At 70.2% G+C, this 55,945-nt stretch carries 57 protein-coding genes, 2 tRNA genes and 1 riboswitch (2 of these 60 running past the window's edge); of the genes, 34 read left to right on the top strand and 25 right to left on the bottom strand.

What is annotated here, in order from left to right; all coding sequences use genetic code 11:
- Nucleotides 1-25, top strand: partial view of a class I SAM-dependent methyltransferase gene (locus R6Y94_RS25705; RefSeq protein WP_318398416.1) — the end only. The gene continues 686 nt to the left of window position 1, outside the view; only the last 25 of its 711 coding nucleotides appear in the window; its start codon lies beyond the left edge, outside the window; its stop codon occupies nucleotides 23-25.
- Between the two features lie 68 nt (nucleotides 26-93).
- Here R6Y94_RS25705 and R6Y94_RS25710 read toward each other — a convergent pair whose 3' ends face one another.
- From R6Y94_RS25710 to R6Y94_RS25720, 3 genes are all read right to left on the bottom strand, one after another.
- Complete coding sequence (locus R6Y94_RS25710; RefSeq protein ID WP_318398417.1) at nucleotides 94-636, bottom strand: YbhB/YbcL family Raf kinase inhibitor-like protein; 543 nt, start codon at nucleotides 634-636, stop codon at nucleotides 94-96.
- A gap of 175 nt (nucleotides 637-811) precedes the next feature.
- Nucleotides 812-1,096, bottom strand: coding sequence for a hypothetical protein (locus tag R6Y94_RS25715; protein ID WP_318398418.1), 285 nt, complete (start codon nucleotides 1,094-1,096; stop codon nucleotides 812-814).
- Between the two features lie 574 nt (nucleotides 1,097-1,670).
- Nucleotides 1,671-1,757, bottom strand: a tRNA-Ser gene (locus R6Y94_RS25720).
- A gap of 232 nt (nucleotides 1,758-1,989) precedes the next feature.
- Here R6Y94_RS25720 and R6Y94_RS25725 point away from each other — a divergent pair.
- The gene (locus tag R6Y94_RS25725) at nucleotides 1,990-2,967 is read left to right on the top strand and encodes an NAD(P)H-quinone oxidoreductase (RefSeq protein WP_318398419.1); all 978 of its coding nucleotides are present in this window, start codon (nucleotides 1,990-1,992) and stop codon (nucleotides 2,965-2,967) included.
- 41 nt (nucleotides 2,968-3,008) lie between these two features.
- On the opposite strand, the gene soxR is transcribed toward R6Y94_RS25725, so the two are convergent.
- Complete coding sequence (soxR, locus tag R6Y94_RS25730; protein WP_318398420.1) at nucleotides 3,009-3,476, bottom strand: redox-sensitive transcriptional activator SoxR; 468 nt, start codon at nucleotides 3,474-3,476, stop codon at nucleotides 3,009-3,011.
- Nucleotides 3,477-3,591: 115 nt separating this feature from the next.
- Between soxR and R6Y94_RS25735 the strand changes: the two genes are divergently transcribed.
- On the top strand, nucleotides 3,592-4,329 hold the full coding sequence (locus R6Y94_RS25735; protein WP_318398421.1) for a transketolase: 738 nt from the start codon (nucleotides 3,592-3,594) through the stop codon (nucleotides 4,327-4,329).
- A gap of 8 nt (nucleotides 4,330-4,337) precedes the next feature.
- Entirely contained in the window at nucleotides 4,338-5,240 is a 903-nt protein-coding gene (locus R6Y94_RS25740) for a transketolase (RefSeq protein WP_318398422.1), read from the top strand.
- Between the two features lie 141 nt (nucleotides 5,241-5,381).
- Here R6Y94_RS25740 and R6Y94_RS25745 read toward each other — a convergent pair whose 3' ends face one another.
- From R6Y94_RS25745 to R6Y94_RS25765, 5 genes are all read right to left on the bottom strand, one after another.
- Complete coding sequence (locus tag R6Y94_RS25745) at nucleotides 5,382-6,086, bottom strand: glycosyltransferase family 2 protein (RefSeq protein ID WP_318398526.1); 705 nt, start codon at nucleotides 6,084-6,086, stop codon at nucleotides 5,382-5,384.
- Between the two features lie 195 nt (nucleotides 6,087-6,281).
- Complete coding sequence (locus R6Y94_RS25750; RefSeq protein WP_412102884.1) at nucleotides 6,282-7,739, bottom strand: histidine kinase dimerization/phospho-acceptor domain-containing protein; 1,458 nt, start codon at nucleotides 7,737-7,739, stop codon at nucleotides 6,282-6,284.
- Nucleotides 7,740-7,743: 4 nt separating this feature from the next.
- Nucleotides 7,744-8,460: a response regulator transcription factor gene (locus R6Y94_RS25755; RefSeq protein WP_318398423.1), complete on the bottom strand. Its 717-nt coding sequence runs from the start codon at nucleotides 8,458-8,460 to the stop codon at nucleotides 7,744-7,746.
- 204 nt (nucleotides 8,461-8,664) lie between these two features.
- Nucleotides 8,665-9,243, bottom strand: coding sequence for a hypothetical protein (locus R6Y94_RS25760; protein WP_412102875.1), 579 nt, complete (start codon nucleotides 9,241-9,243; stop codon nucleotides 8,665-8,667).
- Nucleotides 9,244-9,302: 59 nt separating this feature from the next.
- Nucleotides 9,303-10,490 (bottom strand): acetyl-CoA C-acyltransferase, encoded by a 1,188-nt coding sequence (locus tag R6Y94_RS25765; RefSeq protein WP_318398424.1) that lies wholly within the window; start codon nucleotides 10,488-10,490, stop codon nucleotides 9,303-9,305.
- 150 nt (nucleotides 10,491-10,640) lie between these two features.
- On the opposite strand from R6Y94_RS25765, the gene R6Y94_RS25770 reads away from it, so the two are divergent.
- Nucleotides 10,641-11,084: a PH domain-containing protein gene (locus tag R6Y94_RS25770; protein WP_318398425.1), complete on the top strand. Its 444-nt coding sequence runs from the start codon at nucleotides 10,641-10,643 to the stop codon at nucleotides 11,082-11,084.
- A gap of 79 nt (nucleotides 11,085-11,163) precedes the next feature.
- Here the strand turns inward: R6Y94_RS25770 and R6Y94_RS25775 are convergent, their stop codons facing one another.
- Together R6Y94_RS25775 and R6Y94_RS25780 are read right to left on the bottom strand one after the other, a co-directional pair.
- Nucleotides 11,164-12,075 carry a rhomboid family intramembrane serine protease gene (locus R6Y94_RS25775; protein WP_318398426.1) on the bottom strand — a complete coding sequence of 304 codons (912 nt, stop codon included), beginning with the start codon at nucleotides 12,073-12,075 and terminating at the stop codon, nucleotides 11,164-11,166.
- Nucleotides 12,076-12,145: 70 nt separating this feature from the next.
- Complete coding sequence (locus tag R6Y94_RS25780) at nucleotides 12,146-12,676, bottom strand: peptidylprolyl isomerase (RefSeq protein WP_318398427.1); 531 nt, start codon at nucleotides 12,674-12,676, stop codon at nucleotides 12,146-12,148.
- A 189-nt stretch (nucleotides 12,677-12,865) separates the two neighbouring features.
- Here R6Y94_RS25780 and R6Y94_RS25785 point away from each other — a divergent pair, with 189 nt between their 5' ends.
- The gene (locus R6Y94_RS25785) at nucleotides 12,866-13,555 is read left to right on the top strand and encodes a hypothetical protein (protein WP_318398428.1); all 690 of its coding nucleotides are present in this window, start codon (nucleotides 12,866-12,868) and stop codon (nucleotides 13,553-13,555) included.
- A 187-nt stretch (nucleotides 13,556-13,742) separates the two neighbouring features.
- Here R6Y94_RS25785 and corA read toward each other — a convergent pair whose 3' ends face one another.
- The 3 genes from corA to R6Y94_RS25800 all read right to left on the bottom strand — a co-directional run bounded on the left by corA (nucleotide 13,743) and on the right by R6Y94_RS25800 (nucleotide 17,247).
- The gene (gene corA / locus R6Y94_RS25790) at nucleotides 13,743-14,891 is read right to left on the bottom strand and encodes a magnesium/cobalt transporter CorA (RefSeq protein WP_318398429.1); all 1,149 of its coding nucleotides are present in this window, start codon (nucleotides 14,889-14,891) and stop codon (nucleotides 13,743-13,745) included.
- 588 nt (nucleotides 14,892-15,479) lie between these two features.
- On the bottom strand, nucleotides 15,480-16,574 hold the full coding sequence (locus tag R6Y94_RS25795; RefSeq protein WP_318398430.1) for a PLP-dependent aminotransferase family protein: 1,095 nt from the start codon (nucleotides 16,572-16,574) through the stop codon (nucleotides 15,480-15,482).
- Nucleotides 16,575-16,854: 280 nt separating this feature from the next.
- Nucleotides 16,855-17,247, bottom strand: coding sequence for a cyclic nucleotide-binding/CBS domain-containing protein (locus R6Y94_RS25800; protein ID WP_318398431.1), 393 nt, complete (start codon nucleotides 17,245-17,247; stop codon nucleotides 16,855-16,857).
- Nucleotides 17,248-17,359: 112 nt separating this feature from the next.
- On the opposite strand from R6Y94_RS25800, the gene R6Y94_RS25805 reads away from it, so the two are divergent.
- From R6Y94_RS25805 to R6Y94_RS25825, 5 genes are all read left to right on the top strand, one after another.
- Entirely contained in the window at nucleotides 17,360-17,809 is a 450-nt protein-coding gene (locus R6Y94_RS25805; RefSeq protein WP_318398432.1) for an NUDIX hydrolase, read from the top strand.
- Nucleotides 17,806-18,645 (top strand): hypothetical protein, encoded by an 840-nt coding sequence (locus R6Y94_RS25810; protein ID WP_318398433.1) that lies wholly within the window; start codon nucleotides 17,806-17,808, stop codon nucleotides 18,643-18,645. The genes R6Y94_RS25805 and R6Y94_RS25810 overlap by 4 nt, the downstream gene beginning before the upstream one ends.
- A gap of 191 nt (nucleotides 18,646-18,836) precedes the next feature.
- A complete protein-coding gene (locus R6Y94_RS25815; RefSeq protein ID WP_318398434.1) occupies nucleotides 18,837-19,568 on the top strand; it encodes a phosphocholine cytidylyltransferase family protein in 732 nt (243 codons plus the stop codon).
- Nucleotides 19,556-20,623 (top strand): iron-containing alcohol dehydrogenase family protein, encoded by a 1,068-nt coding sequence (locus R6Y94_RS25820; protein ID WP_318398435.1) that lies wholly within the window; start codon nucleotides 19,556-19,558, stop codon nucleotides 20,621-20,623. The genes R6Y94_RS25815 and R6Y94_RS25820 overlap by 13 nt, the downstream gene beginning before the upstream one ends.
- A complete protein-coding gene (locus tag R6Y94_RS25825) occupies nucleotides 20,598-21,326 on the top strand; it encodes a CDP-alcohol phosphatidyltransferase family protein (protein ID WP_318398436.1) in 729 nt (242 codons plus the stop codon). The genes R6Y94_RS25820 and R6Y94_RS25825 overlap by 26 nt, the downstream gene beginning before the upstream one ends.
- Before the next feature lie 144 nt (nucleotides 21,327-21,470).
- Here R6Y94_RS25825 and R6Y94_RS25830 read toward each other — a convergent pair whose 3' ends face one another.
- The gene (locus tag R6Y94_RS25830) at nucleotides 21,471-22,643 is read right to left on the bottom strand and encodes a glycosyltransferase family 4 protein (protein ID WP_318398437.1); all 1,173 of its coding nucleotides are present in this window, start codon (nucleotides 22,641-22,643) and stop codon (nucleotides 21,471-21,473) included.
- Nucleotides 22,644-22,727: 84 nt separating this feature from the next.
- On the opposite strand from R6Y94_RS25830, the gene R6Y94_RS25835 reads away from it, so the two are divergent.
- The 6 genes from R6Y94_RS25835 (at nucleotide 22,728) to R6Y94_RS25860 (ending at nucleotide 30,363) form a co-directional block, all read left to right on the top strand.
- Nucleotides 22,728-23,600 carry an Fpg/Nei family DNA glycosylase gene (locus R6Y94_RS25835; RefSeq protein ID WP_318398438.1) on the top strand — a complete coding sequence of 291 codons (873 nt, stop codon included), beginning with the start codon at nucleotides 22,728-22,730 and terminating at the stop codon, nucleotides 23,598-23,600.
- Between the two features lie 410 nt (nucleotides 23,601-24,010).
- Nucleotides 24,011-25,579, top strand: a complete 1,569-nt coding sequence (locus tag R6Y94_RS25840) for a sugar transferase (protein ID WP_318398528.1) — start codon at nucleotides 24,011-24,013, stop codon at nucleotides 25,577-25,579.
- Between the two features lie 117 nt (nucleotides 25,580-25,696).
- Nucleotides 25,697-26,875, top strand: coding sequence for a sensor histidine kinase (locus R6Y94_RS25845; RefSeq protein ID WP_412102885.1), 1,179 nt, complete (start codon nucleotides 25,697-25,699; stop codon nucleotides 26,873-26,875).
- 52 nt (nucleotides 26,876-26,927) lie between these two features.
- Nucleotides 26,928-27,683, top strand: a complete 756-nt coding sequence (locus tag R6Y94_RS25850) for a LytTR family DNA-binding domain-containing protein (protein WP_318398440.1) — start codon at nucleotides 26,928-26,930, stop codon at nucleotides 27,681-27,683.
- 234 nt (nucleotides 27,684-27,917) lie between these two features.
- The gene (gene bla / locus R6Y94_RS25855; protein WP_412102876.1) at nucleotides 27,918-28,868 is read left to right on the top strand and encodes a class A beta-lactamase; all 951 of its coding nucleotides are present in this window, start codon (nucleotides 27,918-27,920) and stop codon (nucleotides 28,866-28,868) included.
- 202 nt (nucleotides 28,869-29,070) lie between these two features.
- Nucleotides 29,071-30,363, top strand: coding sequence for a D-alanyl-D-alanine carboxypeptidase (locus tag R6Y94_RS25860; protein WP_318398442.1), 1,293 nt, complete (start codon nucleotides 29,071-29,073; stop codon nucleotides 30,361-30,363).
- 126 nt (nucleotides 30,364-30,489) lie between these two features.
- Here R6Y94_RS25860 and R6Y94_RS25865 read toward each other — a convergent pair whose 3' ends face one another.
- The 4 genes from R6Y94_RS25865 to R6Y94_RS25880 all read right to left on the bottom strand — a co-directional run bounded on the left by R6Y94_RS25865 (nucleotide 30,490) and on the right by R6Y94_RS25880 (nucleotide 33,081).
- Nucleotides 30,490-30,900 carry a VOC family protein gene (locus R6Y94_RS25865; protein WP_318398443.1) on the bottom strand — a complete coding sequence of 137 codons (411 nt, stop codon included), beginning with the start codon at nucleotides 30,898-30,900 and terminating at the stop codon, nucleotides 30,490-30,492.
- 86 nt (nucleotides 30,901-30,986) lie between these two features.
- The gene (locus tag R6Y94_RS25870; RefSeq protein WP_318398444.1) at nucleotides 30,987-31,379 is read right to left on the bottom strand and encodes an AraC family transcriptional regulator; all 393 of its coding nucleotides are present in this window, start codon (nucleotides 31,377-31,379) and stop codon (nucleotides 30,987-30,989) included.
- Between the two features lie 360 nt (nucleotides 31,380-31,739).
- Nucleotides 31,740-32,177 (bottom strand): DUF6228 family protein, encoded by a 438-nt coding sequence (locus R6Y94_RS25875; protein ID WP_318398445.1) that lies wholly within the window; start codon nucleotides 32,175-32,177, stop codon nucleotides 31,740-31,742.
- A gap of 550 nt (nucleotides 32,178-32,727) precedes the next feature.
- Complete coding sequence (locus R6Y94_RS25880) at nucleotides 32,728-33,081, bottom strand: hypothetical protein (protein WP_318398446.1); 354 nt, start codon at nucleotides 33,079-33,081, stop codon at nucleotides 32,728-32,730.
- A gap of 295 nt (nucleotides 33,082-33,376) precedes the next feature.
- Here R6Y94_RS25880 and R6Y94_RS25885 point away from each other — a divergent pair, with 295 nt between their 5' ends.
- Nucleotides 33,377-33,997 (top strand): hypothetical protein, encoded by a 621-nt coding sequence (locus tag R6Y94_RS25885; protein WP_318398447.1) that lies wholly within the window; start codon nucleotides 33,377-33,379, stop codon nucleotides 33,995-33,997.
- A 982-nt stretch (nucleotides 33,998-34,979) separates the two neighbouring features.
- Nucleotides 34,980-37,412, top strand: coding sequence for a hypothetical protein (locus R6Y94_RS25890; RefSeq protein ID WP_318398448.1), 2,433 nt, complete (start codon nucleotides 34,980-34,982; stop codon nucleotides 37,410-37,412).
- Between the two features lie 48 nt (nucleotides 37,413-37,460).
- On the opposite strand, the gene R6Y94_RS45310 is transcribed toward R6Y94_RS25890, so the two are convergent.
- A complete protein-coding gene (locus tag R6Y94_RS45310; protein WP_412102886.1) occupies nucleotides 37,461-38,543 on the bottom strand; it encodes a GntR family transcriptional regulator in 1,083 nt (360 codons plus the stop codon).
- Between the two features lie 749 nt (nucleotides 38,544-39,292).
- Between R6Y94_RS45310 and R6Y94_RS25895 the strand changes: the two genes are divergently transcribed.
- From R6Y94_RS25895 to R6Y94_RS25950, 12 genes are all read left to right on the top strand, one after another.
- Nucleotides 39,293-39,484 carry a hypothetical protein gene (locus R6Y94_RS25895; protein WP_318398449.1) on the top strand — a complete coding sequence of 64 codons (192 nt, stop codon included), beginning with the start codon at nucleotides 39,293-39,295 and terminating at the stop codon, nucleotides 39,482-39,484.
- A gap of 61 nt (nucleotides 39,485-39,545) precedes the next feature.
- Nucleotides 39,546-40,358: a GntR family transcriptional regulator gene (locus R6Y94_RS25900; protein ID WP_318398450.1), complete on the top strand. Its 813-nt coding sequence runs from the start codon at nucleotides 39,546-39,548 to the stop codon at nucleotides 40,356-40,358.
- Nucleotides 40,346-41,134, top strand: a complete 789-nt coding sequence (locus R6Y94_RS25905) for a glycosyltransferase family 2 protein (RefSeq protein WP_318398451.1) — start codon at nucleotides 40,346-40,348, stop codon at nucleotides 41,132-41,134. The genes R6Y94_RS25900 and R6Y94_RS25905 overlap by 13 nt, the downstream gene beginning before the upstream one ends.
- A gap of 175 nt (nucleotides 41,135-41,309) precedes the next feature.
- Nucleotides 41,310-41,714 (top strand): transcriptional regulator, encoded by a 405-nt coding sequence (locus R6Y94_RS25910; RefSeq protein WP_318398452.1) that lies wholly within the window; start codon nucleotides 41,310-41,312, stop codon nucleotides 41,712-41,714.
- A 275-nt stretch (nucleotides 41,715-41,989) separates the two neighbouring features.
- Nucleotides 41,990-43,624: an FtsK/SpoIIIE domain-containing protein gene (locus R6Y94_RS25915; RefSeq protein ID WP_318398453.1), complete on the top strand. Its 1,635-nt coding sequence runs from the start codon at nucleotides 41,990-41,992 to the stop codon at nucleotides 43,622-43,624.
- Nucleotides 43,621-43,881, top strand: a complete 261-nt coding sequence (locus tag R6Y94_RS25920; protein ID WP_318398454.1) for a hypothetical protein — start codon at nucleotides 43,621-43,623, stop codon at nucleotides 43,879-43,881. The genes R6Y94_RS25915 and R6Y94_RS25920 overlap by 4 nt, the downstream gene beginning before the upstream one ends.
- Before the next feature lie 6 nt (nucleotides 43,882-43,887).
- Nucleotides 43,888-44,076, top strand: a complete 189-nt coding sequence (locus tag R6Y94_RS25925) for a hypothetical protein (RefSeq protein ID WP_318398455.1) — start codon at nucleotides 43,888-43,890, stop codon at nucleotides 44,074-44,076.
- Complete coding sequence (locus tag R6Y94_RS25930) at nucleotides 44,073-44,258, top strand: hypothetical protein (protein WP_318398456.1); 186 nt, start codon at nucleotides 44,073-44,075, stop codon at nucleotides 44,256-44,258. The genes R6Y94_RS25925 and R6Y94_RS25930 overlap by 4 nt, the downstream gene beginning before the upstream one ends.
- Nucleotides 44,255-44,827: a DUF2637 domain-containing protein gene (locus R6Y94_RS25935; protein ID WP_318398457.1), complete on the top strand. Its 573-nt coding sequence runs from the start codon at nucleotides 44,255-44,257 to the stop codon at nucleotides 44,825-44,827. Before R6Y94_RS25930 ends, R6Y94_RS25935 begins: the two co-directional genes overlap by 4 nt.
- Nucleotides 44,824-46,581, top strand: a complete 1,758-nt coding sequence (locus R6Y94_RS25940) for a replication initiator (RefSeq protein ID WP_318398458.1) — start codon at nucleotides 44,824-44,826, stop codon at nucleotides 46,579-46,581. The genes R6Y94_RS25935 and R6Y94_RS25940 overlap by 4 nt, the downstream gene beginning before the upstream one ends.
- Nucleotides 46,582-46,586: 5 nt before the next feature.
- Nucleotides 46,587-46,802, top strand: coding sequence for a helix-turn-helix domain-containing protein (locus R6Y94_RS25945; protein ID WP_318398459.1), 216 nt, complete (start codon nucleotides 46,587-46,589; stop codon nucleotides 46,800-46,802).
- Nucleotides 46,802-48,070 (top strand): tyrosine-type recombinase/integrase, encoded by a 1,269-nt coding sequence (locus tag R6Y94_RS25950; protein ID WP_318398460.1) that lies wholly within the window; start codon nucleotides 46,802-46,804, stop codon nucleotides 48,068-48,070. The genes R6Y94_RS25945 and R6Y94_RS25950 overlap by 1 nt, the downstream gene beginning before the upstream one ends.
- Nucleotides 48,071-48,159: 89 nt before the next feature.
- Here R6Y94_RS25950 and R6Y94_RS25955 read toward each other — a convergent pair.
- A tRNA-Gly gene (locus R6Y94_RS25955) sits at nucleotides 48,160-48,233 on the bottom strand.
- 252 nt (nucleotides 48,234-48,485) lie between these two features.
- Between R6Y94_RS25955 and R6Y94_RS25960 the strand changes: the two genes are divergently transcribed.
- A complete protein-coding gene (locus tag R6Y94_RS25960; RefSeq protein ID WP_318398461.1) occupies nucleotides 48,486-49,433 on the top strand; it encodes a zinc metalloprotease in 948 nt (315 codons plus the stop codon).
- A gap of 1 nt (nucleotide 49,434) precedes the next feature.
- Here R6Y94_RS25960 and R6Y94_RS25965 read toward each other — a convergent pair whose 3' ends face one another.
- Nucleotides 49,435-50,007: a pyridoxamine 5'-phosphate oxidase family protein gene (locus tag R6Y94_RS25965; protein ID WP_318398462.1), complete on the bottom strand. Its 573-nt coding sequence runs from the start codon at nucleotides 50,005-50,007 to the stop codon at nucleotides 49,435-49,437.
- Between the two features lie 100 nt (nucleotides 50,008-50,107).
- On the opposite strand from R6Y94_RS25965, the gene dcd reads away from it, so the two are divergent.
- Nucleotides 50,108-50,686 carry a dCTP deaminase gene (gene dcd / locus R6Y94_RS25970; RefSeq protein WP_318398463.1) on the top strand — a complete coding sequence of 193 codons (579 nt, stop codon included), beginning with the start codon at nucleotides 50,108-50,110 and terminating at the stop codon, nucleotides 50,684-50,686.
- A gap of 147 nt (nucleotides 50,687-50,833) precedes the next feature.
- Here dcd and R6Y94_RS25975 read toward each other — a convergent pair whose 3' ends face one another.
- Complete coding sequence (locus R6Y94_RS25975; RefSeq protein WP_318398464.1) at nucleotides 50,834-51,874, bottom strand: C40 family peptidase; 1,041 nt, start codon at nucleotides 51,872-51,874, stop codon at nucleotides 50,834-50,836.
- Nucleotides 51,875-51,886: 12 nt separating this feature from the next.
- A riboswitch (cyclic di-AMP (ydaO/yuaA leader) is annotated at nucleotides 51,887-52,027 on the bottom strand.
- 295 nt (nucleotides 52,028-52,322) lie between these two features.
- On the opposite strand from R6Y94_RS25975, the gene R6Y94_RS25980 reads away from it, so the two are divergent.
- The gene (locus R6Y94_RS25980) at nucleotides 52,323-54,308 is read left to right on the top strand and encodes a peptidoglycan recognition family protein (RefSeq protein ID WP_318398465.1); all 1,986 of its coding nucleotides are present in this window, start codon (nucleotides 52,323-52,325) and stop codon (nucleotides 54,306-54,308) included.
- Here the strand turns inward: R6Y94_RS25980 and R6Y94_RS25985 are convergent.
- Both R6Y94_RS25985 and R6Y94_RS25990 read right to left on the bottom strand, forming a co-directional pair.
- A complete protein-coding gene (locus R6Y94_RS25985; RefSeq protein WP_318398466.1) occupies nucleotides 54,305-55,360 on the bottom strand; it encodes a hemolysin family protein in 1,056 nt (351 codons plus the stop codon). The genes R6Y94_RS25980 and R6Y94_RS25985 overlap by 4 nt on opposite strands.
- Nucleotides 55,357-55,945, bottom strand: partial view of a hemolysin family protein gene (locus R6Y94_RS25990; protein WP_318398467.1) — the final stretch only. The gene runs 758 nt beyond the window's last position; only the last 589 of its 1,347 coding nucleotides appear in the window; the start codon falls outside the window, past its right edge; its stop codon occupies nucleotides 55,357-55,359. Before R6Y94_RS25990 ends, R6Y94_RS25985 begins: the two co-directional genes overlap by 4 nt.

The following is a 55,945-nucleotide window of genomic DNA, read 5'->3' on the forward strand; positions in this document are numbered from 1 at the left end:
CGCGGTCGCCCGAGTGCCCGCCTGAAGCAACCACGGGCCACGGGCCGGCATCGGCGCACCATCTTCCGCCGGATGCCGGCCCCGCCGCCAGCCTCAGCCCTTGACCTGGTACGTCGGCCGGATCACCGCCCGGGCCAGGGTGTGGAAGGTCAGGTTGAACCCGACGTACGCCGGGCTCGCCTCCGGCGCGAGGTCGAGCTTCTCCACGTCGAGGGCGTGCACGGCGAAGACGTACCGGTGCGGGCGGTCCCCGGCCGGCGGCGCGGAGCCGCCGTACGTCTGCTCGCCGTAGTCGTTGCGCACGCTGAACGCGCCCGGAACACCGGCCGATGACGTCTGCCCGGCTCCCTGGGGCAGCTCGGTCACCTCGACGGGTACGTTGACCAGCACCCAGTGCCAGAACCCGCTGCCGGTGGGGGCGTCGGGGTCATAGCAGGTGACCGAGAAGCTCTTGGTCTCGGCCGGGAAGCCCGTCCAGGCGAGCTGCGGCGAGAGGTTCGCGCCACCGACGCTCGGGTGGGCGAACTCGGCGGCCATCGGCTCGCCGTTCTGGACGTCGTTGCTGGTCAGCGTGAATGTCGGAACGGTCGGCAGCAGCTCGTACGGGTCGGGTGGAACGGGTCGGTCGAGAGTCATCGCGAAGTCCTTTCCGCACAGCGGGTCGCTCGGGCCGGTGAACCGGCGCCGTGCCCTTTCTACCCGTTCGACGGGTAACCACCCGCGTGGACCTCGCGGCCTGCTCCGTACGTTCGCCACCCGTCACTCCTCAGGGCATCTCGGCCCGCCACTGCGCGGCCTCGGCGCCGGCGGGTCAGGGTTCGGCGTCCTTCGGTACCGCGTCGGCCGCGATCCGCAGCTCGGCGGCGGTGACGCCGGGCGGCGGTACGGCCGCGCGGCGGTGGATCTCGACCACCAGCGGGCGGCGCGGCTCCTCGACCCGGGCCAGATAGCCGCGGGCCGCCGCCAGTGCCTCGCAGTGCAGGACTCCGCAGCTGCGGCAGATCCCCTCGGCGTCCGCAGCGTGATCGGCGACGATTCGCCGGGCCACGAGGATGAGTCGGTTCCGCACCTGCACCGGGGTGAGCCGCAGCTCCATGGCGCCCTCGCTTCACTCCGTACGCCCATTCGGGCGTGACCGTCGCCAGCGGCCCCGTACCGCCGATTTCCACAGAAGATGTGCACGGAGAATCACCGTGCGATTACTACGCGTAGAGCGTAGGGGAACCCATCGCATAGCCGTCAACCGAGTGTGGGACATCTCCCAGGTACCGGAACAGACCCGCGCACCGAAGCCCCGTGTACCACATCCGACACATGATCAGGCCGTTGTCCACAGACGTCTTCGTTATCCACAGTCGTGCTCGCCGTGCGCCCAACGGCGTTGGCACCGAGGCAACAATCGCGGCATGTCTGACGTGTGTCGGAGGCAAGGGATAGAGAGGAGGAGAGTTTGTCCAGGGATCATGAGAGAGACCAGTTCGAACGGATGCGCCGTGTCGAACAGATCGAGCGGGACCCCTGCTCGTCGCACTGCCGACGGAGGTACGCAGGCACGCCTGGTGCGCGTCCGCCGCGCCGCCGTACTCCTCGACCCGATCGACACCCGAAAGGCGGGGCAACGGCAACGGCGTTTCCGGGCCGGCAGACCGGCGCGCACACAAGTTCACTTGCGGAGGGCGTGGGATTCGAACCCACGAGGACGTTGCCGCCCTACCGGTTTTCAAGACCAGCGCCATCGGCCACTAGGCGAGCCCTCCCGGGGCCGTGGTCGTCCATGGAACAGCGGTCCACGGCCGTGCCTAGTGTGCCATGGCCGGCGGTCGGCCGGGCGTAGCAGGTTGGGGGACCTCCGGCAGGATCCACGGCTGTACCCGGCAGGATCCACGGGCGTACCCGGCAGGAAAGCACCGACCTGATCGCGCGGGGTTTAACCAGCCGAACTCCGGGCCGAGGCTTGGGCCGGAAAGAGGATCGGGTAAGACTGGACCGATGAAGGCGATCACGATTCCCGAGCCGGGCGGACCCGACGCGTTGGTCTGGGCCGACGTGCCCGAGCCGATTCCGGGGCCGGACGAGGTGACGCTCGAGGTCCGGGCGAGTGCGGTCAACCGGGCCGACCTACTGCAACGCCAGGGACATTATCCGCCGCCGCCGGGTGCTCCGCCGTACCCGGGCCTGGAGTGCGCGGGCGTGGTCAGTGCGGTCGGTGCCGAGGTGACCGGCTGGAGTGTCGGCGATCCGGCCTGCGCGCTGCTCAGCGGCGGCGGCTACGCCGAACGGGTGGCAGTACCGGCCGGGCAGCTCCTGCCGGTACCGGAGGGGGTCGACCTGGTCGACGCGGCGGCACTGCCCGAGGTTGCCTGCACGGTCTGGTCCAATGTGGTCCAACTGGCCCGGCTCGGCATCGGGGAGACCCTGCTCGTGCACGGCGGCGGCAGCGGCATCGGCACCTTCGCGATCCAGCTCGGTACGGCCCTCGGCGCCACCGTGCTGGCCACCGCCCGGGGCAACAAGCACGACCGGCTTCGCGAGTTGGGCGCCAGCGGGGTCATCGACTACGCCGAGGAGGACTTCGTCGAGGCGACGAAGCGGCTCACCGACGGCCGGGGCGCCGACGTGATCCTGGACATCATGGGCGCCTCCTATCTGGGCCGCAATGTCAAGGCGTTGGCCACCGGCGGTCGGATCGTGGTGATCGGCCTCCAGGGTGGCCGCAAGGGCGAACTGGACCTGGCCGCACTGCTGGCCAAGCGGGGTTCGGTGGCCGCGACCGCACTGCGGTCCCGGCCCGCCGTGGAGAAGGCCGCGATCGTCCGGGGCGTACGCGAGGAGGTCTGGCCGCTGATCGAGTCGGGCTCGGTCCGTCCGGTGATCTACCGCCGGCTGCCGATGTCGGAGGCGGCCGAGGCGCACCGGATCGTGGACTCCAGCGACCACATCGGCAAGGTGCTGCTCACGGTCGACTGAATCACCTGGTCCGTCACGCGCACAGCCGGCGGAGCACCGGATCAGCCGGCCGGGCCCGGCTCCGGAGGTGGGGCGGGCAGCATCCGGCGCGGGCCGGAGCCCTCGGCGGCCAGCTCGTCGTGCGGGTTGTAGAGGTTGCAACTGCGCAGCGACAGGCAGCCGCAGCCGATGCAGTTGGTGAGATCGTCGCGCAGCCGGATCATCAGGTCGATCTTCTCGTCCAGCCGGCGACGCCACCTCGCGGAGAGCCGCGCCCAGTCGGCCCTGGTCGGGGTACGTCCGTCCGGCAGCTCGGCGAGCGCCCCCCGGATGTCCTCCAGTGACACCCCGAGCTGCTGTGAGATCCGGATGAACGCCACCCGGCGCAGCTCGGCCCGGTCGAAGCGCCGCTGGTTGCCTCCGGTACGCCCGGCCCGGATCAGCCCGAGCCGCTCGTAGTAGCGCAGCGCCGAGGTCGCCACGCCGGAGCGGGCGGCCAACTCCCCGATGGTCAGGGTCTCCTGCCGCACGGCGATCCCCCTCACAGACGGTCGGACCGGATCGACAGCTACCCCGGAACCGGATCGACAGCTATCCCGGCAAAGGTCTTGAGTTGAAGCGAACTTCAACTTGCAGGGTAGAGGCATGACCACGACAGCCACCGCAGCGGGGCGTATCCGCCCGTCCGCGCCGCAGGTCCGGTGCTCCAGCCTTCCGGCCGCACTCGCTCCGCTGCTACGCAGGCTGACCGGTGACGAGAAACACGCGCCCAGCGCACACTCGACCCTCGACGTGCTCTGGGTGCTCTACGACCGGATCCTCCGGGTCTCCCCGGCGACCGCCGACGACCCCGACCGGGACCGTTTCCTGCTCTCCAAGGGTCACGGACCGGCCGCCTACTACGCGGTGCTCGCCGCGAAGGGGTTCGTCCCGGAACACTGGCTCGACGACCTGGCCGGCCCGGAGAGCCGGCTCGGCCACCACCCGGACCGGGTGCTGGTCCCCGGGGTCGAGATCGGCACCGGCTCGCTCGGCCACGGCCTCGGGCTGGGCGTCGGCACCGCGCTCGGGCTCCGCGCCCAGGGCCTGGACCGGCCCCGGGTGTACGTCCTGCTCGGCGACGCCGAACTCGACGAGGGATCGAACCACGAGGCGATGGCGTACGCCGGCGCCACCGGGCTGGGCACGCTCACCGCGATCGTGATCGACAACCAGTCCGCCAGCCACGGCTGGCCGGGAGGGATAGCCAGCCGGTTCACCGTGCACGGCTGGTCCGCCAGCACCGTCGACGGCCGGGACCACGACGCGATCGAGATCGCCCTCACCGCCTACCGACCGGACCGGCCGCACGTGGTCGTCGCGGTCGTCGAAGCCAAGGAGTGACCGACGCGATGCGCGACACCTTCGTCAACACCGCCACCGCGCTGCTGGACGACGATCCGCGTACCGCGGTCGTGCTCGCCGACATCTCGGCGTCGAGTTTCGGGCCCGCCGCCCGGCAGCACCCGGACCGGGTACTCAACGTCGGGATCCGGGAGCAGTTGATGGTCGGAGTGGCCGGCGGGCTCGCCCTGACCGGGCTGCGCCCGATCGTGCACTCGTACGCCACATTCGCCGTCGACCGGGCGTACGAGCAGCTCAAGCTCGACCTCGACCACCAGGGTGTGGGTGCGGTGGTGGTCAGCGTCGGTGCGTCGTACGACGGGGCGAGCATGGGCCGCACGCACATGTCCCCGGGCGACGTGGCCCTGCTGGACACCCTCACCGACTGGACGGTGCACGTGCCCGGGCATCCGGCCGAGGTGCCCGGGCTGCTCCGGGCGGCCGTCCGGCACGACGACCGGGTCTACCTGCGGCTCTCCACCCAGGTCAACGAGGGGCCACTGCCCGCCGCCGGGCGGCTGGCGGTACTCCGCCGGGGCTCGGTCGGCGCGGCCCTGGTGGTGGCGGTCGGCCCGATGCTCCGCCCGGTGCTGGAGGCGGTCGCCGGGCTGGACGTGACGGTCGCGTACACCCACACGCCGCGCCCGTTCGACGTCGTCGGACTGCGGGAACTGGCCGGCGCGGCCACCACCGCCGGTACCGCACCGTCGGTGGTGCTGGTCGAGCCCTATCTGGCCGGTACGTCCAGCGCGCTGCTCGGCGCGGCGCTGGGCGGGGTACCGCACCGGTCGCTCTCGCTCGGCGTGGGCCGCACCGACCTGCGCCGGTACGGCGAACCGGCCGACCACGCCCGGTGGCACGGCCTCGACCCGGCGGGCCTGCGCCGGTCGATCACCGAATTCCTCGGCTGACGACTGGCCCTCTTCAACCTGAACCGCGCGGCGCACGCGCCCCGGTTTCCGCCTACGGCCATGGCGGACCGCAACGGGAGGTTGAAAGGTCCACCGCCGCGCCCGCCCCCGACCCGTCCCCGGGTCGGGGGTGGCGCCGGGTCAGCGCCGGCCGGGGGTCTCCCGACGGCGGGTACGCTCCCGGCCGAGGATCAGCAGCGCCTCGACACCGTCCTTCCAGGTGATCTTCTTGCCCTCTTCCCGGTTGCGGGCCCGGTAGCTGATCGGCACCTCGTACGGGCGGATCCGGCGGCGCAGCAGTTTGCCGGTCACCTCCGCCTCCATCCCGAACCCCCGGGAGCGGATGTCGAGCGAGCGGTAGAGCCCGACCGGCATCAGCTTGAAGCAGGTCTCCAGATCCCCGATGTAGGAGTTGAACAGCACGTTGGCGGCGGTGGTGACGGCCTTGTTGCCCATCACGTACCAGAAGCTGTAGGCGCTGTGGCTGCCGAATGTCCGATTTCCGTAGACCACCGTGGCCCGGCCGTCCAGCACCGGGGCGAGCAGCTTCGGGATGTCCTGCGGGTCGTACTCCAGGTCGGCGTCGAGGATCACCATGTATTCGCCCTCGGCGTTGTCCACCGCGGTCCGGATCGCCGCACCCTTGCCGGCGTTGCGGGGATGGGTGATCACCCGGAGCCGGGTGTCGTCGGCCCGACCGAGGATCTCTCCGGTAGCATCACGGCTGCCGTCATCGACCACGACGAGTTCGATCTCGCATGGATAGTCGACCGCGAGGGCCTGCTTGAGGGCGTCCGCGATGCGTTCTTCCTCGTTGTAGACCGGCATGAGGATCGAGAGCTTCACGGGGATCTCCACGGTGCCGACGACAAATCGGCCCTAGCCTAGCCTGATTACCGGCCTCCGCCATGCCTGGCATCCGCGCCCGGCCTCCCGGATCACCTCCACTCGGCGGGTTTGGCCGGGGCCGACGTCGGGGCCGAAGCGGGCCGACGGCCGGGCCACGGTAAGGAGCGGCTACGCCCCTGGCCGGTGACCGTTCTAGCCTCCGGCTGGTAACCAGACGGTAAAACTCGCGCCACCTTCCGGGGCGTGCCCGGCGGTGATCCGGCCGCCCAGCCGGCGGACCAGACCGGCGGCGAGGGCCAGCCCTAGCCCGCTGCCAGCCTGGCGTACGCCCTGGTAGCGCTGGCGCAGCGCACCGCGCTCAAAGGCCACCGCGAGGTCGTCGTCGGTCAGCCCCGGCCCCGCGTCCCGGACCTCCAGCACCCCGCCGGGCGGTTCGGCCGGCCCTCCCGGGCGTACCGCGAGCACGATCGCCGCGCCCGGCGGTACGACCCGGAGCGCGTTCTCCAGCAGCCCGTCCACGACCTGCCGGATCCGGCCCGGATCGGTGTGCACCGAGGTCGGCGCGGCCGGCACCTCGACCCGGAGTACGACGCCGAGCGCGGCGCAGCGGGCGCTCCACACCTGGGCGGCGTCGGCGGTCAACCGGTTCAGGTCCACCGCCGCCGGCTCCAGGGCGAAGTCGGCCGCCTCCAGCCGGGCCAGCGACAGCAGGTCGCCGATCAGCCGGTCGAGGTGTTCCGCCTCGGTCAGCATGGTCTGGCCGGCCCGCTGGGCGCCCTCCGGGCCGACCACCCCGTCGGCCAGCGCCTCCGCGTAGCCCCGGATCGCGGTCAGCGGGGTACGCAGTTCGTGCGAGACGGAGAGCAGGAACTCCCGCTGCCGCCCCTCGCTCTGGGCCAGCGCGGCAGCCAGGTCGTTGAGCGCGTACGCCAGGTCGGCGGCCTCCTCCGGCGGCTCCACCGGGACCCGTACCGCCCGGTCGCCGGAGCGCAACCGGGCCGCCGCCGTCGCCGCGTGCCGGATCGGCCGGGCGAGCCGGCGGGCCAGCAGCGCCCCGGCCACCACCCCGGCGGTCAGCCCGGCGAGCAGCGGCAGCCAGAGCAGCCCGACGACGTCCCCCCACAGCTCGGTGGTGGCCGGCCGGGCCAGTACGACACCGTTGCCGCCCGGCAGCCAGCGCCCCTCCACCATCGCCCGCCGGCCGGCGACCGATCGCTGGCCGGAGAAGTTCCGGCCGGCCGCCAGCCGGTCGACCACCTCGGCGGGCAGGCCGGGCCGGTCGGGACTGCCGGCCCTGATCAGGTACGCGTCGATGCCCTGGTTACGCAGTTGCCGGACGATCCGCTCCTCGTCGGCGGCCCGTCCCCGGTCCAGCCGGTTCCGCAGCGCCTCGGCGGCGAGCCGGGCCTGTGCCGCCAGCGCGTCCCGGGCCTGCCGCTCGGCCGAGCGGGTGGCCAGCGGCACCGCGACGACGGCGGTCACGAAGACCGCCACCAGAGCCACCGCGCAACTGGCCGCGACCGCGCGGGCGGTCAGGGTACGTCCGAACCGGCGCGCCCGGTCCCGCCCCGGCGCGCCGCCGGCCGGTTCGGCCGCCGGCCGGCCCGTCCCGGCGCGATCGCCGGTCGCCGGCCGGCTCGTCCCGTCCACCGGATCAGCCGGCACAGGCGTACCCGACGCCGCGATGGGTCCGGATCACGTCGGCGGCGGGGCCGAGCTTGCCGCGTACCTGCGCGACGTGCACGTCGACGGTGCGGGTGCCGGTGTGCGCGGCGTAGCCCCAGACGCTGGCCAGCAGTTCCTCCCGGGTGAAGACCCGGCCCGGCCGGCCCATCAGGTGTGCCAGCAGCTCGAACTCGGTGGAGGTGAGCTGCACCGGGTCACCGGCCACGCTGACCTGCCGGCGTACCGGATCGAGAGTGACCGGGCCGACCACCCGGGGTTGCCCGGCGGCGTCCGGGGCGCCACCGGTGCGGCGCAGCACCGCCCGGATCCGGGCCACCAGCTCGCGGGGACTGAACGGCTTGGTCACGTAGTCGTCCGCACCGAGTTCCAGCCCGACGACCCGATCCACCTCGTCGTCCCGGGCGGTCAGGAAGATCACCGGCGTCCAGTCGCCGGCCGCGCGCAGCCGACGGCAGATCTCGGTACCGGTCAGGCCGGGCAGGGCGATGTCGAGTACGCAGGCGACCGGGCGCAGCCGCCGCGCCGCGGCCAGCCCGGCGTCGCCGTCGTGTTCGACGTGTACGCCGTAGCCGTCCCGGGTCAGATAGAGCCGGACCAGGTCGGCGATGGACCGCTCGTCCTCGACCACCAGGACGAGCCCTCGGTGCGGGGCGCTGCTGCCCGGTTGCACGGTGTCGACGGCCACCGGCCAATGATGTCCGATGGCCGGCCTGCTGCCTCCGCCGGCAACGTTCGGATTCGGTACGGGTCCGCCGGCGGGGACAGCGCGGCGTCGGCCAGGTCATCACGACGGCCAGCACGCCGGCGACGGTTCCCGGAAGTGGGCTCTGTTGACCGCCGTGGCTGCCCGACGGCTACTCGGCCGGCGACCCCGCTGCTGACCGGCGGCTCAGACGGCTATGGCGGGGCTGAGTCGCGGAGCCCGGGCCGGTGCGGTCAGCCGGGCCGGCGGGGTCGCCGCCGCCGCCGGGACCGGGTGGTGCCCGATGCCGGGCACGGCCGGGCGGTCGACCGGCGCGGCGGAGTTCGCCACTGCGGACCGGGCCGCCATCTTCGGCCGGAAGACCTGGCTGAACAGGGCGTCGAGCTGCCACATCTGGCTGGGCCGGTCGGCCCGGATCAGAAACCGCTCGCGTACGCCGTCGACGGCGGTCGCGGCCAGCTCGACCATCGAGGCCCGGGGGTCGGGGTTCCACGCGACGTTGTTGAGGTGCCGCAGTTCGGTGTTGAGGTGCAGCCGCAGCCGGTGCAGCAGCCGGGTCTGCTCGGTGATCACCAGCCGGCGGGTGGTGAGCAGCAGCAGGCAGCCGTGCGTGGGCTGTTCCGGGCGGGTGCACCGGGTCACCAGAACGGTGACCTCGCCGGCCGGTACGCAGTTGCGCAGGACCGGCAGATGCCGACTCACGGTCGGGCTGGCCACCCCGGTCTCGGCGGCGGCCGGCAGGAACGTTCGACAGAACACATCCACGCCTTTTCCAACGAGATCCGGCCGGGGATGACGCGGCCGAGGCATGGACGAGAATGAAATTATAGAAGTTCCACGATGGTTGCGTTGGCCATCCCGCCGCCCTCGCACATCGTCTGGAGGCCGTACCGGACACCGTGGTCGCGCATGTAGTGGAGCATCGTGGTCATGATCCGTGCACCGGAGCCGCCGAGCGGGTGGCCGAGGGCGATCGCGCCGCCCCGGGGGTTGAGCCGGGCGGGGTCGGCCTCGGTCTCGGCCAGCCAGGCGAGCGGCACCGGGGCGAACGCCTCGTTCACCTCGTACACCCCGATCTCCTCGATGCCGAGCCCGGCCCGGCGCAGCGCCCTGGCGGTGGCCGGGATGGGTGCGGTGAGCATCAGCACCGGATCGTCGGCGGTGACCACGGCAGTGTGGATCCGGGCCAGCGGTCGCAGGCCGTGCTGCCGGGCCCACTCGGAGGTGGTCACCGCGAGCGCGGCGGCACCGTCGGAGATCTGCGAGGCGGAGCCGGCGGTGACCACCCCGTCGGCCCGGAAGGGGGTCTTCAGCTCGGCCAGCCGCTCCAGGCTGGTGTCCCGGCGAATTCCCTCGTCGGCGACCACCTTGGCACCGTCCGGTACGAACACCGGGTCGATCTCCGACTCGAAGGCACCGGCGTCCTGGGCGGCCGCCGCCTTCTGGTGACTGGTCAGCGCGTACTCGTCGAGCTGTCGCCGGGTCAGCCCCCAGCGGGCGGCGATCAGCTCCGCGCCGACGCCCTGGTTGAACGGCACCGGATCGTCGGCGGCGAAGCCGGGCGTACCCCGGTAGCGGTCCCGGACCAGGTCGCCGTAGGGCAGACCGGTGCCGGTGGGTCCGGGCGAGATACTGCTGCCCATCGGCACCCGGGTCATCGACTCCACGCCACCGGCGACCACCAGGTCCGCCTGGCCGGAGGCGACCGCCGCCGCCGCGAAGTGCAGCGCCTGCTGGCTCGACCCGCACTGCCGGTCGAGCGTGGTTCCGGGCACCGACTCCGGCCAGCCGGCGGCGAGTACGGCGTTGCGGCCGACGTTCCAGGCCTGCTCGCCGACCTGGGAGACACAGCCCCAGATCACGTCGTCCACCTCGGCCGGGTCCAGCCCGGCGCGTTCGGCGAGCGCCGTGAGCACCCGCGCCGAGAGGTCGACCGGATGCACGGCGCCGAGTACTCCACCGCGCCGCCCGACCGGGGTCCGTACCGCACCGACGATGACCGCGTCCGCCATGTCTACTCCCCAGTAACTTGGCTACCCCGATACTACGTCGTCGGTGAGTGCCGACCGGAAGAGGTCCCGCCGCACCGGTCCGCCCCGGCTGCGGCGACCGGCACCCGCGCCCCGGACGCCCACCCGGGACGGCGATGGCATCCTGGACCCGTGCACTCCGAACCGGACACTCCCGCACGGCGCTGGCGCGTCGAGACCGCGCTGCCGGTGTGCAAGCTCGGCGGCGCGGCCCTCTTCGTCGGGCTCGGCGCCCTCTTCGCCGACGGCGACCCGGTACGACTCGGCGCCGGACTACTGGTCGCGGCCGTCCTGCTCGGCTGGGGCGTACGGGACCTGGTGGCGCCGGTCCGGCTGGCGGTCGACCCCGACGGGGTCACCGTCATCCAGGGCTTCGCCGGACGGCGGCACATCCCCTGGTCGGAGATCGAACGGATCACCGTGGACACCCGGCCCCGCCTCGGGCTGCCGACCGAGACGCTGGAGATCGACCGGGGCGCCTCGCTGCACCTGTTCAGCCGGTACGACCTCGGGGTCGCGCCGCGCGAGGTCGTCGAGGTGCTGCACGCCGTACGCGCCGGCGGCCCGGCGTACTGAGCCGCCGGGCCGCCGGATCCGGCGGTCGGTCGACGCTGGATCCGGCGGTCGGTCGTCGTTTCCGGTGCCCCGCCGAGCTTCAGGCGAGCAGGGCGGCGGACTGCATCAGGGTCAGGCCGGTCAGCACCAGTCCGATCACCGCACCGCCACCGACCTGGAAGAGCGTGCGGCGGGACCGGGGCGCGTAGGCCAGCACCAGGGCCATCGCCGCGCCGGCGGTCAGCCCGCCCAGGTGACCGGCGATGGAGATCCCGGGCACGGCGAAGGTGAAGACCAGGTTGACCACGAGGATCGGGATCACCGACGAGGTGTCCCGACCCAGTCGACGCATGATCACGAAGAGCGCGGCGAAGAGCCCGAAGATCGCGGTCGACGCGCCGACCGTCCGGGCGGTCGCCGGGCTGAACAGGTACGCCGCGACGTTGCCGCCGACCCCGGCAACCAGGTAGAGCGCCAGGAACCGCAGCGGCCCGAGGGCGGCCTCCAGGGACCGGCCCAGCACCCAGAGCGCCCACATGTTCATCAACAGGTGCAGCAGCCCGTAGTGCAGGAACATCGCGGTGAAGAGCCGGTAGTATTCACCGGCCGCGATGCCCTCCTCGACGCCGAACGGGGGGACCCGGTCCAGGCCGAGCACGGCGCCCCACTCGGTCAGCGGGGTCGCCCCGCCGAGCAGCCCGCCGAAACCGGCGCCGGCCACCGCCTCGGCGCCCCGGGCGGTGGAAATGGAGATCAGGATCAGCGCGACGTTGACCGCGATCAGCGCCTTGGTGACGTAGCCACGGCGGCCGGCGGCACCGCCACCGAAGGCGGTACGCGCCGGCCGCTGCCCGCGACGGCCCTCCGCCACGCACTCCGGGCACTGGTGCCCGACCGATGCGTCCCGCATGCAGTCGGGACAGATCGGCCGGTCGCACCGGGTGCACCGGACGTAGGTCTCCCGGGACGGGTGGCGGTAGCAGACCGGTGTGGTCGGCGGCGACTCGCTCATGCCGCTTCTCCGCTCATGCCCGACCTCCACCCGCTACGACTCATGCAGGCAAAGGTACCCGGGATCGACGTCAGCCGTCCTTACGCTCGATCTCGACGCGCTCGATGACCACATCCTGGAGCGGCCGGTCCTGCGCGCCGGTCGGAGTGGTGGCGATCGCGTCGACGACCTTCGCCGACTCCTCGTCCGCGACCTGGCCGAAGATGGTGTGCCGGTTGTTCAGGTGCGGGGTCGGCGCGACGGTGATGAAGAACTGCGAGCCGTTGGTGCCCGGGCCGGCGTTCGCCATCGCGAGCAGGTACGGCCGGTCGAACCGCAGGTCCGGGTGGAACTCGTCGGCGAAGTTGTAACCCGGGCCACCCCGGCCGGTGCCGGTCGGGTCACCCATCTGGATCATGAACCCGCTGATCACCCGGTGCGAGATGGTGCCGTCGTAGTACGGCCCGCTGCCCGGCTGGCCGGTCCGCGGGTCGGTGTACTGCCGGGTCCCCTCGGCGAGTTCCACGAAGTTCCGCACGGTCTTCGGGGCGTGGTTCGGAAACAGTTCCAGCCGGATCGGACCGGCGTTGGTGTGCAGGGTTGCGTAGGCGGCCTCGGCCACGAGTACTCCTCGATCGACATGCCGCCGGCCGCGAGGTGCCGGCCGGCGGGACGGTCCGCCGGCCAGGAGGCGCAGGCCGGCGCTGGTAGGTGTTTCTATGCGGATCCTCCCATGTGCCCGTTCTGGCAGTGCGGGCGCATCCGAGGGTGCAGGATGACGGGGGAACAACACCCAAGGAGGTGGGGACCGGTGTTTGGATTCGGGGGGCGCAGATCCCGCAGGAAGCTCGTCAAGGCCGAACTGGGCGAGAGCCTCGATCACCTGATGCGCGCGGCCACCCACGCGGCGTCCGGGGTCGGGGCAACGGTGGGGCCGCGGGCGTACGCCGCCCGGGCCTATCTCGCGCCGACGGCGACCAGGGTGCGGGCGACAGCGTCGGACGGCTGGGAGTCGGCGACGACCAGGTTCGCACCGTTGGCCACGGCCGCCACGGACGGCGCCCGCCAGGCCGGCTCGGTCGCCCGTAAGGCGAGATCGAGGAAGATGAGAGCGATGCGGAAGAAGAACTCGATGATGCGTCGACGCTGGCCGGTCCTGACCGGGCTGATGGTCGCGGGGGCGGTGGCCGGCGCCATGGGCGCGGTCGCGATGCGGCGGCGCGGGCAGCGCCCGTGGGACGAGTACGACCCGGCGGCCACGCTGGACGCCGTACGCGACGACGCCGCCACGATCATGGGCAACTCGGCGGGCGACATGACCCGGGAACCCACCGGGCCCAAGTCCGGGCCGATGGAGAAGGCGAAGGACCGTACGGCGGCGGCCGGCGAGAAGATCTCGACCGGGCCGATCACCGACGGGGCCAAGAAGGTGGCGACGAAGAGCGGCGACAAGTCCGACGGGTTGCTCGGTACGGCCGCGTCGCGCAACAGCGGCAACTGAGCGCCCCGGTACGGGGTGCGCCGCACGTGGTGTGGGCGGGTGGCACTCCGGCGGGGGCCGGCCGCGTTCGGCGGTACGGGCGCACCACCCCGGAGCGGTTCCGGGCAGGTGGCGTCGTCCGGGGACGGTCACGGCGGCGTGGGGCGGGGATGCCCCACGCCGCGACCGTACGCACCGCCGGTGCGGATCAGAGCCAGCGGTTGCGCCGGAACCAGCGGTAGAGGCCGAGCGAGATCAGCAGCATCAGCGCGAGTACGACCGGATAGCCGTACTTCCAGCCGGTCTCCGGCATGAAGTCGAAGTTCATCCCGTAGATGCCGGCGATCGCGGTCCAGACCGCGGCGATGGCGGCCCACGCGGCGATCTTGCGCATGTCGTTGTTCTGATCGACCGTCACCTGGGCGAGCCGGGCCTGGAGGATCGAGTTGAGCAGGTCGTCGTAGGAGTTGACCTGCTCCACCGTGCGGGTCAGGTGGTCCTGCACGTCCCGGAAGTACCGCCGGATCTCCTTCGGCACCTCCCGGTTGACCTGCGCGGTCAGCGTCATCATCGGACGTTGCAGCGGGACGACCGCCCGCTTGAACTCGACGAGTTCCCGCTTCATCTGGTAGATCCGCTGGATCCGGCCGTGCGCCTGCCGGGCGAAGACCTCGCCCTCCAGCAGGTCCAGGTCATCGCCGACCCGGTCGGTCACCTCCAGGTAGATGTCCACCACCCGGTCCATCACGGCGTACGCCACCGCCCACGGCCCCTGGCGGAGGATCTCCTGCCGGGCCTCCAGGTCGGAGCGGACCGGCGCCAGATGGCAGGCGTCCCCGTGCCGGACGGTGAGCACGAAGTTCGGCCCGATGAAGAGCATCACCTGGCCGGTCTCGATCACTTCGGAGTTCTCGGTCAGCTCGCCGTGCCTTACGTACCGGACGGTACGCAGCACCAGGAAGCTGACCTCGCCGAAGCGCTCCAGCTTGGGACGCTGCTCCGCCTTGACGGCATCCTCGACGGCCAGCTCGTGCAACCCGTACGCCGCCGCGATGCCGGCCATCTCCGCCTGGCTCGGCTCGTGCACGCCCAGCCACACGAAGGCGCCGGGCTGCTGCCGCGCGGCGTCCAGCGCCTCGGCGTAACCGAGCTGTCCCGGCTGGCGTACGCCATCGGCGTAGAGCCCGCAGTCGACCACGCCCTGCCCGTCCGGCCGGGGGTTCTCCGGGGTCCGCTGCTGACCGACCTCGGTGCTGAGCATCCGGGTCACCGCCCGCACCGGTGCCGTCCAGGCTCGGGGTCTCGGCCGGCTGTTCCCACTGACCGCCACTCGATCGGAATCGGTTTGATCCGGCATCGCCACCGCCCCCTCTCGGCCCGTTCGGTCGCGGGTTGCAGCGTACGCCGCCGGCACTCGGCGCCGGACATGTCGCGGATCACCGCTGGCGGCGCCACCGGTGGCGGGCCGGTTCGCCGGCGAGGGGCCGGAGAAGTGGCGCCGGGTGGACCGTCCACGTCGGGGGGTAAGGTGCGGACGGCCCACCCGGCACCGTGGGGGCGGGGGTTCTGCTCCGGGGCGCGCCAGCCGCAGCCGGAGGCCTGCCGTCCCGGGACGGAACGAGCGGCTCCACGCGAGTGGCGCTCGCAGCATTGTGGGCCGGCTACCGGCGCGTAGGAAGCCCTGAATTCGCCGACGGCCACTATTGTCAGATATCTGACAGAGCATTCCCAACGAAACACCCGGTCAGCTAGGTAACCGCCCGGAGGCCACGGCCGGCCCCGCCTCCTACCTCCCGGACGTGCACACCGCGCTCACTGCGACCGTTAGCCCAATCCCGGCACCGCCACCCGCTCCGGACGCGAGAAACCGGGGTACGGCCACCGGAAGCGTCCGCCCGGCGCCGTACCCCGGCATCCGTCGCACCGGTCAGCCCTGGAACACCTGTTACTGGCGTACCGCACGCACCGCGTCGGCGAGCCGGCGGACCCCCTCGTCGATCTGGTCGACGGTCACCCCGGAGTACGCCAGCCGCAGCGCGTGCTGGCCCCCCTCCACCAGGAAGTCGCTGCCCTTGACGACCGTGACGCCCCGCTCGACCGCGGCCGGCGCCAGCCGGTCCACGTGCACGTTCTGCGGCAGCTCGATCCAGAGGAAGTAGCCGCCGTTCGGCTCGGTGAACCGGGCGTCCGGGATGTGCACCCGCAGCGCCGCGGCCAGCGCGGCGGCCCGCTCGCCGAGCGCGGTGCTGACGGTCCGGATCGACCGGTCCAGGTCACCGCTGACGCAGAACTGGTGCACGATCGCCTGGGCCACCATGCCGGGCGAGATGTAGAGGTTGGTCGCCTCCTTGGCGATGTCCGCGATCAGCGGCGCCGGACCGACCAGGTAGCCGACCCGGACGCCCGGGCAGACCGTCTTGGTGAAGCTGGAGGCGTGCACGACGCTGCCCTGCCGGTCGAGCGAGAGCATCGAGGGCAGGGGTTCGCCCCGGAACCGGATGTCCGCGTACGGGTCGTCCTCGAAGATCGTGAAGTCGTACTCGGCGGCGAGGTCGAGCAGGGCCTGCCGCTTCTCCGCCGACAGGGTCACCCCGGCCGGGTTCTGGAAGTTCGGGATGATGTGCGCCAGCTTCGGGCGTACCCCGGACTCGAGCAGTTTGCCCAGCTCGTCGGTGTCGACCCCGTCCGGCTGGATGGTGACCGGGTGCAGCTCACCGCCCTGGCGTTGCAGGTTGAGCAGGGTCCGGTCGTAGGTCGGCCGCTCCACCACGACCGCGTCGCCGGGGCGTACCAGGTGCTGGAACAGGAACGCGTCGGCCTGGAGCGAACCGTTGGTGACCAGGACCTGGTCGACCTCGACGCCGTGCTTGTCGGCGATCCACTTCCGCAAGGGCGGGTATCCGACGGATGTCCCGTACCCGGTGATGCCGGCGGGGTCGGCGTCGAAGGCGCGTCCGGCCGCGGCCTTCAGCCCCTCGATGTCGACGATGTCCAGCGACGGCGCCCCACGGGCGAAGGAGATCAGCTGCTCGACAGTCATGACTACCCAGCGTACGGGCGCCGCCAGCGTCCCGGGCGGAGGCACGACAATGTCCGTATCTTGGGCGGCCGAAACCGGCCGGCGGGCGATTCGCCCCGGCTGGTGACGGTCCGGCAGCCGCTGGACGGGACGGCCCGGCACCGGCGTTGTGCCGGTCGGACGCCCGCGTCTCGCGTCGGCCGGGCTGCCGCTCGTCGGGTCGGCCAGGCTCCCGGGCTACGGGTCGGGTCGGGTCGGCTCCCGGGTTGCGGGTCGGCCAGGCTCCCGGGTTGCGGGTCGGTCAGATCGAGGCGACCGCCGGGGTGCCGACCCAGACCCGGACGATGTCCCGGACCGAGATCATCCCGACCACCTCGCCGTCGTCCAGCACCACCAGGTGCCGGAAGCCGCCCCGGGACATCGCCTCGGCGGCCTCGTGCACCGTCCAGTCCGGTCCGGCGTAGACCACGTCCCAGGTCAGGTGCGCGGCGGTCCGTTCGACGTCGACGTCGAGGCCGGCGCCGACGGCCTTGAGCACGTCGCGCTCGGTCATGATGCCGACGCCCTCGGAGTCGGGGTCGACGACGACCGCGGAGCCGACGCCCCGCTCGGCCATCATCTCGGCGGCCTGCCGGAGGGTGTGCTCCGGGCCGACCACCAGGACATTGCCGGACATCGCTTCACGTACCCGCATCACTCATCACATCCTTGGGACGGGGACACCGGTTAGGGACAGACTGGACGTTCGGCCGGGGAACCACAAGCGGCGGTGTGGGCGGCGGGACCGGGGTGGCTAGTCTCGACGCGTGTCCACAGAGCCCCTACGCTGCGCCGGAGCCCTGATCGTCGACGACGAGGGCCGGATCTTCATCCAGCGACGGTCCCCTCACCGGAAGCTCTTTCCCAACACCTGGGACATCGTCGGTGGTCACCTCGAACCGGGCGAGACGGTCGAGGAGGCGCTGTTCCGTGAGGTCACCGAGGAGACCGGCTGGACGGTCTCGCTGGTGCTGGGCACGGTCGGCGAATACCGCTACACGCCCGACGACGGCATCGACCGGATCGAGACCGACTTCCTCGTCCGGGTCGACGGCGACCTCGCCCGCCCCCGGCTGGAGGCGGGCAAGCACACCGAGTTCCGGTGGCTCGGCGAGGACGAGGTCGCGGGGCGCGACGAGCACCGCGACCTCAACGACGGGCTGATCCGGCGGATCGCGGAGGACGGTTTCCGCGCCCTGCACCTGATCGGCCTGTGAACGACCCGGTCCCGCTCGCCCCGCACCAGGCCGCCGCGCTGGTCTGGCCGGCCGTCGACCGGGTCTTGCGCACCGTCATGGCGACCACCCGGGTCCGGGGCGGCGCCGAACTGATCCAGAGTTACGGCGGTCCGGCCGCGACCGGCTTCCTGATCGACTTCCGGACCCGGCTGGCGGCACCCGGCGGCACCATCGACCGCGTCGGGCTGGCCGCCCTGCTCCGCTACGGCGACCTGGCCGAGTGCCAGCGGGTGCTGGACAAGCAGGTCGCGCACGGGATGCTGTACCGCCTGCCGGACGGCGGCGTGCTGGCCACCGAGCGCGGCCGGGCCTTCCTGGCCGAGCTCGCCGAACTGCACGCCGAGGTGACCGGGGAGATCTGGGCCAGGCACCCCGAACGGGTACGCCGACTCGTCGGCATCCTCGGCCGGCTGCTCTCGGCCGCACTCGACGAGCTGCGTCCCGCCGAGCCGCCGGTACCGGGCACCGGGCACGGCCACCTGCCACCCGCGCCGGCCGAGACCGTCCCGGTGGACGGACCGACCGACGGGCGGGCGTTCGAGGCGGTGGCGCCCCCGTACGAGCCGGACGGCACCCCGCCGGGCGTACTGCTGCTGAACCGGCTCGGCACGCTGCAGTACCACCGCGACGACGCGCACGCCGCCGCGTGGCAGGCCGCCGGGCACACGGCCCGGAGCATCGCCGAACTCGCGGCGGGGCCGGAACGGCTCGCCATCGAGCTGGAGACGGACCGCCGGGCGGCCGGCCCGTACGCCGTGCTGACCCCGCCGGAGCGGCTGCGGCTCCTCGCCGACCTGGCCGCGCTGCCCGGCTGAACACCCGGCCCGGCCCGCCTCCCGCAGAGCTGCCACAGCTCGCCCTCCGTTACCTGCCTCGACGGGTGGTTTCCGCCCGTTCACCCGCCGTTGCATCGACATGGGTTACTCTGCTGTTTGCCGGGAATTCGTACTCCTGACACGCAGCGCTATCCTCCGTGCGTTGGACGTGTCGCTAGGGAGGACCCGGAATGATCGGTGTGGTACTGGCCGCGGGGGCGGGTCGCCGGCTGCGGCCGTACACGGACACCCTGCCCAAGGCACTCATTCCGGTCGACGGCGAGACCACGATTCTCGACATCGCGCTGCGTAACCTGGCCGAGGTCGGGCTGACCGACGTGACCGTGGTGGTCGGGTACGCGGCCGGCACGGTCGAGGCCCGGCAGGCCGCTCTCCAGGACCGCTACGGCGTGAAGCTCAGCCTGGTACACAACGACCGGGCCGAGGAGTGGAACAACGCGTACTCGCTCTGGCTGGCCCGCGAGCACTTCGCCCAGGGCGCGCTGCTGGTCAACGGCGACACCGTGCACCCGGTCGACGTGGAGCGGACCCTGCTCGCCCGGCGCGGCCCGGGCATCCTGCTCGCGGTCGACACCGTGAAGAAGCTCGCCGACGAGGAGATGAAGACGGTCTTCGACGACTCCGGCCAGCTCGTCCGGATCAGCAAGTTGATGGACCCGGCGCAGGCGTACGGGGAGTACATCGGGGCGACCGTGATCGAGTCCCGGGTCGCCGGTGAGCTGGCCGACGCGCTGGAGGCGACCTGGCGACGTGACCCCAACCTCTACTACGAGGACGGCTACCAGGAGTTCGCGCAGCGCGGCGGCGAGGTGCGGGCGGCACCCATCGGCGACCTGCCCTGGGTCGAGGTCGACAACCACGAGGACCTGGCCCGAGCCCGGGAGATCGCATGCCACTACTAGCCCGTACCGTCAACACCCCGCTGGTGATCGACGTGCGCCGCGGCGCGGTCGCGGACCTCGGTGCGCTGCTCGCCGACCGGCGGATCTCGGCCGGCGGCGAGGTGGCGGTGGTGGTCGGCCCCGGGCAGGGCGAGCGGATCGCCGAGCTGTGCCGGCCCGGCCTCGGCAACGCCGACGTCTTCACCGTGACCGGCGGCACCCTGGACGCCGCCCAGGAACTCGGCGAGCACCTGCACCGCCGCTCCTACGACGCGGTGGTCGGGATCGGCGGCGGCAAGACCATCGACACCGCGAAGTGGGCCGCGTCGCGCTACGGCATCCCGATGGTGACCGTGGCGACCAGCCTGGCGCACGACGGCATCGCCTCGCCGACCGCCTCGCTGGACCACGACGGCGGCAAGGGCTCCTACGGGGTGCACATCCCGATCGCCATCGTGGTCGACCTCGATTTCGTGGAGAACGGCCCGGACCGGCAGACCCAGGCCGGCATCGGGGACGCGCTGAGCAACCTCAGCGCGGTCGCCGACTGGGAGCTGGCCCACCGGGTACGCGCGGAGCCGATCGACGGGCTCGCCGTCACGCTGGCCCGCTCCGGCGCCGAGGCCCTGATCAACCATCCCGGCAAGATCACCGACGACGCCTTCCTGACCACGCTGGCCGAGGCGCTGATCCTGGGCGGCATCGCCTCGTCGATCTGCGGCTCGACCCGGCCGGTCAGCGGCGGCTGCCACGAGATCTCGCACGCGCTGGACCGGCTCAACCCGGGCGCGTCGTCGCACGGCGAGCAGGTCGGGCTCGGCGCGCTCTTCTGCACCTACCTGCGCGGCGACCTGGAACGGTTCGGCCAGCTCGCCTCCTGCCTGCATCGGCACGGGCTGCCCACCACCCCGACGGAGCTGGGGCTGACCGACGACGAGTTCGCCGCCGCCGTCCACTATGCCCCGAGCACCCGGCCGGATCGATACACCATTCTGGAACACCTCGACCTGGCTCCTGCCGCGATCGGTGAACGGCTGGCAAACTACGGCGATGCAATCCGTGAACATCTCGGCTGACCTGGTGTCCCCGCCCACCGCCGCCGACTTCTACCGGGTCAACCGGGGCGGTGGCCTGTTCAGCGAGGCGATCAGCCAGCGGATCGGCGCCGCCCTGGCCCTGGCCGCGCACCGGATGGGGCTGCCGCCCACCGCGCTGACCATGGGCAACCTGGTACTCGGGCTGGCGGTGTCGGTGACCGTGGTGACCCTGGCCGGGCCGGTCGCCGCCGGGGACGTACCGGCCTGGGTGGTGGGGCTGGCCGCGCTGCTCGGCTGGCAGTTGGCGTACGCCCTGGACTGCGCGGACGGGCAGCTCGCCCGGGTCACCGGCCAGGGCAGCCCGGCCGGTGCACGGGTGGACGTGCTCTGCGACGTGGCGGCCCAGATCGCACTGGTCACCGCACTGTCGGCGACGGCGGTGGCGCAGCGGCCCTCGGCACCGATCTGGCTGGTCGCGGCGTTCGCCGGCACCTGGATGGTCAACCTGGTGACCTCGGTGATGGCGGCCGGCCCGAACGCCGCCAGCATGGTCACCTCGACCTCGCTGCCGGTCCGGCTGGTGAAGCTGATCCGGGACTACGGTGCGGTGATCTTCCTGGCCGGGCTGGTGCTGACCGTCGTACCGGCGTGGACGACCTGGCTGATCGCCGCCTTCACGGTGGTCAACGGCGGCTTCCTGCTGGCCAGCATCGCCTTCTCGGCCCGCGCCTCGCTCCGCTGACCTCGTCCGCACCCGTCGGGCCGCACCGGCGGCCGGCGGGCACGCCGCAGCGGCGGGCGACGGGTGCGACTGGTCCCGGCACGCCGCACCGGCGGGAACGCCGGAAAGCCCCGGACCCTTGCCGGCCGACCGCCGGCCGGGCGGTCAGCGTCCGGCCATCCCGGCGTAGACGTCCAGGAGTTGCTTGGTGACCACGTCGGGGTGGAAGGTCCGTTCGTATCGGGCCCGGGCCAGCGGGGCGACGGTCGCGGCGGCCTCCCGGGCGGTGGGCAGCGCCGCGGCCAGCTCGGCCGGTTCCGGTCGGACGAGCCAGCCCGCCGCACCCGCCGGGTCGTCCGCGCCGACCAGGTACGGGATGCCGCCGAGCGCGGTACCCAGCACCGGGCGGCCGGCGGCCAGCGCCTCGATCACCACCGTGGGCAGCACGTCGTGCCAGGTCGGCACGGCCAACACCACGGCGGTGGACCGGAGCGCGGCGGCCACCCCGGCCCGGTCCAGCGGGCCGAGGAACTCGACGTCGGCGCGCTCGGCGGCGGCCGCCTCCGCCAGCGGGCGCAGTTCGCCGTCCCCGGCGATGCGCAGCGGACCGAGTGCGCCGTCGGGGTGCCGGCGCCAGGCGTCGAGCAGCAGCCCGACCCCCTTCTCCGGGGAGAGCCGGCCGAAGAACAGGAAGCCCTCGCCGAGCGGTGCCGGGATGCCGGGATCCGGGATGCCGTTCGGCTTGACCACGATCCGCTCCTCCGGGATGCCGTAGTCGCGCAGGTGCGCGGCGATCCCGGAGGTGAGCGCGATGTAGCGGTCCACGGACCGCCAGGTCGGCCGGTGTACGGCCAGGGTGGTCGCCATCAGCGCGCTCTGCGCCCGGGAGCCCCGGTAGCAGCGGTGCACGATCGCCGGCACGCCCAGCGCCCGGCCCCGGCAGTCCTGGCAGATCTTGCCGTCCCGGAAGTAGAGCCCGGAGGAGCAGACCTGCCGGTAGTTGTGCACCGTCTGCACCACTGGCACCCCGTGCCTGTGCGCGGTCCGGACCACCCAGGGCGAGAGCAGCGGGTACGGGTTGTGCAGGTGCAGTACGTCCGGCCGGTGCTCGGTGATCAGCCGGCTCAGCTCCTGCTGCGCCTTTGGCGCGTAGATCGGCGAGATCGGCAGCAGCGCCTTGGCTGCCGGCGAGAACTCCGCGATCTCGTCGGAACTGCGCAGGAAGGGATGGACGGTCACCCCGGCGGCCCGGAGCTGGGTGATCTCCTGGTCGACGATGGTGTTCTCGCCGGACGGCTGCGCCTCGCGGTACCGGTTGTGCGCCACGATCACCTGCACGCCGGTCGCCCCTCCTCCATGATCACGTCCTTCCCCGTCCGCGCGTTCCGCGCGTGGCCGGGATTGAACGCTACCGTTTATCTCGTGCCTGAGTTACCTGAGGTGGAGGCGCTCGCCGGCTACCTGCGCGAGCGGGCGGTCGGCCGGCGGGTCGACCGGATCGAGGTGGCGGCGATCAGCGCCCTGAAGACGTACGACCCGGCGCCGTCGGCGGCCGCCGGTCGGGAGGTCGTGGGGGCGGGCCGGCACGGCAAGTTCCTCGACGTGACGCTGGCCGGCGACGGTGCGCCGGACGTGCACCTGGTGGTGCACCTGGCCCGGGCCGGCTGGCTGCACTACCGGGAGGCGTTCAACTCGGCCGTGCCGCTCAAGCCCGGCAAGGGCCCGATCGCGCTGCGGGTACGCCTCGACGACGGGTCCGGTTTCGACCTGACCGAGGCCGGTACCCAGAAGAAGCTCGCCGTGTACCTGGTGACCGATCCGGGCCAGGTGTCCGGGGTGTCCCGGCTCGGGCCGGACGCGCTCGCCGCCGACCTCGGCACCTTTGCCGAGCGGCTGCGCGGCCGACGGGGCCAGGTGAAGGGCGTGCTGACCGACCAGGAGGTGCTGGCCGGGGTCGGCAACGCGTACTCGGACGAGATCCTGCACGCGGCGAAGCTGTCGCCGTTCGCGCTGACCAACCGGCTCACCGACGAGCAGATGGCGGCGCTGCACGAGGCGACCCGGCAGGTGCTCGGGGACGCGGTGGCCCGGTCGCTGGGTCAGCGGGCGGCGGAACTGAAGGGGGAGAAACGGGCCGGATTGCGGGTGCACGCCCGGACCGGGCTGCCCTGCCCGGTCTGTGCCGACACGATCCGTGAGGTGTCGTTCGCCGACTCGAGCCTGCAGTACTGTCCGAAATGTCAGACCGGTGGCAAGCCGCTCGCCGATCGCCGGCTCTCCCGACTGGTCCGCTGACCGGCGACGACGCCGCTCCCGCGCCGGGTGACCGGGGGTCCGCTGCTGCGCGGTCGTGCTTGTAGCTTGAGCGATCCTGCTTGTACGGTAAGTGACCCCGGCTCGCACACCGGGTCGAAAACGCCCACTGGTCAAGAAACCGGGAACCGCCGGGCTCTACCGCCACCGCTATCCGTCGGTATAGTGACCCCGGTCTGCGACTCCGCTGTGGGCGGCCCGGCTCTCGTTGCCGGCGGGGCGGACGGGGTGCTGTCCCTCGGGTCGGTGTCCCCGGCGATCACAGTTCGGTCTCCGCGCCGCGAGGTGGCGCTCCGGACCGAATGAGGATCCGGGCCTGCATGGGAGAGACTGAGACGGTGGGCGACCCGAGCCCTTACGGCAATTGGGCGGCACGTGTCACGCGGGAGGACGTGGGTGAGGTGACGACAAGCCTCCAGCGCCCGGTAGGCAGCGGCCGACCGAGTACTCTGCGTCACGTCGACAGCTTCGAGATCCAGCCACCGACCACTCCACAGCCGAACGGGGTACCCCGTTCGGCGTGGGCGCGGGCGCGTCGGCGGGTGTCCCGCTGGCACCGGCCGTACATCGCGATCCTGCTGCTCCTGGACTTCGGAGCGGCGGTACTGGCGAGCTGGCTCGCGATCTCGCAGTTCGAACAGGCCCGGGCCGGCTTCCAGATCAACGACGATGACGCCACCTGGTTCCACACCGTGTCGTACGTCCTGCTCCCGATCGGCTGGTTGATCCTGCTCTGGGGCAACGGCGCGTACGACCGCCGCTACCTGGGGCTCGGCACCGACGAGTTCAAGCGGGTCACCCGGGCCGGGGTCGCGGTCGCGGCCAGCGTCTCGTTCCTCGCCTTCGCCACCAAGACCGACCTGTCCCGACTCACCGTCGGCACCGCGCTGCTCGGCGCCCTGCTGCTGATCCTGCTCGCCCGCTCTGCCGCCCGCCTGCTCCTGCACACCGTGCGACGTCGCGCCGGCCAGGCCGCGCAGCGGGTCGTGCTGGTCGGCACCCTGCCGGAGGCGCTGGAGGTCTACACGGCGATCAGCCGCAGCCCGGCCGCCGGGCTGATCCCGGTGGCGATCCACCTCACCGACGGTTACGCCGCGGCCCGGGGCATCGAGACGCCGATCCCGGTCTACGCCGGCCGGGACATCCTCTCCCTGGTCCGCGAGGTCGGCGGCGACACCATCGCGGTCTGCGGGTCGGCCAGCACCGAGCCGGGCGAGCTGCGCCGGCTGGCCTGGCAACTGGAGGGCTCCGGCGTCGACCTGATCGTGGCGCCGCAACTCACCGACATCGCCGGCCCCCGGGTGCACATCCGGCCGATCGAGGGCCTGCCGCTGCTGCACGTCGAGGAGCCGACGCTCTCCGGCCCGGCGCTGCTGGCCAAGAACCTGCTCGACCGGCTCGCCGCCGGGCTGGGGCTGCTGCTGCTGATCCCGCTCTTCGTGGCGATCGCGATCGCGATCCGGATCTCCGACCCCGGGCCGGTCTTCTTCCGGCAGCCCCGGGTCGGGCACGAGGGCCGGACGTTCCGGGTCTGGAAGTTCCGGACCATGTACATCGACGCCGAGCAGCGCCTCGCCAGCCTGGTCGACCAGAACGAGACCGACGGCATGCTGTTCAAGATCAAGCAAGATCCTCGGGTCTTCCCGGCCGGGCGGTTCCTCCGGGCCAGCTCGCTCGACGAGCTGCCCCAGTTGATCAACGTGCTCTGGGGCGAGATGTCCCTGGTCGGCCCCCGCCCGCTCCCGGCCGACGACGGCGACTTCCTCGGCGACGTACGGCGGCGGCTGCTCGTCCGGCCCGGCATCACCGGGCTGTGGCAGGTCTCCGGCCGCTCCGACCTCTCCTGGGACGAGGCGGTCCGGCTGGACCTCTACTACGTCGACAACTGGTCGCTGGCGTACGACCTGAGCATCCTGTGGCGGACCGTCGGGGTGGTACTGGCCCGCAAGGGCGCGTACTAGGGCATACCGTCGGCGACCGGATACAGCCCGACCGGTGGCTTGGCGAACCGGTCGACCAACCGTCAGGATCTCTGCGTGGGGTGGCCCAACCTGTCCACGGCGGTAGCCGTGGTCGCGATGATCAGTGCGCTGGCGGCTGCCCTCTTCGCCGTCGTCCGGCTCCGGGCCCGGCAGGGTATCGCCACCGCCACCCAGCGGGCCACCTACGACGTGCTGCACACCGCCGGGCTGGCCGCCGAACCGCTGCGTGCCGGACTCACCCCGGCCGGCGCGGCCAAGGCAGTACGCCACCTGCGTACCCTGGTCGGCTCCGCCGGACTCGCGCTGGCCGACCGGGACCGGTTGCTCGCCCTCGACGGGCGCGGCGGCCACCACGGCGAGCAACTCCTCGCCGCCGCCGCCAACACCATCAGGACCCGCCGGTCGACCGTGCTCGGCGAGTCGGATCTGCGCTGCGACCGGGTCGACTGCCCGGTCCGGGGAGCGGTGATCGCCCCGCTGACCGGTCCCGACGGCCGGGCCGGCGCCGCGCTGGTGGCGATCGCCGACGACCAGCCGGCGCCCGGCCTGGTGCAGGCCGCCCTGGAGACCGCGCACTGGGCCGGTGCCCAACTCGCGCTCGCCGAACTCGACTCGTCCCGGGAGCGGCTGGCCCGGGCCGAGGTACGCGCCCTGCGGGCCCAGATCAGCCCGCACTTCATCTACAACGCGCTGACCGCGATCGGCTCGTTCGTCCGGACCGACCCGGAGCGGGCCCGGGAGCTGATCCTGGAGTTCGCCGAGTTCACCCGCTACTCGTTCCGGGCGCACGGCGAGTTCACCACGCTCGCCGAGGAACTGCGCTCGATCGACCGCTACCTGACCATCGAGCGGGCCCGGTTCGGCGACCGGCTCCAGGTGAAGTTGCAGATCGCCCCGGAGGTGCTGCCGGTCAGCCTGCCGTTCCTCTGCCTGCAACCGTTGGTCGAGAACGCCGTCCGGCACGGGCTGTCCCGCAAGCCCGGAGTGGGGATGGTCAGCATCGAGGCCCGGGACGCCGGGGCAGAATGCCACATAACGGTCGAGGACGACGGGGTCGGGATGGACCCGGCCGTGCTGGCCGCCGGCATCGCCGAGGCCGCCGCCGACCCGGCCGACGACTCCGGCCAGCACGTCGGTCTCTCCAATGTGGACGAGCGGCTCCGGTCGGTCTTCGGGGACCAGTTCGGCCTGGTCGTCGAGACCGACCTGGGATCGGGTACGAAGGTGAGCATGCGGATACCGAAGTTCCACCGTCATGTCCGGGCGAGCGCGTGACCCCCTGCGCGCACGTGCACCCGGGCGGGCGGGCGACCCGGAGGGCTGATCCGTGACCGGTTTCCTGCGCGTCCTGGCCGTCGACGACGAGCCACCCGCGCTCGACGAGTTGGCGTACCACCTCCGGGCCGATCCACGGGTGTCCCGGCTGCACACCGCCGGGGACGCGACCGAGGCACTGCGGGTGCTCCGGGACGCCGACGTCGACGTCGTCTTCCTCGACATCCGGATGCCGGGACTCGACGGCATGGAGCTGGCCCGGGTACTCCGCCGGTTCGCCCGGCCACCGGCGATCGTCTTCGTCACCGCGTACGACGACGGGGCGGTGGACGCCTTCGACCTCGGCGCCACCGACTACGTACGCAAGCCGGTCCGGGCCGAACGGCTCGCCGAGTCGCTGCGCCGGGTGGTCGGCTCCCGGGTGGTACCCACCCATCCGGCGGCACTGGCCCGGGCCGAGCCCGACCCGACGATCCCGGTCGAGCTGGCCGGCAGCACCCGGATGCTGCCCCGCTCGGCCGTACGCTGGGTCGAGGCGCAGGGCGACTACGCCCGGCTGCACACCGCCGACGGCTCACACCTGGTCCGGGTGCCGCTGGCCACCCTCGCCGAGCGGTGGGCCGACGCCGGGTTCGTCCGGATCCACCGGTCCTACCTGGTGCAGCTCCGGCTGATCGCCGAACTCCGGCTCGCCAACTCGGGCTACGTGGTGGTGGTCGACGACACCGAGCTGCCGGTCAGCCGCCGGCACACCCGGGAACTGAAGGACAAGCTGGTCCGGGCCGCCAAGCAGGACTGGAACCGCTGAGGACATCAGGCATCCGGCGAGTGTGCCGGTTGCCGACCAGGGTGGCGGACCGGCTGTGCCGCCCGAACCGGCGGCGCAGCGGGTGACGCCGAACATCTGCGGCAGCCGGCCAAGACGCGTGCCCGCCGTCACCGGGCCCGGTGACGGCCACGCGGGAGGCCCGTCCCGGTGAACCCGGCGGATAGTCTCGATCACTGGCGGCCGGCTGCGCGACTCAGCAACGGGGGAAGAGAAATGCCACCATCACGTCCGACCGTCACCCGCCGGGCCCTGCTCGGAGCCGTCGTGTCGGCACCGCTGGCCGGCTGTGCGAAGGACGCCACGACCGCATCCCCGCGCCCTTCGGCTCCGCCCTCCGCCACGCCTGCGTCCACCGAGCCCCCCACTGCCGCAGCGCCGCGACGCCACGAACACCTGGTCCGGTTGGAGCGCACGTTCGACGCCCGGCTCGGGGTGTACGCCCTCGCCACCGGCACCGGCACCGTCGTCGCGCATCGAGCGGACGACCGGTTCGCGTTCTGCTCGACGTTCAAGGGGCTCGCCGCGGCGGCGGTGCTGGCCCGCAACCCGATGTCGCACCTGGACACGGTCGTCCGGTACACCGAGCGCGACCTGACGGCGAACGCCGTCATCACCAGGCGGCACGTCGGCAGGGGAATGACGATCCGGCAACTGTGCGACGCCGCGGTCCGGCACAGCGACGGCACCGCCGGCAACCTCCTGCTCCGGGATCTCGGCGGGCCAGCCCAGTTGACGGCGTACACGCGCAGCCTCGGTGACACGGTCACCCGGATGGACCGGATCGAGCCGGCGATCACCCAGGCCACCCCGGGAGATCCGCGCGACACGACCTCGCCAAGGGCGATCGGCACCGACTACCAGAAGATCGTGCTGGGCGACGCCCTCGTACCCGAGAAGCGCGCCTTCCTCCGCGACCTGCTGGAACGCAACGCCACCAGCGTCGGCGCCCGGCGCATCCGGGCCGGCGTGCCGAAGGACTGGACGTTGGCCGACAAGACCGGGACCGGCGGCTACGGCACGGTCAACGACATCGGCGTCGTCTGCCCCCCGAATTCCGCGCCGCTGGTCATCTCGATCATGAGCAGCAAGGCCACCCGGGACGCCGAGTACGACCAGGCGCTCATCGCCGAGGCCACCGCGTACGCCGTGGCAACCCTCGGCTGAGCCTGGCCGGTCGCCAGCGCGTCCCGGCACTGCCCCGCGCCGGCTGCCGGCGTACCGCGACCGTTGCCCGGCGGTGCGACAATGCACTACTTCGCAGGTGTGGCGCCCGGGCCGGTCAGGAGCGCCAACGCCAGCGATGCCGACATCAGTGCACCGGCCGCGCCGTGCGGCAGGTCGGTGCGCCCACGGGGGAGATTTCAGGATGCTCGACTCCGCGACGACCCAGGTGCTCGAACCTGTGCCGCCATCACCACCGCCGAAGCGGGGGCGTACGCGTAGCCACTGGCTACTGGCCGCCGGGCTGTTGATCGTGCTGCTGGCCGGTGCCACGCTGTTCGCGCTCGCGCCGCTGCGCAGTCCGCTGCCCGCGGCGGCCGTCACCCGTACCCTCCCGGAGGCGACGACGATCCCCGGCAAGGTGCCGGTGGTGCCGTGGCCGAGGACCGGGCAGGCCGCGCTCTCGGTCGAGGGAGTCGGCTCGCTCGGCACGTCCGGCGGCGGCGAGCCGGTGCCGATCGCCAGCGTGACCAAGGTGATGACGGCCTACGTCATCCTGACCGAGCACCCGCTCGACCGGGGTGAGCACGGGCCGAAGCTGACCGTCAGCGCGGCGCAGGCCGCCGCGTACCCGGCGGAGCTGGCCCGGGGCGAGTCCCTGGTGCCGGTCGTCGCGGGCGCCGTGTTCACCGAACGGCAGGCCCTCCAGGCGGTCCTGCTGCCGTCGGCGAACAACATGGCCCGGATCCTCGCCGCGTGGGACTCCGGCAGCGTCGCGGCGTTCGTGGCGAAGATGAACGCCACCGCCGACGCGCTCGGTATGAAGGACACCCACTACACCGACCCGTCCGGGCTCGACCCGGGCACCGTGAGCACCGCCGTCGACCAGGTGATCCTGGCCCGCAAGGCCATGGAACTGCCGGCGTTCGCGGAGATCGTGGCGCAGAAGAAGGCCACCCTGCCGGTCGCCGGCGAGGTGAAGAACTACAACTCGCTGGTCGGTCGGGACGGCGTGGTGGGGATCAAGACCGGGTCGACCGACGAGGCCGGTGGCTGTCTCGTCTTCGCCGCCGTCGTCAGGGTCGGCGACCGGAAGATCACCATCGTCGGCGCCGTCCTCGGCCAGCCCGGCGCGAACACGCCAGTACAGCTCGACCGGGTCTTCAAGGCGACCCGCCCGCTCGTCCGCACCGCCACCACCGCCCTCAAGATGCACCCGGTCGTCCGCAGCGGCGACCGGGTCGCCACCGTGTCCGGCCCGCTCGGCACCGGCACCACCATCCACGCCGGGAAGGACCTGACCGTGCTCGGCTGGCCCGGCATGCCGGTACGCCTGGACGTCCACATCCCCGCCGTACCGGGCCGGCTGCCGGCGCAGACCGAACACGGCCAGATCACCGCGACCGCCGGCGACGGCGGCCCGGTCACCGGCGCGCTACACAGCGGGGCGCGGCTGGAACCGCCGAGCAACTGGGAACGGATCCGCCACCACCGCTGAACGGGCTGGCGGTTGCCCCGTACCCCAGCCCTGGCCGGGCCGGGACTGCACCTGCCACGCCGAAGGCCCCGGACGGGACTCGTGTCCCTGCCGGGGCCTCGCGTTCGGTGCCGAGTCCCGGATCGGTCAGGACTTCGGCTGGGTGAACCGGATACTGTTGCCGAACGGGTCACGCAGGCCACAGTCGATCCCGTACGGGCGCTCGGTCGGCTCCTCGGTGAACTCGACGCCCCGGCCCAGCAGCGTCTCGTACGTCTTGCGGCAGTCGTCAGTGCTGAAGATCAGCCAGCCGCCCGTCGCGCCCTTGGTCACCAACTCCCGGACCTGCTGCGCCGTCTCCTCGGACAGTGCCGGCGGGCCAGGCGTCGTCAGCAGGATCTGCCGCTCCGGTTCGCCGGGGACGTTGACGGTCAGCCAACGCATGAAGCCGAGGTCGGTGTCCGTGTTGACCTCAAGGCCGAGCTTGCCGACGTAGAAATCAAGGGCCTCGTCCTGGTCGAGGACGTAGATCTGCGAGTGCGTGATGGCATTGAACATGCCCATCACGCTACGGCCCGAGTCGGCCGGAAACTTATCCAAAACTGCTCAGTCGGCGGAAGGTCTCGGCAGCTCAGCCAGCCCGGTCACGCGCTCGGACGCGACCAGGCCATCGTGAAGCAGGTCGGCACGTTCGCGGCCACCGCCTCCTTCCGGTACGTCCTCGGCGAGCTGCCGACGATGTCCCGGAACGTACGGCTGAAGGTCCCCAGGCTGCCGAAGCCGACAGCGAGGCAGATGTCGGTCACGCTGCGATCGGTTTCGCGGAGCAGGAACATCGCCCGCTCGACCCGACGCCGCTGGAGGTAGCGGTGCGGCGTCTCGCCGAACGTCGCCCGGAAGGTACGCGTGAAGTGCGCCTCCGACACGTACGCGATCCGGGCCAGCGCCGGTACGTCCAGCGGTTGCGCGTACGCCCGGTCCATCGCGTCCCGTGCCCGCAGCATCCGGCGGTTGGACTCTTCGACGGCGCGGCTCACGACACCATCACAGCACGGCCCTCCGGCACGGTAGCGAGAAGGATGCCGAGGTAAGAGAAGTCGGGCACGCCCTGGCCCATTTCGCCGTAGGGGCGCCGAGGCCGAAGGGCCACGCAGCTGGCACGGCGCCCGGCTAGAGATCGGCTACGGCGAAGGCCCAGCGTCAGGAGATGTCCTCTGACCTGGGCCTTCGTTGCCGAGCGGGGTGACGGGAATCGAACCCGCACTGTCAGCGTGAAATTGGACCGAGACGGGTCCTGGTACGGCGCTTTGCTTGGTGGACGTGATCTCTGGCGGCCTGGTTTGGCCTGGAGTTACACCCGCTTATGGCCCGTGAGTGGCCCGCACCGAGCCTGCGGTTCACGTCCCGAGGAAGTGGCTCAAGTCTGCGGCCAGGCGGGTCATCTCCTCCCCTGCCTCCAAGACGAACACGGCGCGAGCAGACCATGCCGTGTCGTCCAGATCAACGCCGGAAGCCCGAAGCGTCACGCCAAGCGAGACATAGCCACGCCCATCGTGGCGAGCATCGAGGGCAAGCTCACGCTCCACCGACCTCCAGGTCCGGATCCCGTTCCACCCCTGCCAGTCGGCCGCGAGAGCTTCGACAAAGCTGGGCAGCCTCGTGACGTGTGGGTGGACGAAAACCCCTTCGACATTGGCAACCGTCGATGCTGTCATACCGTCCTCATGCAGCTCCGTGGCCACAGTGAAGACGTACCCATCCCCGTACGGATCTCGAGGTGGATGGATGACCCATCGCGCTCCGCCGGGTTTCCTGAGGACAAGGTGTCCGCTCATGGTGGCTGGGAGTATGCCTCTTCGATCAGCAGCCCCGCCACTTGGTTCTGCAAAGGGCTATCGGCCGGCGGGGGTGTGCCCGGCAATGACTGGCAGAGCTCGTCGACCAGCAGGCAACGGTGGCAAGGCGAAGAAGGACGACGGGTCGCAGAAGGCGGGCAAGAGCAAGCGGCGCGGCGACGACCCAGGCGACGGGATGGCCGGCGTGGTGGCGCGGCGACGCCAATGGCGCGTGGATGGCCCGGAGCATGATCGCGGCCCGGAACACATGAAGGCCCTGGCTGGGACTGATGTCCTGACCAGGGCCTTTCGGTTGGAGCGGGTGACGGGAATCGAACCCGCACTGTCAGCTTGGGAAGTGTCGAAGATGGGCCGTCCGGCCAGGCGACGCCCTGGTCATAGTGGTCTCCAACGGCCTCAGTTGGTCCTGGTTGCCCTGGCTCAATGGCACGCTAATGGCACGCTTCGCTGGGGGCCTGGCCACGTCGATCACGGGCCGCCTGCGTCAGTGCAGTGCCGGTGGTGGCCGTCGTCCTCGCCGCGCTGCGGGTCACCGCTGCCGTCGACTACCGCCCACGTCGATACGCTGCACTGGCTTGATCACGTCCCGCCACAGCCCTCGCATCAATGCTCGATGTCGATTGGTCCCGCCACGTGGCATCGACTGACTTCGCGACATTCTGATCATCCCTGTCCAGCAGAGAGCCACACCGGCAGCCACCGCCAGGGCCGCGACAGCGAACAACGTAATCGTCAACGGCAGGAAACGAACGAGCGCCGATACAAGGACCGACAGGCCGAACACCAGCCCGACAGCTAGGCAGCGGTACCCCCAGACCAAGTTGCGGTAGCCACCGCTCCTTTGGATTCGCGCAACAGCCTTGTCGAGCTCTGTCTCAGCCACCAGCACCGTCCTCGTTCCAGGCATGGTCAGTATGCACCGACCTCAAAATCCGGCGTACAGGCCGACTCGTCCGTCGTACCCCAGGTCAGAGCCGTGATCATGGCTCTGACCTGGTCGTATGTTCTGGCGCCGGTTGGCGTTGATGGTCAACATTGGGCGACGTTTGACGCCCTGGAGACGCCCTGACGCCCTGACGCCCTGGGTACGCCCTGATCTTGGGGCGGTTCTCAGTCTCGATCGTCCACGCCTGGGTTATCGGGTAGGCAGGCCGGCCCGACCGGTCTAGCGTCGTCGGGTGAGTTTCGGCACCTACGCCCGCCACGTGCGCAACCCCGAACTGCCCTACCGGCGCCGGGTGTCCGCGCTGAGGTCTTGCGTGCAGCTGTACCGGCCGATCGGCTTCCACGCCACGCTGAGTTTTCTAGAGGAGATCGCTGGGCCGTTTCAACGCGACGAGGCGGCGTTGCTGCGCGCGTTGGACGCTCTTGTGGCGAGTCGTGCCGGTTGGCATGCCGAACTCCGCGACTACGCCGCCGAACGGAAGCTGGCCAAGCGCCGTGGCCAGCGAAACCCTCGCCCGACCGATCCGAATCCGAGCGGCTTCCCTCGCTGCTGGTACGGCGCTCCCAGACAGGCTGCCCTGCATGCGGTGCGGTACTGGCGTCGCCGTACGGCACCTGCGCTGTTGGCAGACCCGGATTCGATCACGCTGGATGTGGATGCCTGCGTCACCGCGTCCCTCGCAGCAGGGGGGTCGCTGCTTCCCGCCCAACGACAGATGTTGGGCGCAACCGTCGAGGCGCTCCGGCAGCGGATGCGGCCCGAGATGTGGCGCGATGACTCGCGGGCCTACTACCGGGCGTTCAACCTGCTGAGGGTCGCACGGCACCTCGAAACGGCAGCCGATGCGACGTAGCCAGGGACGGCCTGGGCGAGTGCGGCGAACGGCGATCCAGGTGGTTCGGTGGCAAGCCAGTCCGGGTTGTGGACTGGCGCGGCAGTCGGAAGCCCCGACCACGACGGCGGCCAGCCCCGCCGGCTTCCGTCCCGCAGCAAGCTTGTGGGATTGTCGAGGTATGCAGACCATTCGAAAGGACCATGCCGCGTAGGCGCCCGACGCAGGTGCGAGCTTCCAAGCTTCGTGCCCGACCGCTGGACGGCCGTACGTCTGACATAGCCGGCCTCTCGTTCCGAGGGCTCCAAGCCATCGCCTACCTGGAACGCTCCCGTTTCACGGAAGGCGCCGTCGCGCGGGCGCTTCGGGCCTGGGCGGACTTCGTCCAGGACCCGTGGCACCGGCTGTGGGACCCCCAGTACGGCTGTGGCGTCATGGAGTGCTGCCCGGACCTGCGAGAGGTTCGTCAGATCCTTGAAGCTGTGGCTTACGGGCTGCCAGCACGGGACGCCCGTCGATTCAGGGCAGAGGTCGCCAAGATTGACGAGTCGTGGTGACCGTCTGGGAGTCAGTCGGGCGCGGGGCGGTTCCCGCCAGGTCTCGGCGGCTTCCCGCCCCGGCCGCGGAGCGGTCCGGGGCGGTGCTCCGCCGGGCGGCCTGCCGCCCCGGCGCAGCGCCGCGCAGCGGCGCTCTTGATCTAGTACAGGGCTATTCGGCAAGACCCCACAGACTCACCAGAGATCTACAAGGCGTTCGGAACCCCTGGTCAGTGCTGGCAAACTTCCTTCGCTAGTGGCGCAGATCCACTCGTCCCTCAAGGAACTACTCGCCGAAGGGACGAGTCCGAAAAGGCCATGAGGTTTCCAAATCTCTCAACCGCATGAGCGGCTGTGCACTGACGACTCATAGGGTCTGCAAGGGATGGGTGCTAGCTTGTCCACGACACCCGTCACCGGATCTAGGAGGCCCGTTGTCCGGCAGAAAGCCGAAGCCCGATCGCCGGATGATCGTAGACGGAGAAGAGGGGGTTGCTGCTCTTTTATCTAATATGAGCCGCTTCTCGGAGGGTTTAGTTCGTGCGGACTCATGGGACGAGATCGATTCCCAAGCCCCCCACATCATCCACTTCCACGTAACCGCCATGGCCGACCTCCTCGCCGGTCAAGATACATTCGACGTACTTGAACTAGTACGCCAGCATGAGATACCGCTTTTCCTCACCGGCTATAAGGAAAGTCAGAACAGCGGCCTAGCCGCCGTGATTGACGTTGTGGCCTTGATGGCTATCGGTCTCGGGTCACGACTTGTCCCAGCCGTCGGCCCCGACGGCGACGATAAGGAACCGATTCCACATCCTAACACAATCATCGAGCAGCTCTGTACGCATGCGCGAGAAATATTGAAGCTTACGAGCTTACTGAGCGCCTCGCTCGCCGCAAATCCAGACTTGGGTCCCTTGGCAGGACTAGCAGGGCAGCTACGCTCTAGCGAGCTGATGATCCGAGGGAAACATTACGAGTCGATCGGCGCGATCCTCAATGAGGGAGTTCTAGAGATACCGGGAATAGAGGACATACTTGAACGTACGGTCGGCTTTACTTACAGCGAGATCACAGCCGTAAGAGAGGCCATTAGGGAGCAGTACACGACCAAGAAATCCGACCTACTTGACTCCATTGGTCGCGCCGCATCTTCACATGCGGATGGCGGCAGGTTGGACCCCAATGATAAGGCTGTCGCCGAGAAGGCATTCTTCGACTTCTTCGTCTCGCCCGGCACTTCGAGTGCCTTCAGCGCGTCATCTATTGCCCTTAGCAGCGGCGTTGAAATTCAGCGAGTCGAACGCATTCTTAATACCTTCAGCCATCCAATAACTGGCGGAGGCGCAGAGAAGCTAATCACAGCTTTCGTGCAAGGCGGCAATCCGCTTTCCGGAATTGATTTACTTGCTGATGGCACTGGTAATTATCTGATGTTGCAGAACGGCATCCCAATCGATCATGTAAGACGAGTCCTTGAAAATCAAATTAAAGCCTCACCCGACAGCAGAGCATGGAATACTTACGGACAGCGCCGTGATAAATTCGCTGAAGAGTTCGCATGCAAGTTAGTCGCGAGCCTTCTTGGCGTCACGGGTCCGAGTTATAAGGCACTTAAGTACCTAGCACCTACTAGGGGAGACTCCGATTGTGATTTGAGTCGTAATGCCGTGCATCCGGAGAACTACGCAGGCGACGGCGAGACCGACGCGCTGTTCGTAGTCGACGACGTTGCTATTTGCGTGGAGGTCAAAGCAGGCTCGATTCGAGAAAAGGCTAGGGGTGGCAACGCCCTCCGCTTGGCAGACGATTTGAAGAAGACAATCGGGGAGGCCACACAGCAGGCACAACGAGTTCAGTCCCTCCTACTTGAGAATCAGGGGCTCTGGCGCAAGAACGGGCAGTGGATCGATCTTCCCAATGTACGAGAAGCACATTCAGTCGTTGTTTGCCTTGACGACTTTGGCCCGCTGGCAATCGCAGCCGATACCCTTGTCCGCGCCGACCTACTCCCTGGAGATTCGATCCCTTGGGTCGTATCCCTACATGATCTTTCGGTTGCCGAAAGGCTGCTCAATCGCGCTTCTTCGTTTTTGCTCTACTTGCGACGCCGGACGGAAACACAAGCCGCACGACTATTTGTAGCGGTTGATGAACTCGATGTTCTGATGTGGTTCCTCAAGGGTGGCTTCTACTTCACAGCCGATCCAGACTTACTACACCAGCGTTTTCCAGGATCTCTTCTCCCAAAGCCTGGTAAACGCAGGCGGTTCAAGAAGGAAGTGCCTACCCGCGTTGGAACACTGACGGACGATCTCGACGCCTGGATGTACTTCGAGGAGGGATCAAGCGCGATTGAGACTCCCCGCCCAACTCGGTCTGAACACCCAACCATCGAACGCATCCTTGCCTACCTTGAATCCAATCGGGAGCCCGGATGGATCCGCTTCGGTGCCGATCTATCGAATCTGTCGTCAGACGCACAGCATCGGCTAGCCCGCAACATCCAGACGGTCGTTGCAAAGACACGGAGAGATAATGGGTTTCATGCCCTTGCTTTAGGATTCCTAACGCCTTGGGGCCAAGCAGTCTTCTTCGTTGGTTCGCAGCCGGAAGGCTATACCCACGCGAAACAGCGATTGCACGAATATATGAAAGCAAAGAAATACCAGCTACGGGCAGATCGCGCTCTTGGCATCCTCGTCGACACAAGGGAATCAATCGTCGCTGCGGAATATCAGAACGATCCGTGGGAGCCGAGCGATGAGTTGGACAGCCTTGTCGCCGACATGCGCCTGGTACCTGCAGCACGAATGACTCGGGGCGTAAGGCCAAAAGCGTGGCGCGCGAACGGTAGAAGCAACCGGCGGAATCGAAAAGGCGGAAGGAAGAGGTAAGCTCCTCGGCGCTGGCACCTGAGGCAGAACTGAATATCTTCACTAAGCCTATATCGATAGCTCATATTCTACGTCGACGCGATCGGCTGGAAGGACTATCTGAGACGCTGCTTCCACTACCCGTTCACGTGACCGCGTTTGTCTTGTGATGACAAGAAGCGGCACACCAACTCTTAGCCGCAGCAGGTCAAGTTCTGCGGCTGTGGGCATCCGCGCTCTTACGGTTTCGCGAATTGTGGTCGCCGTGATTCCGAGTGATTCCAATTGGGCGACATGGCCGCCTGGCCATGGTTCGCGAGACGGATCGGCAACCGGCGTACCGGCGACCACACCAAGCAGATAATACGACATCGTTAGGTGTTGGGGCTGCCCGTACGTGCATACAAGAAGTCGACGCTCCAACATCATTGTGCCGAGGTCGACTTCGAAGAGCGCGGCGACTTCGGGGCTCGCAGGCACTTCCCGATAAGCGGCTTCTATTCGGTCGGCGTTGTCGACTCCGTGAGGGCCGCCCGGTCCATTTTGCAAGGATCTCTGCGATGGCTTGGGGCGGTAGCGGTCGTGTCCAAGACGGCGTACCGCGAGATTCGGGCGAGCATAGGAGCCCCTACCGTGTTCGGTGACTATCAGACCTTCAGTGCGGAGAACGTTGATCGCTTCGCGGATGGTTCCCCGGGCGACGCGAAACTCAGCCGTAAGTGCACCCTCGGAGGGAAGGAGGGAGCCGGCCGGGATGGCGCCCTCGATGATGCGACGTCGGAGTTCGTCGGCAATAGCTCGGTAACGGGGTTGCCTGTGCGGGGTTGGCACGGGCATCACCGTACCTGTCTGCCGTGTTCTCGTCAGCCATCCATCGTCGTCATGGATGTATAGACAAGTTGCCTGGTTGTAGGTACCTTTCAGAGGTGCGGTCAGGGTGGCTGGTCTGGCAAGGGGTTGGCACGCCGTCACCCCGGCCGCACATCCAAAGTGAACTGATGCGCTGAGCAGTGGTTCGACGCGTCCCCGCGTGTGCCTGAACGGGGGCACGGCGATACCCGACGCCGCTCTCCGGGCGGTGCGCCGTGCCGTCATCGGGCCGGTGGCCAGTCCAGCCTTCCCCCCGGGAAGCCGGCCACCGGCCCTCTCCATCACCCTGCAAGGAGGTCGTGATGCGCCGTGCTCGCTTACTTGTCTGGCTCGCGTTCTGGCGGTCGCCTGGGCGCCACACCCGGCAGCCAAGGTCGACGCCGTCTACACGCCGAGTCGTGGCCCACGCGACTCCTCGGCCTGCTGTGCCGTCCTGGGCTACGGCTCGAACGCGTGACTACCCCTGTTGGCGAGACGCGCCCCTGTTGACGCTCGGGCAGGAGTTCCGAGGACGTGGCGGGAGGTGGTCCCGGTGAGCAGGGCGCCTCGACAGCGGCCCGAGGTAGTTCATCCGCCGTGGTGTGTGCCTCAACGGTGTGAGTTCGTGGTGCCGCCGCAAACGCAGCACGCGCTTCGCCATCACAAGGGGCCGGTACGGAGTTTCGGCGACCGGCGCGGCGGTGGCAACGTCGTCGTGTACCTGTTCGCCGGGCAGGCAGGTCAGCCAATGATCGGGTTCCATGCTGTCGGCCGGTGGCGGGGATCTGGCGGGGCGGTGCTTCGGTTGGCCGAGGTGTGGCGCCTCGCTCGGCACCTGGACGAGCTGCTGCACCAGGCCGGATTCACTTCCCCACGGGGAGACGACGATGGCCGGGAATGACCACAACGCCCGAGGGTTGCCGTGGGCGAGGAGCCTGCGGCGCGACGTATGCCCCGTCTGGTGCCAGGGCTGCGCTGCGGCTGACACACGACACCGTAGCCGGCTGGCGACCGTCGGCCAGGAGGGCAGCGGTTGGCTCAGCGTTCAACTCGTGGCCGATCGCGGGGCCGCACATGCTCCGCTGTTGAAGGTCGATGTCACGCGCTACGGGTCTACCGAAACCGTGCTGCTCACGTTCGCGCAGACCGGCCGCATCCTCGCTGAGATCATCCACCTTCCGTATCCGGTCGGGGCCTGGCAGCTTCGAGAAGATCCGCTGCTTGGGGACGAGGGCGGTGACTGACCGACGCGACAGGTCGACGGCCCGGCAGACGTATCAACGTCTAGGGGGTAGCGTAAGCGGCGTGAACTCTCGTGACTGGCGTCCGCGCTACCTTCAGCTTGCGGAGGAGCTGCGCGCCCGGATCGAGAGCGGTGAGCTTGCCCGGGGTACGGCCATGCCGAGCGAGACGGAGTTGGCCGACTCGTCGGGGCTGTCCCGGACCAGCGTGCGGAACGCCATCCGGCAGCTTCGGGAATGGGGCCTGGTCCGGGCCGAGCAGGGTCGGGGCACCTACGTACGGGCGCCTCGGCAGCGGGTCCGCCGGCGCAACACCGAGCGGTACCAGTGGGAGAAGGACCGGGTACTGCTCGACGAGGCCGAGCGGCGGCGGACCGGTGGGACCGAGCATGACACCGGCCTGACGGTCGATGATCTCAAGTTCCACGCCGAGTACTCGCAGGTGAAGGCGGACGAGGAAATGGCGGCGGCGTTCGGGCTGCCCGTCGGTGCGCCGCTGCTGCGGCGGGTCTACTGGACCAGTTCCCGGCACGAAACTGCTCCGCTGTCGGCGTCGTACTCCTACCTGCCGTACGACATGGTGAAAGGCAACAAGCAACTCCTGTCCGCCGACTACGAACCCTGGCCCGGCGGCACCCAACATCAGCTCTCCACCGTCGGCATCGAGCTGGACCGGATCGAAGAGGTCGTCCAGGCCCGACCACCGCTGCCGGACGAGGCGGAACTACTCGACATCGAGGCCGGCGTTGCCGTCCTGGACGTGCGCAAGACGTCGTACGACATCCGGGATCGTGTAGTAGAGATCGCGGACATCGTTTTCCCTGGTGACCGGACAGAACTCTGCTTCACGACGAAGCTGAAGCGGTGGAACGCTTGAGCCGACTCGTCTCGGTCGTCACGCCCGTTCACTGGCCCAGCGTCGGCTACCTCGCCGACGCTTACGGGTCGTTGGTCGGTCAGAAGATGCCGGACGGGTGGGACTGGCAGTGGCTCGTCCAAGAGGACGGGCAGGACGGGCTACTGCTCGACCAACTCCCCGAGGATCCCCGAATCCTCGCCGGCAGCGGCCGACCTGGCGGTCCCGGCGTCGCCCGGACCCTCGCCCTGGCTCGGGCGGAAGGCGAGTTCGTCAAGGTCCTCGACGCCGACGATCAACTCACCCCGGGCGCGCTCGCCCGGGACATCGCCACGCTCACCGACAATCCACACCTCGGCTGGGTCACGTCACGGGTCCTGGACCTGCACCCCGACGGGTCAACACACGGATGGGACAAGGACCCACCCGACGGACCGATCAGCCGCGGTGCGGTCCTCGCCTTCTGGAAGGCCAACGACTACCGGGCACCCGTACACCCGGCGACCCTATGCATGCGCCGGGATCTCCTCCTGGCCCTCGGCGGCTGGATGGCCCTACCCGCCTCCGAAGACACCGGCCTACTCATCGCGGCCAACGTCGTCAGTGACGGCTACTTCATCGCCGAACCTGGACTGCACTACCGCAAATGGCCCGGCCAGATGACCGGGCAAGCCGCACACCGCGACCCGGCCGAGCACACCGCACGAATGCGGATCATCGAAGCACGGGCCGAAGCACTGCGGTCGCTTCTGTCGGCCTCGCCGTCGTCGTTCGCCTCGGGCCTGCCGACTTCCTGACGTTCCCGCCTCTGCCGGGTCCGGCATCCCTCGACGCGCCCGTAGGGACTTTTCTCCTCAAAGCAGACGACTTCCGATCGACTTGTTGACTTGTCTGCCAAGTCGCCATACCTTCGAAGCTCATACATGGCAGCCAAGTTGATTACTTGGCAAACAAGCTCCGGAGGTCTGGGCAATGGCTCTGCGTGGTGGGACCCGGTTCGCGGTCCGGAGTGAGGACGTGTTCCCGGCGGGGTGCGCGTTGGTGCCCGAGTCGCTGGGTGAGGTGGAGGACTACGACGAGAAGACGGGGCGGCGGTCTCCGGCAAAGGACAAGGTGACGGGCCAGCGCGTATGGCAGGTCCGGGTGATGGACCTTGACCCGGAGTTGGGCAAGCGGTCGCGTGAGACGACGGTCAAGATCTCGGCCGACTACCAGCCCGTTCCGCCAACCGGCGTGCCGTTCGAGGCGGTGGAGTTCGACGGGATGACGGTCACGCCGTACGTGGCGAACAACGGTCGGATGGCGTATTCACTGCGGGCCACCGGGATGCGTGCCCCGGCCGGCGTCGCCCGTGACTCGTCGTTGGCGGCGGCCTGACCGCTGCTGGGTGGGCGGGGCTGTCTGGTCTTGGCGGACGGCAGCCCCGCCCCTCTTTGCCAAATCCCCCTGCTCATGGCGAGAGAGGTCTTTGACGTGTCCAAGCGTAGGCGCCGTACGGCCCAGGTGCGGTCGCGGTGTGGTGTGTGTCAGTCCCGGTTCGACTCGACCGACAGCGCCGACGGCCGTTGCCCGTTGTGCGCGGATCAGCTCGTCCTGCCGCTGCCGGCGGTCCGGGACGCGTCGGGCCGGTTCGTGTCCCTGCGGGGTGTCCGATGATCGGGCGGCCTCGGGGTGAAGTGGTGATGACCTCGGCCGGGGACCTGATGGTGATCCGGCCCAAGCGACTCGAACTGCCGTTGTGGCTGGTGATTCCCGGCCTGCTGCTGCGCTGGGGCTGGCGGGCGCTGTGGTGGTGCCTACGCCACCCGGTCGCCACTGCGTCGACGGCGTTCCTCCTCACCGTCTACCTTGACCATGGCTGGCAAGGTCTCGTCACCCTGCTGGTCCTGGTTGGCGGGGTGTCGGCGGTATGGCGGTGGCGGCACGAAGCATCGTGGTGGACCTGGTTCGCTGGTCCGCTGCTCGGTTGGTTCCGCCGGGTGACCGTCTACCGCCGGGCGTGGCGGGAAGCCATGACTCTGTGCGGGCTGGCCGCGCGGTTCGATCATCAGACGGTTCTGCCTCGGCTGCTGTCGGTGCGCTCTGATCCGGCGTTGGACGTGCTGGCGGTCCGGATGGTGCGCGGTCAGACGCCGGAGGACTTCCAGCGGGTCACGTCGAACCTGGCGTACGCGTTCGGTCGTCGGCATGCCCGGGTGTACTCCGAGCATCCCGACGACCGGCCTACCCGGTCGGGGCGGTGGGCGTGGCTGCTCCGTGCGGTCGATGCCGTTCGGTTCCGCGACCGGCCCAGCGTTGTCTACCTGGTCCTGGTCCGCACTGACGCGCTCCGCGCTGTCGTTCCGCCGTTCGAGGTCCCGGCGGTGCCGGACTTCACCGCGCTGCCGCTGGCCAGGCGGGATGACCTGAGTACCTGGTGCCTGCACCTGCTGGCGACTCACGTCCTGGTCGGCGGCGCCACTCGGCGCGGCAAGGGCTCGGTGCTGTGGTCCCTCGTCCGCGCACTCGGCGGCGGGGTCGCGTCCGGGCTTGTCCGGCTCTGGGTCATCGATCCGAAGGGCGGGATGGAGTTCGCCATGGGGCGGCCGATGTTCGCCCGGTTCGCCTGCAAGTCGTTCGAGGCCATGGCCGACCTCCTGGACGAGGCCGTCACCGTCATGCGGGAACGGCAGGCCAGGCTTGCCGGCGCCGTCCGGGTCCACACTCCGACCGTCGCCGACCCCCTGGTCGTGGTCGTCATCGACGAAATGGCCGTGCTTACCGCGTACCTCCAGGACGTCGAGCTGCGTAAACGGATCGCCGCGTCGCTGGGGCTGCTGCTGTCCCAGGGTGCCGGGGTCGGTGTCCTGGTCGTGGCCGCGTTGCAGGACCCACGCAAGGAGGTCCTGCCGTTCCGGGACCTCTTCCCCACCCGCATCGCGCTCGGCCTCACCGAAGCGTCACAGGTCGACATGGTGCTCGGTGATGGTGCCCGGGACCGGGGAGCGCTGGCCGACCAGATGCCGCGCTGGGCCAAGGGCGTCGGGTACGTCATCCTCGACGGCACCCCCGAACCCGCCCGGGTTCGGTTCTCGTACATCTCCGACGACGAGATCCGGGCCATGGCCGAGCGCTTCCCGGCTCCGGTCGACGCGGCGGACATCCTGGCCCAGGTCGGCCGGGAAACCGCCCCCGAACCCACCCGGCCATCCCTGCCCCGACAGCGCTCCTCCGGGCCGCTGCTGCCGGACGCGCTGCTCAACCTCCTCCGGCAGGACCCGGACACGGACGGGGGTAAGCAGGCATGACCGAGCCGACCGCGCGACGGTTCTACCGCCTCCGCACCCCGAGCGACACCGGGCAGAGCACGGCCGTATCGGTACGCGTCGACCCGGACCGGCCGGACCCGTACCCCGTCTACCTGGCCGTCGGTGCCGGCCGGCGCCGGATGTACCTCACGCCTGATGAGGCGTGGGCGCTGTGGCGCTGCCTGTCCGAAGCCGTCGCCACCCTCGGCGACCCGCCCGACAACATCCGCACCACCATCCGACCGGCCCGGAGGTGACAAGCCATGACACCCCTCAACCGCATCGCGGCTGCGCTCCGCCGGCCGCTACGCATTCGACTCATCGCGCCACCCGACAAGGCGGCGGCTGCCCTGCGCGGCCTGGCTGCCTTCCTTCACCACCGCACCGAGCTGCGGTACCGGCGCATCCGCATCGACCTGACCATCCGGCCCGACGAGGAGGGCAACCGATGAACCCGTGCACCCTCCACCCCGGCGAGCCGACCTGCGACCGATTCGGCCTGATCGAGATCGAGCACGGGACCGGCGCCCGTGACTGGACCTGCGAAGACCACGCCATCCGCGCCATCTGGACCATCGACGGTGGCCGCGTCGTCCGGGACCTGCGCACCGAGCAGACGGGAGCGGGCCGATGATGCGGGTACGCCTCGAAGCTTCGGCCCGGCTGCTGATCCTGCTCGCCATCGGCGGGATGGCCGGCGCTGCCGCGTTCACCCATGTGCATGACCTGACCGTCGCGCACGGTCAACCCGACTGGATCGGCTGGGCTAACGGCGTTGCCATCGAGCTGATGGCGATCTACCTCGGGCTTGAGATCCGTGCCCGGCGTCGGGCCGGTCGTCCGGTCGGGTTCGTCGCCGTGCTCCTGATCGGCTTCGCCATCCTGTCCCTCGCCGCCCAGGTCGCCGAAGCCGAACCGTCGGTCTGGGGCTGGATCGTCGCTGCGGTTCCCTCCCTCGCCTTTCTCGCCCTGGTCAAAGTCGTCTTGTCCAGCGCACCCGCCACCGTCTCGGCCACCGACGACGAAGCGCCGGCCGTCGTCGACGACCCCGGTCCGGAACCCGTCGCCGTCGATCCCGAACAGGTCCAGGACCGTGCGCCGGTCGTCTACGCCCCGGTACCGGCCTCGCGGCCGGGATCGTCGACGGTGCTGCCTCCGCTCGGCGTCGTCCACCCTGCCCGTTCCGCCGGGGTCGCCCGATGACGGCACCGACCCTGCCCGGCCTCGACCCGTCCGCCCCGACTCCGGAGCAGCCTCGGCCGGGGTCGCGGGCGGCACGGATGGGCCTACCCCGCGCGGTCGATGTCCTCAAGGACGTCGCCACCGAATACGGCGTCTGCATCCGCCCGCTCGCCATGCGCCGCACCGACCTGAACACCGGGCAGACCGAGGTCATCGGCCTGCCCTGCGGGGCGACCCAGGAGGACAAGTGCCCGGCCTGCGCGAAGAAGAACCGCCGGCTACGGCAGGCACAGATCCGGGAAGGCTGGCACCGTTCGGACGAACCCCTGCCCGGCCCAGAACCCGCAACCGAGGAGCAGAAGGCGCTGATCGTGCTGCGGGCGCACCTGGAGTACGGCCGCGACGAAGCGGCCCGCGCCTCGCAGTGGGATCAGGTCGAAGACCTCGACGAGGCCATCCGCGAGGTGGAAGAGGCGATCACGGCCGAAGGGTTACGCGGCCGGGTCGGTCCGCCCCACCAGCCCGGCGACGACGGCCAGGGCGACAAGGACACCGGCCGGCGCCGCAAGCGCTCCACCAGGCGGCGGCAGGACGCACCCGACCTACCCCGGCGCAAGGTCGAGCGGCGCACGGTCGGCAAGGTCTACACCGCCCCGGACGGCTCGACCTACCAGCCGTCGATGTGGCTCACGCTCACGCTCGACTCGTACGGTCCGGTGCTGTCCGACGGAACTCCGGTCAACCCCGACCGGTACGACTACCGCCGTGCAGCCTGGGACGCGGTCCACTTCCCTCGACTCCTCGACCGGTTCTGGCAGAACCTCCGACGCTGTGAGGGCTGGAACGTCCAGTACGCCGGGTGCGTCGAGCCGCAACGCCGACTCGCCCCACACGCGCACTTCGCCATCCGGGGCACCATCCCGCGTGACGCGCTGCGCACCGTGGCAGCGGCCACCTACCACCAGGTGTGGTGGCCGTCCGTCGACGTACAGCTCTACACCCGCGACCGGCCACCGGTCTGGGACGAGCAGGCGGCGGCCTGGGTCGATCCCGACACCCGGCAACCGCTGACCACCTGGACCGAAGCACTCGACGCCATCGACCAGGACCCCGACGCCGAACCCGTACACGTCGTCCGCTTCGGCGCCCAGGTCGACGCACGCGGCGTCATGCCCGGCACCGACGACGCGGCCCGGACCATCCGCTACATCACGAAGTACATCACCAAGGCCACCGGTGACTGCCACAAAATCGCCACCGAACGGCAGCAACGCCACCTCGACCGGCTCTGGCAGCAACTCCAGATCACACCCTGCACCGACCGTTGCGCCAACTGGTTGCTCTACGGGGTCCAGCCGAAGAAGGCGCACGCCAAGCTCAAGGCCGGCCGGTGCCGGGGCAAGGTGCACCAGCGGGAAACCCTCGGCATCGGCGGCCGGCGCATCCTCATCTCCCGCGACTGGTCCGGCAAGACCCTCGCCGACCACAAACACGACGCCCGTGCCTGGGTACGGGCGCTCCTCGGCGTCACCACCGACCTTGCCGGCGTCGACCACGCCCAGGGCGCCACCACCGAACCCGTACGCCACGCCTGGGAACTGGCCCGGCCCGACGACCCGGACGTCGGCCCGATGAGCCACCGGCTCATGCGCGCCATCTCCGAACGCGCCCGATGGCGTACCGAACTCCTCGCCGCGAAGGACCGCGCGGCCCAGGGAGCGACGCCCGACCTTTCGGCAACCGCAGACAGCACAACAGTCAACGGGGAGGACTGACCACAGTGGATGAGGTTCTGACCATCGAGCAGGCGGCGGCCCGAATCCAGATGAGTGAGCGGTACGTGCGCCGGCTCGTCGCCGAGCGGCGCATCCCGTTCCACAAGCTCGGCCGGAGCGTGCGAACCAGGGCCGTCGACCTGGCCGCGCACCTGGACGCCGGACGGGTCGAGCCGTTGACCGCCTCCGGCGTGTGGAGCGGGATGCGGAGGGTCGCCTGATGGCGAACAAGGAGAGGCACCGCCGGTTCGGCAACGTGCGCAAGCTTCCATCCGGTCGCTATCAGGCGCGGTACCCCGGACCGGATGGCCGGCTACGTCCCGCACCTGAGACGTTCGCTCGGAAGTCAGAGGCAGAGCGATACCTGACCCTGGTCGAGTCGCAGATTGCCCGGCGGGAGTGGACCGACCCCGAGCGGTCAAAGATCAACCTCGGCGAATACGCCGCGCGCTGGATCGAACAACGCCCGAACCTCCGGCCACGCACGATCCACCTCTACGGCTGGCTGCTCGGCAAGCACATCGCGCCGTACCTCGGCGGGGTCGAGCTGGGCCGGCTGGACACGCCGCTGATCCGAGAATGGCGGGCGCAACTGCTCGGCAACGGCGTCTCGGAGAGCATGGCGGCAAAGGCGTACCGGCTGCTGCGGGCCGTGCTGATGACCGCCGTACGAGAAGACGAAATCCTGCCGAAGAACCCGTGCCGGATCACGGGCGCGGACCAGGAGAAGGCGACCGAACGGCCAGTGCTGACCCTGGCCCAGGTCTTCGCCCTGGCCGACGCCGTACCGGCCCGGTATCGCGCCCTAGTCCTGCTGACCACCTTCGGCTGCCTGCGCTGGGGCGAGGTGGCGGCAGTACAGCGGCAGGACATCGACACCAAGGCGGGGACAGTACGCGTCCGCCAGGCGTTCACGGAACAGCGGGGCGTCGGCCTGGTCCTCGGCCCGCCGAAGTCCCGAGCTGGCCGACGTACGGTCAGCCTGCCCCCGGCCGTGGTTTCGGCAATCGTGGATCACCTCGCCACCGAGGTCGACGACAACCCCGAGGCGTTCGTGTTCACGACCGAGAACGGACGGCCGATCTGGCGGGGCAACTTCAACAAGCTCACCAACTGGAAGGCGGCCGTCGCCAAGGTCGGTCAGCCGAACCTCCACTTCCACGACCTGCGGCACACCGGCAACACCCTCGCCGCACAGACCGGAGCCAGTACCCGGGACCTGATGGCCCGGATGGGCCACGACTCGCCACAAGCCGCGCTGATCTACCAGCACGCCACGGCGGAAGCCGACCGAGCCATCGCCGCCGCACTGGACGCCGCCGTACGCGGCGAGGAGAAGGCCGAACGCAAGAAGGCGAAGAAGGGCGCCCAGAAGGCAGACAAGAAGTCCGACGGGAAGAAGGCCAAGAAGAAGGCGCGCAAGGCGGATGGCACGCGCCCCGGCGACCCGGACGACGGTGCGGCCGGCGCCCTGGTGCACCGGGGCTAATGGCACGCCAATGGCACGCGACGTAATCATGGATCTTGGAACATCGAAGGCCCTGGCTGGGACTGATGTCCTGACCAGGGCCTTCGGGTTGGAGCGGGTGACGGGAATCGAACCCGCACTGTCAGCTTGGGAAGCTGATGTTCTGCCATTGAACTACACCCGCGAGCGGACCCACTGTACCTGGTCGGGTCCGATCATGCACTCACCCTCCCCCGCGTAGGGGCTGCGAGCGCCCCGTCACTCGCTCGGATCGGTCGCGAACCACGCCGTGCCACCTCGTTTGCAACTAAGGCCACGACGAGTAACGTCCGCCCCACCTGCAACTATGGCTCTACGTCACTACAGAGCCACTCTCCGGATGCAAAGGGTGTTGGCAATGGCGTTTCATGGACTGCGACCATCGTCGCGTTCCGGCATGACCGGCATGGCGAGCATCTTTCTCGTCCTGCTGCTGGGACCCGGTCCAGTGGTGGCGGCACCCTCGGGCTCGGCCGGAGGGTCCAGCGGACCGGGCTGCACCGAGACGACCGAGGTTCATCCGAACGGGAAAGCGCGGCCCGGAGCGCCGCACACCACCGAGCCGAACGAGCTGACTCCGGCCGAGGCCACCGAACTGGAGCGTGCGGTCGACTCGGCGTACGCGCACCGGGTCGGGGTGGCGCCGCTCGGTGTATCGAGGAGGCTCAGGATTACCGTCAACGTGGTGTTCCACGTGATCAGCGAGCGGCGGACCCGGGCCGACGGGGACATCCCACTGTCACTGATCAACGCTCAACTGAAGGTGTTGAACGACTCGTTCGGCGGGCGTACCGGTGGGGCCTGGACGCCGTTCTACTTCAGGCTGAGGAAGGTGAACCGGGTGGTGAACCCGGCCTGGTATCCGATTGTGCCGGAGAGCCCGGCGGAGGCGCAGATGAAGCGTGCGCTGCGGGTCGGCGGCAAGCACACCCTGAACGTCTACACCGGACTGCTGGACGACGAACTGCTCGGCTGGGCGACCTTCCCGAAGCGCGAGTTCGACCCGTACGACGGGGTGGTGGTGCTCGCCGAGTCACTGCCCGGCGGCAGGGCGGCGCCGTACAACGCGGGTGACACGGCGACCCACGAGGTCGGACACTGGCTGAACCTATACCACACCTTCCAGGAGGGTTGCACGGGTCGAGGCGACCACGTCTTCGACACGCCCGCCGAGGCGGAGCCGGGCTTCGGCTGCCCAAAGCGACGGGACACCTGCGCGACGAGGCCGGGCCTCGACCCGATCCATAACTTCATGGACTACTCGGTCGACGCCTGCATGTACGAGTTCACCTACGGGCAGGCGCTCCGGATGCTCAGGGCCTGGAAGGCGTTCCGCGAGCCGTAGGTCAGGACGCCGGGACCGGCGCCTCTTCGACGGCCCGGCGCCGGCCGCGCCGCTTCGGCCCGGCGGCGGCACTGCCCTCGGGACCGCCGACCGCGCCGGCCGGGTCGAGCCAGACCTGCACGGCGGGACGCTCGGACCGATCTCCGGCGGCGAGCGGCGTGGCGCCGTTGCTGCCGTGCCGGGCAACCATCGCCACGTCGACGGTGAACTCGAAGAGCCGCCAGTCGACCTGCGGTGCGGCCCGCAGGTTGCCGGCGAGCTGGTCCACCCGCGCCTGGTCGGTCACCGGTCGGGCCCGGCCGGCGACGTACGCCTCGTCGTCGCTGTCCTCGGGAGGGAACGAGTGCAGCGCGTAGCGCCCGTCCCGTTCGAGGTCGCGCCGCTTCGGAGAGTCGACGACGAAACAGAAGAGTCCCTCGTCGGTGATGACCGGGGACACCGGGTGCACGCGCGGCCCACCGTCGGCGCGCACGGTCGCCAGGTAGCCGAGACCCGGGCCGTACTGCTGGATGAGGACGCGGATCGCGTCGGCGAGTCGGGGCTCGTCAGAGGCGAATTCGGACCAGGATGCCATGGGTACATTCTATCGAACACATGTTCGATCACCTACCCCGATCCCACCCATCGGCGAGGTCGCGCCCCGTCGACTCCGCTCGACTCGCTAAGGTGATCCGGTGCTGCTCTCCGACCACGACCTAGTGATCGAGATCAAGGCGGGCGCGCTCGCGCTTGAGCCGTTCGAGCCCGCGCTGGTGCAGCCGTCGAGCATCGACGTACGCCTGGACCGGCTCTTCCGGGTCTTCAACAACCACCTCTACACGCACATCGACCCGGCGGTGCAGCAGGACGACCTGACCTCGCTGGTCGACGTGCCGGACGGCGAGCCGTTCGTGCTGCACCCGGGTGAGTTCGTGCTCGCCTCCACGCTGGAGGTGATCTCCCTCGGCGACCAGCTGGCGGGAAGACTCGAAGGAAAATCGAGTCTGGGCCGGCTCGGCCTGCTCACCCACTCGACCGCGGGCTTCATCGACCCCGGCTTCTCCGGGCACGTCACGCTGGAGCTGTCGAACGTGGCCAACCTGCCGATCCGGCTCTGGCCCGGGATGAAGATCGGCCAGCTCTGCATCTTCCGGCTCTCGTCGCCGTCCGCCCACCCGTACGGGTCGGCCGTCTACGGCTCGCGTTACCAGGGGCAGCGCGGCCCTACCCCGAGCCGCTCCTGGCAGAACTGGCGCACCTGGCCCACCCGCTGAGGCTGTTGGCGACAGAAGCAGCACGCCTGCACCGAACGGCCCGGGCCGGGCCGGACGGGCAGCCGGGAACGCGAACAGAACCGAATGGCAGAACCCCCGCCGCACCTGCGCGACGGGGGTTCTGCCATTGACTCGGTCCGGGAGACGTCAGCCGGGTCTACCGAAGCTGTGGATCTCGCCGTCGTCCATCCGCTTCATCTTGATCGGTTCGCCGGCCCGGGAGGCGTGCACGATCCAGCCGTCGCCGACGTACATGCCGACGTGGCTGAGGTCGGCGTAGTAGAAGACCAGGTCACCGGGGCGTAGCGCGGAGCGGCTGATGCTGGCGGTCTGGCCGCGCTGGGCCCGGGCGTTGTGCGGCAGCGACACGCCGCCCTGGTTCCAGGCCGCCAGGGTCAGGCCGGAGCAGTCGTACGAGCCGGGACCTTCGGCACCCCACTTGTACGGCTTGCCGATCTGGGCACAGGCGAACTTGACCGCCTTGCCGGCCGCACCTCCAGGGTAGGTGGCCGGGCAGGGCGCGGGCCGCAGCGGGCCGGCCGAGCCGTTCCCGTACGCCTGGATCCGCAGCTTCTGCAACCGCTCGACCTCGGCGTCGATTTCCTTCTTCTTCGCCGCCAACTCTTTCTCGGTCTTGGTCAACTGGCTGACCAGCCGGTCCAGCGGAGCCTTCTGGGAGGCGTACTTGTCCTTGAGTTCGACGACCGCCTGCACCTCGCGCTGCTGCTGCCGCGCGAACTGGTCGAGCACCGAGAGCTGGCCGACCAGCGCGGTCGGCGACTTCGAGGTGAGCAGGGCGTTGACCGCCGAGGCCTTGTCACCCTTGTACGCCTGCACCGCGAAGTCGCTCACCCGGTTCATCGCGGCGTCGATCTGCGACTGGAGCGGGGCGATCTTCTTCTGCAGGGCGGCGGCCTGCTTCTTCTTCGCGGCCAGGTCCTGCCGGGTGGCGTTGTGCTTCTCGACGACCGGCTCCAGCTTGCGCCAGGCGGTGTCGATCTGCTGCTCGATCTCGGCCACCGTCGGTTCGGCGAGCGCCGGCGTCGTGCCGGTGAGCAACACCGCGGCGCTGGCCAGTGCGGTGAGCGCGATGGCGAGAATGGACCTTCGAGGGCGCGGTTTCGCGTTCCCGGCGTCGGTGGATGCCGACCGGAGGGATGGCGACCGCGACGGGGCAGGGGGAGCCACCGGGGTCCGTACTCCTTCTTCCGTAGCCCGCCTACCGGGTTAGCTGACGGGTTCGGGCGGGAAGATTGTCGCCCTACCGCGTGAGACGCGGATTCACCCCATGAAGCTCGGGTCCCCGGTTCGCTGAGTGTGACGATTCGGCGGTGTCGAGACGTCGCCGCCCGGCTAGGCGGCCTGCCGTCGGCTCGACGGTCCCCAACACTAGAGAAGGGTGTTATCCAAACGCAACCCCGTGATCTGAGTCGATTCGTTAGGTATCGGACCAGTCGCTGACGGTGGGAGCCACTGGGATTCTTCACGGTGGCGGAGCCCGCACTGGAGACGCCGAACACGCTGCGTGTCGGTGAAAGTTTTCTGCATAGCGACGAGCTTCCTCGGCAGGTATTGACGGGCACCGGTCCCGGGTGGAGGGTGATCTTCAGGCCCACCCCCGGCTCATGGAGGTTCGATGCTTCCCACCACACACCCGCTGAGCAGGAGAATCGCGATCGGAGCCGCGGTCGTCGGCGCCGCCGCGCTGCTGCCGGCCAGCCCCGCGCCAGCCACCGTCGCACTCCCCGACACCCGGCAACAGGAGTACGCCGCCGCGGCGGCCGAGTTCGGCGTACCCGAGAGCGTGCTGCTCGGCGTCTCCTATCTGGAATCCCGCTGGGACACGAATGCCGGCACGCCGAGCACCAGCGGCGGGTACGGCCCGATGCACCTGACCGACGTCGCCGGGCTGGCCGCCGAGCCGGAACACCCGGAGCACGGCGAGGACCGGCGCGGTGACCCGGCCCGGCCCGCCCGACCGGCGACCGGACCCGCCGGCCCGCACGTCGACCGGACCGGCGACACACCGCCCGGCGGGCAGACCCTGGACGCCGCCGCCGCGCTGACCGGGGTCGACGAGCACGTGCTCCGCGCCGAACCGGCAGCGAACATCCGGGGCGGGGCGGCGCTGCTGGCGTCGTACCAGCAGGCGCTGGCCGCGCCGACGGGCCGGGCCAGCGACCCGGCGACCTGGTACGGCGCGGTGGCCCGGTACGCCGGCAGCGACCGCGCGGACGCCGCGGCGGCCTTCGCCGACGAGGTGTACCGGACCCTCGCCGAGGGCGCCAGCCGGACCACGGACGACGGCCACCGGATCACCCTGCCCGGGAGGCCGGGGATCGCCCCGCAGCGCTCCTGGCTGGACCGGCTCGGCCTGCCCGGCACGCCCCGTCCGGACGGACTGGAATGCCCGCGCGACATCTCCTGCGAGTGGATCCCGGCCCCCTACCAGGCGCTCGGGGACGGCGACTACGGCAACCACGACCTCTCCGACCGGCCGGGCCGGCAGAAGATCGAGTACATCGTCATCCACGACACCGAGGGCAGCTACGACACCACCCTGCGGCTGGTGCAGGACCCCACCTACGTGAGCTGGCAGTACACGCTCCGCTCGGCGGACGGGCACATCGCGCAGCACGTAAAGGGCAAGGACGTGGCCTGGCACGCCGGCAACTGGTACGTCAACGCCAAGGCGATCGGCCTCGAACACGAGGGCTTCGCCGCCCAGGGCACCTGGTACACCGAGGCGATGTACCGGACCTCGGCCAAACTCGTCCGCTACCTCGCCGACCGGTACGACATCCCGCTCGACCGCGACCACGTCATCGGGCACGACAACGTCCCCGGCATCCTGCCGGCGAACGTGCGCGGCATGCACTGGGACCCGGGCCCGTACTGGGACTGGTCGCACTACTTCGATCTGCTCAAGGCGCCGTTCCGGGGCATCGGCCTGCCGGCCGCCGGCCTGGTCACCATCGACCCGGACTTCGCCACCAACCGGCCGGCCTTCACCGGCTGCGAGACCGCCGGGGTGCCCTGCCCGTCGCGCGGCTCCTCCTCGGTGATCCTGCGCAGCGCGCCGGCCGCCGACGCGCCACTGGTGAACGACATCGCGCTGCGCCCGGACGGCACCCCGAACACCATGCACATCTCCGACCACGGTGCCCGGGCCTCGGCCGGGCAGACGTACGCGCTCGCCGGCCGGCAGGGCGACTGGACGGCGATCTGGTATCTCGGGCAGAAGGCGTGGTTCCACAACCCGAGGAGCAACCCGGCCGCGAAGTGGGCGCTCGGGCTGGTCGCGACGCCGAAGCCGGGCCGGGCGACGATCCCGGTGTACGGCAGGGCGTACCCGGAACCGGACGCCTATCCGACCGGCGTACCGGTGCAGGCGGTCACGCCGTTGCAGTACACCCTCGCCGCCGGGCAGCGGTACGCCGTCGGCAACGTACTGCCCAGCGAGTACTACCGGACCGCCACCTTCGACGGCTCGTCACCCGGTGACTGGACGGTGATCCGGGGCGACCTGAGGTACGTCCAGATCCAGTTCGGTCACCGGATCATGTTCGTCAACGCCGACGACGTACGACTGTTGCCGTCGCCGATCGGCGCGCCGCGCTAGACCTGGCCGGCGACCGGCGCGGGTGGTGCACCGGTGCCGGTGGGGTCCGTGGCCGTCCCGACGACGGCGGTGAGCACGTCGTCCAGGGTAACCACCCCCATCGGCACCCGCCCGTCGCTGACCAGCACCATGTGCCGGCGCTCCCGGCGCATCGACAGCAGCAGGTCGGCCAGGCTCCGGTCCGGCGGCACCACGGCCAGCGGCCGGAGCAGCTCCGTCGGGACCGGCGCCCGGCGGGCGGCACCGGAGTACCCGAGGACGTCCTTGACGTGCACGAAGCCCAGCACCCGGCGGGTGGCCCGCTGCACCACCGGGAACCGGGACCGGCCGGTGCGGGTCGCCAGCACCTCCAGGGAGGCCGGGGAGACGTCCTCGGCCACGGTGGTGACCGTGGCCCAGGGCCGCAGCGCGTCTGCGGCGGTACGCCGGTTCAGCGCCAGTGCGCCGGTGATCCGGGCATGCTCCTCCGAGCCGAGCAACCCCTCTGTCCGCGCCTGCGAGACCAGCCCGGCCAACTCCTCGGCGGTGAAGACCGTTTTCACCGCGTCGGTCGCCTCGATCCGCCACAGCCGCAGGATCCGCGCCGACGTCCACTTCATCGCCAGCAGCAGCGGCTTGGTCGCCACGCAGAACGCCAGCATCGCCGGCCCGAGCCAGAGCGCGGACGGCTCCGGCCCGGCCAGCGTGATGTTCTTCGGCACCATCTCGCCGATCACGGTGTGCAGGAAGACCACCACGCCGAGCGCGATCACGAAGGCGATCGGATGTACCGCGCGGTCCGGCAGCCCGAGGTCGTGGAACGGCTCCTCCAGCAGGTGCGCCAGGGCCGGCTCGGCGATGGCGCCGAGCCCGAGCGAGCAGATGGTGATGCCGAGCTGGGCACCCGCGATCATCAGGGGGATCTGGTTCATCGCCGACAGCGCCCACCGGGCCCGCTGCGACCCGGCCGCCAGCGGCTCGATCACGGTACGCCGGGACGCGATCAGCGCGAACTCGCTGCCCACGAAGAAGGCGTTGCCGAGCAGCAGCCCGAGGGTGATCAGCAGGTTCACCCGGCGGCCTCCTCGGGCCGGACCACCCGGACCTGCTCGATCCGGTGCCGGACCACCTCGACCACGGTGAACTCGAAGCCCTGCTCCTCGACGGTCTCACCGGCCACCGGGATGTGGCCGAGCCGGGCCAGCAGGAACCCGGCCAGCGTCTCGTACGGGCCCTCGGGCAGCCGGAAGCCGACCTGCTCGACCAGCTCGTCCTCGCGCAGCACCCCGTCGACCAGCACGGCGCGTTCCCCGCCCGGCACCGTCAACTCGACCGGGCGGGACTCGGCGGCGTCCGGGGTGGACTCGGCCGCGCCCGCGGTGAACTCCTCGGCGACCGGGTCGAACTCGTCGGCGATCTCCCCGACCAGCTCCTCGACCAGGTCCTCGACGGTCACCACCCCGTCGGTGCCGCCGTACTCGTCGACCACGATCGCCAGGTCCGCGCCGGCCGAGCGGAGCGCCGCGAGTACGCCGTCCAGGTCCAGGCTCTCCGGCACGTACACCGGCTCGCGGGCCACCGCGGCCACCGGGGTGCGGGCCCGGCGGTGGGGTGGTACGCCCAGCGCGTCGACGACCCCGGCCACCCCGGTGACCAGG

Origin of the sequence: Plantactinospora sp. KLBMP9567, from assembly GCF_033446045.1 — a bacterium.
GTDB lineage: Bacteria > Actinomycetota > Actinomycetes > Mycobacteriales > Micromonosporaceae > Plantactinospora.

Coding starts and splice junctions, on each gene's coding strand:
- R6Y94_RS25710 (WP_318398417.1), bottom strand. CDS start 636: ATGACTCTCGACCGACCCGTTCCACCCGACCCGTACGAGCTGCTGCCG.
- R6Y94_RS25715 (WP_318398418.1), bottom strand. CDS start 1,096: ATGGAGCTGCGGCTCACCCCGGTGCAGGTGCGGAACCGACTCATCCTC.
- R6Y94_RS25725 (WP_318398419.1), top strand. CDS start 1,990: ATGAAGGCGATCACGATTCCCGAGCCGGGCGGACCCGACGCGTTGGTC.
- R6Y94_RS25735 (WP_318398421.1), top strand. CDS start 3,592: ATGACCACGACAGCCACCGCAGCGGGGCGTATCCGCCCGTCCGCGCCG.
- R6Y94_RS25740 (WP_318398422.1), top strand. CDS start 4,338: ATGCGCGACACCTTCGTCAACACCGCCACCGCGCTGCTGGACGACGAT.
- R6Y94_RS25765 (WP_318398424.1), bottom strand. CDS start 10,490: ATGGCGGACGCGGTCATCGTCGGTGCGGTACGGACCCCGGTCGGGCGG.
- R6Y94_RS25775 (WP_318398426.1), bottom strand. CDS start 12,075: ATGAGCGAGTCGCCGCCGACCACACCGGTCTGCTACCGCCACCCGTCC.
- corA (WP_318398429.1), bottom strand. CDS start 14,891: ATGCCGGATCAAACCGATTCCGATCGAGTGGCGGTCAGTGGGAACAGC.
- R6Y94_RS25795 (WP_318398430.1), bottom strand. CDS start 16,574: ATGACTGTCGAGCAGCTGATCTCCTTCGCCCGTGGGGCGCCGTCGCTG.
- R6Y94_RS25800 (WP_318398431.1), bottom strand. CDS start 17,247: ATGCGGGTACGTGAAGCGATGTCCGGCAATGTCCTGGTGGTCGGCCCG.
- R6Y94_RS25815 (WP_318398434.1), top strand. CDS start 18,837: ATGATCGGTGTGGTACTGGCCGCGGGGGCGGGTCGCCGGCTGCGGCCG.
- R6Y94_RS25820 (WP_318398435.1), top strand. CDS start 19,556: ATGCCACTACTAGCCCGTACCGTCAACACCCCGCTGGTGATCGACGTG.
- R6Y94_RS25825 (WP_318398436.1), top strand. CDS start 20,598: ATGCAATCCGTGAACATCTCGGCTGACCTGGTGTCCCCGCCCACCGCC.
- R6Y94_RS25845 (WP_412102885.1), top strand. CDS start 25,697: ATGATCAGTGCGCTGGCGGCTGCCCTCTTCGCCGTCGTCCGGCTCCGG.
- bla (WP_412102876.1), top strand. CDS start 27,918: ATGCCACCATCACGTCCGACCGTCACCCGCCGGGCCCTGCTCGGAGCC.
- R6Y94_RS25860 (WP_318398442.1), top strand. CDS start 29,071: ATGCTCGACTCCGCGACGACCCAGGTGCTCGAACCTGTGCCGCCATCA.
- R6Y94_RS25865 (WP_318398443.1), bottom strand. CDS start 30,900: ATGTTCAATGCCATCACGCACTCGCAGATCTACGTCCTCGACCAGGAC.
- R6Y94_RS25875 (WP_318398445.1), bottom strand. CDS start 32,177: ATGAGCGGACACCTTGTCCTCAGGAAACCCGGCGGAGCGCGATGGGTC.
- R6Y94_RS25890 (WP_318398448.1), top strand. CDS start 34,980: ATGATCGTAGACGGAGAAGAGGGGGTTGCTGCTCTTTTATCTAATATG.
- R6Y94_RS45310 (WP_412102886.1), bottom strand. CDS start 38,543: ATGGAGAGGGCCGGTGGCCGGCTTCCCGGGGGGAAGGCTGGACTGGCC.
- R6Y94_RS25910 (WP_318398452.1), top strand. CDS start 41,310: ATGGCTCTGCGTGGTGGGACCCGGTTCGCGGTCCGGAGTGAGGACGTG.
- R6Y94_RS25915 (WP_318398453.1), top strand. CDS start 41,990: ATGATCGGGCGGCCTCGGGGTGAAGTGGTGATGACCTCGGCCGGGGAC.
- R6Y94_RS25920 (WP_318398454.1), top strand. CDS start 43,621: ATGACCGAGCCGACCGCGCGACGGTTCTACCGCCTCCGCACCCCGAGC.
- R6Y94_RS25925 (WP_318398455.1), top strand. CDS start 43,888: ATGACACCCCTCAACCGCATCGCGGCTGCGCTCCGCCGGCCGCTACGC.
- R6Y94_RS25930 (WP_318398456.1), top strand. CDS start 44,073: ATGAACCCGTGCACCCTCCACCCCGGCGAGCCGACCTGCGACCGATTC.
- R6Y94_RS25935 (WP_318398457.1), top strand. CDS start 44,255: ATGATGCGGGTACGCCTCGAAGCTTCGGCCCGGCTGCTGATCCTGCTC.
- R6Y94_RS25940 (WP_318398458.1), top strand. CDS start 44,824: ATGACGGCACCGACCCTGCCCGGCCTCGACCCGTCCGCCCCGACTCCG.
- R6Y94_RS25950 (WP_318398460.1), top strand. CDS start 46,802: ATGGCGAACAAGGAGAGGCACCGCCGGTTCGGCAACGTGCGCAAGCTT.
- R6Y94_RS25960 (WP_318398461.1), top strand. CDS start 48,486: ATGACCGGCATGGCGAGCATCTTTCTCGTCCTGCTGCTGGGACCCGGT.
- R6Y94_RS25965 (WP_318398462.1), bottom strand. CDS start 50,007: ATGGCATCCTGGTCCGAATTCGCCTCTGACGAGCCCCGACTCGCCGAC.
- R6Y94_RS25980 (WP_318398465.1), top strand. CDS start 52,323: ATGCTTCCCACCACACACCCGCTGAGCAGGAGAATCGCGATCGGAGCC.